Genomic DNA, 57,671 nt, shown 5'->3' with positions numbered 1-57,671 from the left:
TACACGTTTATCGTGATGGCGCTATTGATTTTATTATCGACGCCACTGGTGCTGACCAAGATGGCGACCGATATTTTTCCGGAAATTAATATCCCCGTCGTCAGTATTATCTGGAACTACAACGGCCTGTCTGCGCAAGAAATGGGGCAGCGCATCGCCGCTGTCAATGAGCGCAGTCTGACAACTACGGTCAACGATATTGAACATATCGAGTCCCAATCGCTGGCTGGCATTTCCATCATCAAGATTTTTTTCCAGCCCAATGCCAATATCCAGACGGCGATTGCACAAGTAGTCTCTATCGAACAGGCGCAATTACGCCAGCTACCGGCAGGTATTACACCGCCGCTGGTGATTAAATATTCGGCATCCAGCATCCCTGTCATTCAGCTTGGGTTATCGAGTGCGACGATGAATGAGCAATCGCTGTTTGATACTGCCGTCAATTTTTTACGTCCACAATTAATCACTATTCCGGGCGCCGCGGTGCCCTTCCCTTTTGGCGGCAAATCCCGGCTTGTTTCAGTAGATTTAGACACGCAAGCGCTGCTAGCAAAGGGACTGACACCAACAGATGTAGTGAATGCCGTGAATGCGCAAAATCTGGCGTTGCCTTCCGGTACCGCTAAAATCGGCGCGACTGAATTCAACGTCAACATGAACGGATCACCGGATACGATTGCCGGGTTGAACAATATTCCGGTATTGAATAAAAACGGCACCATGACTTATCTGTCAGAAGTCGCACGCGTACGCGATGGCTTCTCGCCCCAAACCAATATTGTCCGGCAGAATGGCGAGCGTGGTGTGCTGCTATCGGTGCTCAAGAACGGTGGCTCGTCAACACTCGACATCGTCAATAATCTGCGCAATATCTTGCCTACCGCCTTACAAACCCTGCCTAAAGAATTAAAGATCACCCAACTGTTTGACCAATCTGTCTTTGTTAAAGCCGCGATTACCGGCGTCATCCACGAGGCGCTGATCGCTGCGGTATTGACCGCTGCCATGATTTTGCTATTTTTGGGTAACTGGCGCAGCACTTGCATCATTGCCGTCTCAATTCCTCTGTCCATTCTGGCATCGATACTGGCGCTGTATGCGCTGGGAGAAACCATCAATATTATGACTCTGGGCGGGTTAGCGCTGGCAGTCGGCATACTGGTGGATGACGCAACAGTGACGATAGAAAACATCGAGCGACACTTACATCAAGGCTCTGATTTGCATAAAGCGATACTGGACGGTGCCGGTGAAATCGCCATCCCTGCGCTGGTTTCTACGCTGTGTATTTGTATCGTGTTTTTGCCAATGTTTTTCCTAACTGGTGTTGCACGCTATTTATTTGTGCCTTTGGCAGAAGCTGTGGTTTTTGCGATGCTGGCATCCTATGTCTTATCACGTACTCTGGTACCGACCATGGTCATGCTGATGATGGATCATTCGCATAGAGATCCATCAGCAAAGCCAAGCTTACTGCAACGGGTCTATCGCAAATTTGACGCCGCATTTGAAAAATTCCGTGGTGGCTACATCATTATTTTATCTACGCTACTCACGCATAGAAAAATGTTTGGCGGCATGTTCCTCGGCTTTTGTATTTTGTCTTTAGGTTTGGTATTTGGCTTGGGAAGAGATTTCTTTCCTAGCGTCGATTCTGGTCAGATACGTCTCCATATGCGTGCGCCGACAGGTACCCGTATTGAAGAGACGGCCCGTATTGCCGATGAAGTGGAAAAAGTCATCCGCGAGATGATCCCAAAAGAAGAAATCGGTACCGTGCTCGACAATCTTGGCTTACCGTATAGCGGCATTAACCTGTCCTACAGCAATGCAGGCACGATAGGCACGCTGGATGGCGAGATTCTGATCTCACTGGACGAAGATCACCGTCCTACCGCGACCTATGTTGAGCGGCTGCGTCGTGAACTGCCAAAGCGTTTCCCAGGGGTAGAATTTTTCTTCCAACCGGCCGATATCGTGACGCAGATTCTGAACTTCGGCTTACCGGCAGCCATGGATATCCAGATCGCTGGCAATAATCTTCCGTCCAATTACCGCTACGCCAGTGATCTGATGAAACAAATTAAACAGATACCTGGTGCAGTGGATGTACATATCCAGCAAAGGATGGATCAGCCTACCTTAGCCTTAAATGTGGATCGTAGCCAGATCAAACAGCTAGGTTTAAATCCGGTTGATGTCGCACAGAACTTGCTGGTGTCTTTGTCGGGCAGCTTTCAGACTGCGCCTGCTTTCTGGCTTAATCCGGTGAATGGCATTGTGTATAGCATCGCTGTGCAAACGCCACAGCATCAGGTCAGTGATTTAAATGCCTTATTGCGCACGCCTGTGCGCTCCAGTTCGGTTGCGAATACAGCGGGCGATGGCATCGTCCCCTCGCAAATTCTGAGCAATCTGGTGAGCGTAAAACCAGCGCAACAAATGGCGGTAGTCTCGCATTACAACATCACACCTGTGATTGACTTATATGTCAGCGTAGAAGGCCGTGATCTGGGCGGTGTATCTAATCAAGTAGAAAAACTGGTGAACGACTTACGACCAACATTGCCACGTGGTACCCGGATTGATATCCGTGGACAGGTACAAACAATGAAGTCCTCTTTCATCGGTCTGGGTATTGGTTTGCTGATGGCGATTGTTTTGGTGTATTTGCTGATCGTGGTCAATTTCCAATCTTGGGTGGACGCCTTTATCATCATTACGGCATTGCCTGCTGCCTTGGCTGGCATCGTCTGGATGTTATTTTTAACGGGAACTACACTGAACGTTCCCGCCTTGACTGGCGCGATTATGACCATGGGCGTCGCCACCGCTAATAGTATTTTGATGGTCTCGTTTGCTCGTCAGCGCCTCAACGACGGATTGCCGCCGCTGTCAGCCGCATTGGAAGCCGGAGCTACTCGCATCAGACCTGTGTTGATGACTGCGCTGGCAATGATTATCGGTATGATCCCGATGGCAATCGGTCTGGGTGAAGGGGCAGAACAAAATGCCCCGCTTGGTCGCGCAGTAATCGGCGGTTTGCTGTTCGCTACGGTATCTACTTTATTTTTTGTTCCGATCGTCTTTGCCAGTATCCATCGCTACCTTGAGCATCGCAAGCAAGCTACTGCTGCCACAAATAATACTTCCCCCGTACCTCCATCATCGCCTGTTGTAGAAGAAGGAAAGTCCTGATATGTCCGATCAACGCCACGCCGTCCTTGGTATACATAGCGCGCAAAGCCATGAGGCAAATGCTGAGCAACATTCCAACCCTCATGCACACGCGCATCCACATCACCACCGAGGCCCTATTTTGAAACGAGCTAAATTGATCGGCGCCTCGACGTTAGCGCTGCTGGTAGTGGGTGCCATCATCACCATGGGCTTACGCGTTATTCAAACTAACGCACTGGCAGAATCAACCGCAGAGCACGCCAAAATCTATGTCACTACGGTGAACGCCAAAGCGTCTGGAAATACCGACGCCTTAACCTTGCCTGGCACGCTACAAGGCATAATCGAATCGCCTATTTATGCGCGTAGCACCGGCTATGTATTGCGCTGGAATAAAGACATCGGCAGTAAAGTCAATAAAGGAGAAGTGCTGGCAGAGATTGACACACCAGAAATTGATCAGCAATTAGCACAAGCCATCGCCGCCCGCCAGCAAGCCGCATCCAGTTTAGAACTTGCCAAATCGTCCGCTGAACGCTGGGAAGCATTACGTAAAAAAGACGCCGTAACCCAACAGGAATTGAACGAACGTTCCAGCGCCTTTACACAGGCACAAGCGAATTTTGCATCTGCCGAGGCCAACGTCCGTCGCTTGCAAAAATTGGAGGAATTTAAAAAAATTACCGCGCCGTTTTCTGGTGTGGTAACACGGCGTAATGTAGAAATCGGCGATTTGATTGATGCCGGCAACGGCGGTGCAGGACGCGCCCTGTTCACGCTGGCGCAGGTCGATACCTTGCGTGTGTATGTCTATGTGCCACAAGCATATGCGCAACGGATCAAGGCTGGCGACACGGTCAAAGTGACTCAGAGTGAGATGTCGGGTCAGACCTTCCAGGGTACGGTCGCACGCACAGCCGGTGCGATCGATGCAGCAACCCGCACCATGCAGATGGAAATTAACTTAAACAATAAAGACGGCAAATTATTAGCAGGCTCATACGTACAGGTTGTGTTGCCCGTCAGCGGCACTTCCAATGCCATGATTGTTCCGTCTAACGTGATTTTGTTTCGTCCTGAAGGCACCCAAATTGCCGTCGTAGATGCGCAAAGTCATGTCAAGCTGCGGACTGTCAGCATAGGACATGATCTGGGTAATGCGCTGGAAATTTTAGATGGCATCAGCTTGTCTGACAAACTCATACTCAATCCAGCAGACTCGCTGGCTGAGAATGACGCAGTTACTGTGATGCCTGCAAAGGTGGCGGAAAAAACGGCTGAAAAACAGAGCAATAGTGATGTCCCAACGAAGAAGGCCGGCTCATGAAGTCCACTCGTCTTTCTCGGACATTGGCAACGTCATTGGCTACAACACTGGCACCGGCTAGCCTCGTCGCTTCATTAGCATTGTTAGCTGGCTGCTCCAGCGCACCGAACTATAAAAAACCAGAAGTCGTGATGCCGGCTGCATGGCAATCCACCGCACCATTTGTACAAGGCACTCCAGCCGATCACATACCAAAGGGACAGTGGTGGGTGATATTTCAGGACCCACAACTTAATCAGCTAGAACAACAAGCGATCACCCAAAATCAAACATTACAAGTAGCGGTTGCGCGTCTGGAACAGGTACGTGCCCAGGTCAGCGTCAGCGCTGCGGGCTTATTTCCGCAAGTCGGATTACAAGCTGGTGCTGCGCGCCAAAAAACCTCGGCCGACCGCCCGCTCGCGTCCTACAACACGGCAAACCAATCGACAGTACAAAATAATTTTCAGCTCGGATTCGCGGTGAATTATGAGGCAGACTTATTTGGTCGTGTCCGCAACACCGTGGCCAGCGCACGGGCAAGTTCTGAGCAAGCGGCAGCCGATTTTGAAAATATACGCTTAGTGCTGACCTCAGAACTCGCTGCAGATTACTTTAATCTGCGCGCACTAGATTCCGAGATTGATGTGCTCAGCCAAGGTGTGAAGCTACAGGAAAAAGCACTGAATTTCATCGATGCACGGCATGAATTAGGCGTTGCCTCCGGCCTCGATCTGGCACAACAGCAGGCCTTGCTTGACGCGAGTAAAACGCAGCTCAGTTTATTGCAGAACCGTCGCGCACAATATGAACATGCCTTAGCCACAATGACTGGCACGCCAGCACCTAATTTTAAGTTAGCGCCGGCGATGATTACAATGCTGCCGCCCGCAATGCCGGTAGGCTTGCCTTCTGACGTATTGCAACGACGCCCTGACATCGCCGCAAGCGAGCGTGCCGTTGCTGCTGCCAATGCCAATATCGGCGTCGCCCGGTCTGCCTATTTCCCTACCCTGCTGCTACAAACCAACGGCGGTTGGGATGCTAACCAGATCAGTAATTTATTTAACGCACCTAGCTTGTTATGGTCATTAGGCACAGCACTGACACAAACTCTGTTTGATGCAGGCAAAACTAACGCGACGGTTAAAGTCAGCGAAGCGTTCTACACCGCCTCGGTCGCCAGTTATCGCCAAAGCGTACTGGTTGCCATGCAAGAGGTTGAAGATGGCATGACCGGATTAAGCATCCTAAACGACGCCGGCAAACAAGCAAACGCCAGCGTGCGCAGCTCGCAACGCGTACTAGATCTCGCCAATGATCGCTACACAGGCGGCCTGGATACCTATTTAAACGTCATAACAGCGCAGCAAACTCTGCTCAACAATCAACGTCAGGCAGTACAAATCAACGGTCAGCAAATGCTGACATCGGTGTATCTGATTAAGGCTTTAGGTGGTGGATGGGATGGTGCTCGGGATGCCGAATCGAACAGACCTTGAGTTTGCTTAGAGCAGATGTTGAGCGGATGTTGAACGTAAGCGGAGCTGATCTAAATTAACTCGCAGTGACGGTATTTTCAGTAAAAATAATGAAATAAATGCATTGAAATCAATATACTCCCCCTTATTTTTAATAAATATGTCCTCCTACCCAATGATTATATGGACAGTAATTTATACTAATAGAGAGTATATTTAATTTACCATTAACTATGTCTCACTATAACTTCATCGGTTTAACATAACCCGTCATCTCCAGATACCCTTGACCGACGCGCTTGCCGTCTCTCTGGATCGTAACAGCGCCTTCCCAATACAAGGCCCCAGTTGAGCGACGCGAATCTAATTCCTGATCGTCTTGTAGAGGCGTGATTTGCCACTGCGTATTTGCAGTAGAGATCGTGGTGGCAACCGGATAAGTTGCATTAGTGCGAGGTGAGCGCCATGTACGCACAGGTTGGAAGCGAATTTGCTCTGGCAAAAATTGTGTAGCTTGGCCGGATTTATCGCGCAGCGTTGCATGCGACCAGACAGTCTCACCGCGTTGATTACGGATTTGAAACGCCATCAGCACGTCACCATTATCCAGATTGGCGCCGAGCCAATCCCAGCCTGTGGCTTGCGCATCCAGCACGCTGGTAGACCATTCGTGATCTAGCCAGGCTTTGCCCTGCACCTTCATGTTAGGGGATCCCAACTTGGCGGCACTTTCAGACACAGCAGAAGAGCTATTTGGCCGCATCAGCTTACCTGACACTTGCAGTTGAGGTTCACTATAGTAATAGCTTGCTTGCTCTGGTTTTGGTCCCTTACGGGAGTAACCAGCCTCGCCTTGTAGCAAGAGTGGCTGTGTTGGTGTGAGCTGTAACTGTAGTGAGAAGTCACGCGTACGCACTTGCGCCTGATAACTACCATCAGCGTTTCGCAGCAAATGCCAATCACTCAATTTCACATCCGTATTCCCTACTTTGGCATACGCAAGACCAAAACCGGAGCGAGCGCTTTTTTGATCATGTAACAGATGTCCAAGCTTAGGATCAGAGAGCGCGGCATGCGCAATCACTAGCTGCGATGGTGCAAACGCGCTGGGGTTGTTCCGGTCGTGATCGGTTGCTGAACGGAAGAAGGTAATCTGAAAACCGATCGCCTGATGATCCGGTGTGTCTAGCCAGCCAGTGACGTACCACCATTCAGTACGAAACGTGGGATGGGCACCAAAGTCGGTGGGGAATTGTAGCGATTTACCAGCTTGCACTGCACTGAAATCAGGTGAAGCTGCCTGAGTGGCAGTCCCAACCATCGCCAATAACAAGCAAAAAATAATGGAAAAATACGAAGCAGCGCTATGATTCCTTTTCTTTTGATTCCACATTACCAATCCTCCCTCACCGCCCGCACCGAATCACCGGCCACAGCGCGCGCACCTGACAACATCGCCGTCGCGGCAGACGATAACAATAATAAAACGGCGACCGATGCCAGCATCAACCACGGAATATGCATTTGCATACTCCAATGAAATGACTGAGGATTAACAATAAAAATCAGCACCAGACTAATAATCCAACCGAGTACGAAGCCCACCATAATCCCCAATCCTGTCAGCAGACTTCCCTCTGCACCCAGTATTTGTAATATCTGTGAGCGCGTCACCCCAACATGACGCAGCATGCCAAACTCTTTGCTGCGCGCCAGTGTTTGCGCCGAGAATGTTGCCGCCACACCGAACAAACCGATCATCATCGCAACGATCTCTAATAAATATGTCACAGCAAAACTACGATCAAAAATTTTAAGACTGATTGCGCGTATTTCTCCAGGATCAGCGAACTCGACCGTATTCCCAAATGGTAGCGCCCTCACCTGTTTAATAACGGACACCGTACTGATATCAGGATTAAAAAATAGCGCGGCATCTGTCACAGTAAGGTCTGCCGTCAACCGCTGATAATCTGATAAGCGAATTTGTATCGAGCCAGATTGCCTCGCATAGTCACGCCACACGCCTGCTACTGTAAATGGATGCACGCCTGTACCGACAGGCAAATTGATACGTTGCCCGACACGATATCCGTACAAATCCAGCATCGCTTCCGACACCCAGACCGGCATGGTCTCTGCTGCGATCTTAGTCGCATCCATCACATCCTCAGTCAGCGGCAGGGTGCGCCCGGGATCTGTGGCATCAATCGTGCGGGCGATCATGATGACGGGTGGCCGTGTTATATCTAGCGTCAAGGGAGTTGTGCGCAAAAACTCTGCGCGCTTTATACCTGCCAATGTGCTGATCATGTTTTGTTGTGCTGGGTTCATTGCTGCAGTTTCACCGTTAGACGCTGTGCGCACATATAAATTGGCAGACAATATTTGCGCCAGCCAATCATCGACCGACACCCTAAAGCTCGACACCATAATCGCCATCGCCACCATCAGACTGAAACTCGACAACACACCTCCCAGTGCAATCGAGGCTTGATTTGGCGTGTTGGCTAGGCGAGCAAGAACGAGCAACATGACCTGATTTTTTCTCAGCAAAGCAGCACGGCTTTGTAGAAAATTCAGGAGAAACGTGAATACCACTGCGGAACAGCGAGGCATTAATCCAATACCGCCGATAAGCAATAAAGCGACCGCCAGATAACCAAATACCGGCAATTCGAATACAGGCGGCAATTGCGTCAGCACACCACCCAAAGCCAGACATATCATCGCCGGCCAAGGCGATGCGAAGCGCGTCATCGCAACATCCTCACTGCCGGACTTTAATGCAGGTCCCGGCTGCGCGCGAGCCGCTTCTAAGGCGGGCGCCAAACTTCCTAGCAACGCAATCCCCGTACCGAGTAAAAAGAAAACGGCAGCAGACGTCAAATCAAACTGCACACTGGGGCGGATGCCGGGAAAATAACCGCCACCCAAATCGCCACCAAAAAAACGTAGCGCCAGTGCGGCCATGCCATATCCGGAAGCCAGTCCCACCAAAGACCCGAGCGCCCCAAGCACTCCGCCCTCTAACAAAATTTGGCGCAGCAACAAAGACCGCGTCATTCCAATCACACGCAACAATGCAAACTGAGAACGCCGGCGCAGTACCGACAAAGCCTGTGTTGAAAAAATCAAAAATGCGCCGGTGAATAAGGCGACCAAAGCAAGCACGTTCAAATTAACGCGATATGCACGTGACATATTGGCACTGCGCGCCTCCTGATCTGCACTCTCTGTGATCAATAAGTGCTTATTAAGTTTATTCGTAAATTCGTTCGTCGATTCATTCGCAAATTCTTTAGATAAGCTGCGACGAAAAGCATCACGGGAGATGCCGCTGTCCAGCTTTAAATCAATCCGCGACAGCTTACCAAGTCGACCAAAGCGCCATTGCGCCGTAGCGATATCCATGACGGCAATCCTTTGCCCGGGACGGGCCCTGACAATGCCACCAGCAACGCGCAGTTGTACGATCTCTGTACCGTTTTGCAAGCGCAATTTGTCTCCTAGCTTCACCATCAGCCATTCTTGCGCGGCGGGTGATAAAAAGATGGCATCATCAGACAAGGTATCAAACGGACGGTCACTCTGCGGTACTCCGATTAAATCCGGGGCCAATTCCATCGCCTGAAAAACATCAATCCCAAGTATTTTCAGGGCACTGCGCTGTCCCGGCACCGTTGCATCAATTTCCAAAACAGGATTCGCCAGAGTTACCCCTTGGTGCTCGGCAAGCAAAGGATAAACCGACTCATCAAACAAGCTTTGGGTGCCACGTACTTGCAAATCAGATTGCCCTGTCAAGCTTTTGGCTGCCGCAGAAAATTCATTTAATGCAGCACCGTTAATCAGGTCAATGGCAAAACCCAAGGCAACGCCAAGGGCAATCGCAGCGATGGCAGCGATCGCTCGCACTGGATGTGCTCGCCATTCGCCAAACACCAGCCATTTCATTAACTGGCTATGTAAATTACTCAGCATGGAGGCGCGCAACAGAGTGATCTGCTATCGGGGCAAGCGGATGCAGTCCCTCATTAGTCAGTATTAAAATCCGATCTGCCGTCGATGCCGCTGCCATGGAATGGGTCACCATGATGGCGGACGCGCCATTGGCTTTAATTTCATCACGCAATAATTTTAAGATACCTTGCGCCGTGGTCGGGTCCAGATTGCCGGTCGGTTCATCAGCCATGACCAATGTAGGTCGATGCACCAGTGCGCGGGCAATGGCGACACGCTGTAGCTCTCCTCCGGACAATTGACGAGGGAAATCACTCCCCCGTCCATCCAGACCAACCGCTTTGAGCATCTGTGTCGCACGCGCAGGTGACTCGCCATTCAACAAGAGTGGCAAGCTAATGTTTTGCATCAAAGTTAAGTGGGGTAAGACATGAAAAGCCTGAAAAATAAATCCCAGTTTTTGGCGACGCAGGCGGGTCGCTTCGTCATCCGTCAGTTGCGACATGATCGCGCCATCAATCAGAACACTGCCAGAATCCGGCGTATCCAGTCCTGCAATCATATTCAGCAAAGTTGATTTGCCGACGCCGGATTCGCCCATGATTGCAATGTACTCCCCCGCCTGTAGTGTGAAATCCAAACCAGATAACACCACACGCCCATCGGCATAACTTTTCTTCAGGGCGCGGCACTCTAGTGCGGGGACTTCACTCATTTATCAACCATTCTTTCATGTGATTTCATTTGATTATTAGCTCCAGCTTGCCAATCACTATTTGCGATAACTCTATGCGATATATTTTAAATACGCAGGTGCGCGGCGATGCTTGGTCGCTTGCTCAAACGCGTAGGCTAGTTTAATCAGAGTTGGTTCTGCATAGGCGCCCGCGACAAACGACACTCCAATCGGCAAACCATTAAAAAATCCAGCAGGCACCGTAATGTGCGGATACCCAGCAACCGCTGCCGGTGATGAGAAGCTGTCGCCAGAATGATCGCCATTAATATAATCGGTCAACCATGCCGGGCCGCCTGTCAGGGCAAATAGTGCGTCTAGTTTGTTCTCGTTCATGACTTTATCGATACCCTCTTGGCGTGAATATCGATGATTATTTTCTAAGGCATCGAGATACTCTTTGCTGTCCAGTCCGGCTTTGGCTTCTGCACGGATCAACAGTTCCTGATCAAAATAAGGCATCTCCTTATCACGATGTTGCTCATTAAACGCGATCACATCTTTTAAGGTTTTGACCGGAGCACCAACACCAAATTCTGCCAAATATTTATTTAGATCGGTTTTCAGTTCGTACAGTAAAACCTCTAATTCTGAATCACCATATTTACTCATATTAGGTACTTCAACATCGATCAGAATGGCACCTTTGGCTTTCATTACCGCCAAAGCTGCATCAACAATTGGCTGTAGGCGCATATTGCCACCCATCGCATTACGCGCGACGCCGATACGTGCGCCTTTTAAACCATCTGCATTCAGATATTTTGCGTAGTCAACTGCCTTGCCGGTACTAGCTGCCGTCGCAGCATCATGCGTATCGACGCCGGTCATGGCGGTTAACATTAACGCGGCATCGCTGACTGAGCGTGTCATTGGTCCGGCGGTATCTTGCGAATGGGCGATAGGGACAATGCCATCACGACTGATCAGCCCCAGAGTTGGTTTGATACCGACCAGTCCACAAATCGATGCTGGTGAAGTGATCGATCCGTCTGTCTCTGTACCTACTGCAATAGCGACAAGGCTAGCGGCAACTGCCGCACCGGAGCCAGAGCTGGAGCCACTGGTATTACGGTCTAATGCATACGGGTTTTTGGTCAAACCACCGCGTGCGCTCCAGCCAGAGGTGGAACGGGTAGACCGCATATTTGCCCATTCACTCAGATTAGTTTTACCGAGAATTACTGCACCGGCTTCACGCAATCTGGCGACTAAAAAAGCATCGCGTGGCGCCTTGGCGCCGACCAGCGCCAGCGATCCTGCAGTGGTCTGCATTTTATCGGCAGTAGCAATATTGTCTTTGAGCAGCACAGGAATACCATGCAAAGGGCCGCGCGGCCCTTTAGCTTCGCGCTCACGATCCAGGACATCGGCGATGGCTAGTGCATCCGGATTGAGTTCAATAATTGCGTTTAAAGTCGGACCCGCTTTATCGACGGCTTTGATCCGCGCTAAGTATTCAGTGACTAGTTTTTTTGATGTCAGCGATCCCGCAGTCATTGCCGCTTGCAGGTCAGCGATGCTGGCTTCAACGATGTTATGAGCTTTTTCAGCCGCTATTGCTGGAGGCGCAGCAAGTGTGCCAGAAGCACTAACGACATCAGCGACACTAGCGGCGCTGGCGATTACACTCAACTTCATAAAATTCCGACGATGCATAGATTACTCCAGTTAGAGATAGAACAAACCCATCAAAAACCTTCTTAACTTAGGTCAGGCAAGATAAGTCGCAGATAAAAAATATACTTAACAACTATATTGTTAAACGAAGACGTATCGTCTTTTTATTTCAGTTCAATTTGACCGGATTCCATTAGAGTGTTTTATGCATCGTCGAACTGAAAATGACTTCTACAAATTTTATTTTTAGCGAAGTATTAAGCGAGTTATTAAAGGGGATGAAGAAGAAGAATGCAGTCTGCTCTAACGTTAGAAATACGCCTGACGACACGTATAAGTATTCTAGTTTACATATGATTTCCACCCTTCGACGGAGTTTAATTCATACAAATATTTCCTATACTCCCAATTAGTATAATTTAATCGTCCAATCAATTACTGCCCTACAAGGCAGATTAGTAAAAAATAATGGGGAGTATATTCAATAGAGACGAGTAAACGCAGCTCAAAGAATTTATTTAACCGAGATACCTGCAACAATGCTATTGAGTCGCTCTGGCAGCTAACATACCTTTGGCTATTTGCTCGGATAATTGCCGGACTGACTCAGACACAGCGGGCGCAATCGGGTCGTAACCTGCACCGCTGACAGGGACGGTGATGACAGTACGCTCGCGCTTGAGTGTATTTTTACTGCCATCCTGTAGTATCCAGATTGCCTCTAATGTCACCTTATCTCCGCTCTGTATCAATAGCTGGGCTACTTGTATAGCCAAATGGTAGCGCGGCAAATTTTGTCCCGCTGCACTGGTATTGCTGACAGTAACCCTGTTTGCAATCCACGCCCCAGGCAACTGGCTTCGTAGATTGGCAACTACCGCCTGCCCAATCTGCTCGTCTAGTAATGCGACCCAACGCTGATCATCTGAGATGACCGATTCTGTCGCCGATTTTTGCACGACCAATTGGTTTCTGTTGATCGAATCCGGAATACGCACATCAGCCACGATTAACTCATAGGTGATTTTGGCGGCGTTAGCGTCGTCAGTCTGTGCACCGCTTGTATTATTGAGCGGATAAGTAAGTTGATAGTAACGCTCGGTGTAGGGCGTGGCACATGCTGTGAGCGCTAAGGTAAAAAGCGTCAAAATGATTTTTGATGCTTGCGCTTTGCGGTCCTGAATATTTAAAACCGAAGCCACGGTTCTGCTGACCAACACTTCAGCCATCATTATTTTACTCATCATATTTTTCTTCATCATGGCTTTACCTTTTGTTTGCCAAAGAGCAGCGCGTCAGGATGGCGCTCTAACATATCGGCCAGATTAGCCAAGGCTCGGGCAGATTTGGCGACTTGTTTTAAGGATTCGCGCACGTCTTGCTGCAAAGGTGCATCCTCAGCCAAGATTGCATTGGCATTGGCCAGAGTTGCCTTCGCTTCTTTTAAGGTGGAAGTGAGTTCTGGCGTAACGTCGGTATCCAGACGACGCACCAGTTTTTCGGTACTGGCTAGTGTGGTGTTAAGTTTTTCTAAAGCCTGTACGAGCTGAGCAGACATTTGCTCCATCGGCAGCTTATCGATTTTTTTAGCGATACGACCAACGGTATCCTGAATCTCGCCTAAGCCGCCGCCGACTGTTGGCAGTACTGGGTATGCGGTGCTCCAATCCATTTTGGCGGGTTTTGCATCCGGGAAAAAATCCAACGCGATATAGAGTTGTCCTGTGAGCAAACTACCGCTGCGCAATTGGGCACGCAAACCGCTGGCCAATAAATGATCGACCAGAGCGCGCTCTTTTGCCTCGGTATCATCATCGGGTGGTTTAGTACCTGATCTGACTCTGGACCTGAGGCGATCTGGGAATATATTAACCTCGACTGGGAAGCGTGGCACCCGACCATTGTCGGAAAACTCTACGCCCACCGATTTGACCTCGCCGATGACAATACCGCGCAAATCCACTGGTGCACCTTTTGATAAACCGCGCAAGGATTCAGGGAAGTACATCAAGAAATTACGCACCTTGGTATCCGGTGCACGCATCGCTTGTTCTCTGTCTTCAAACAAGGTAAAAATTGAGCCTTCAAATGCAGGCTTACCCCCTGGCAGCGCATCATCATGATCCTGGAAGGCCAAGCCACCTTCGATCAGCGATGTCAGTGACTCTGTGGTGATACGCAGGCCATTTGCATCGAGTTGCATATCCACCCCGCTGGCATGCCAGAAGCGCGTATCTGCGGTCACATATTGATCATAAGGTGCATCAATAAATACTCTGATCGTGACGCCCTTACCATCTTGATCCAGCGTAAATTTGGTGACATGTCCGGCGTTAATATGCCGGAAAAAAATCGGCGATCCATAATTGACCGAGCCAGTCTGAGTCCCACGTAATACGAACTCGTGACCGGCAGAGTCACGGGTCACCAGGGGCGGCTCTTCCAGACCCACAAACTCATCCGTCGTCGCTTCTGCTACACCGACATCAACACTAATATAGTTACCGGATAACAGCGTGCTTAAGCCCGATACTGAGCCACCGGAGATACGTGGTTTGACTACAAAGAAACGTGTGTCGGTCGCTAAAATATCGGAGGCACTTTTGATCAATTGAGCCGATACCAGCACGCGCTTGCGATCCGACGATAAGGTAATTGCAGTGACATGGCCTACATCCACATCTTTGTAGCGAATTTTAGTTTTGCCCGCCTCTAAGCCCTCTGCAGATTTAAAGCTAATCGTAATCACTGGCCCCTGACTGGTAACGCTATGTACGACTAACCAAATACCAATCAGCGCTGCAATAATCGGGACTGCCCAAACGAAGGAAGGCAAACGACGACGTTGCCTCACTTTGACATTGGGGATATCTGCAGAATTTGTGGTGATTGCAGGCTCAGATCCAGACTGCGGATTTGCTGCCTGCTGACTGGCTATTGGCTTAGCCGCTGGGGGAACACTTGCACCACCTGCGCTATCTGGTTTTTCTGATGTTGGATCACTCATGAGAAGTTTCTATAGCAGACCAAATTAAACGAGAATCAAAGCTTTGCGCCGACAGCATCGTCAACACGACAACAGCACCAAAGGCTAACGCACCACCACCCGGATGCACCGAGGCAAGCGACTGAAACTGCACCAGCGCAACCAGCACAGTCACCACATACACATCCAACATCGACCAACGACCAACCGCCTCAATAAGTCGAAATAACTGGGTGCGAGGTAATGGATTTGAAGTCGATTTTCTCCAGCAAGTCAGCAATAATAAGCTGATTGAAAATAGCTTCAGCATAGGTACCATGATGCTGGCAAAAAAGACCAGCAGAGCCAACGGCCAGGAGCCAGTTTCTAGCAACAATAATACCCCGCTCATAATAGTGTCGTCTTGTCCGCCGAAGATGGTTTCGGTATGCATGACAGGCAATAAATTAGCGGGGATATACAAAATAGCCGCAGCCAAAAGATAAGCCGCAGATTTTGCCAGACTATCTTTATCACGCAAATGCAAAGACGCACCACAGCATGGGCAATGCGTAAACGATGCATATTTGGTCGAACACAAAGTTTCGCAGATATCGCAACTCACAAGGTGAGCCGCGGCACCGTTTTTACCCAACAGGTTTGCTGCTGGCACGGCACCTGCGGCAACAACTGCATTAATAGCACCAACAGCACCAGCCACATCATGTTCAGACATGCTTGACCTCATCAGCAGAGGTCAATCTTGTGCTTTGCTGATGTGCCCATACCCATACATTGCGCGGCGTCAGAATAGATGTCAGTCCCGCACTCACACAGATCATTGCGGCACATGACCACAAGGCAGGGCCAATAATAATATCTGCCATGTGTTGCAGTTTGACTAGCGACACCAGCAACCCCAGCATAAATACTTCTACCATGCTCCAGGGACGCAGCTTCTGTAAAAACCGCATAGGTGCCCCGACGGCTTTATCTGGATCGCCAAATTTTAATGAATATAAAACATACAAAGCCATCATGATTTGCAAGGCCGGAGCCAGCATCGTTGTGACGACAACCAGGATTGATATCGCGTGCATCCCATCGTTCCACATCGATAAAGCGGCATGAAACAAAGTTGTATTGTTAGTGGCTTGCTGCACCTTGAGTGTGAGTAGCGGAAAGCTATTTAATATCAGCAGCAAAATCGCCGATGTCACCGCAATCGCCAGCGCCTGATCTAACGTAGCGCGGCTATTTCTGTAAAGCATGGCCTGGCAACGAGGACAACTAGCCGTCTCGCCAACGACCAGCTCCAGGTCACGACAAATCAGGTCACATTCGTGACAGACAATGAGCTTGACAGCAGTTTGCTTAATATTAGTTTGCTTGACTGGCGAAGTGGATGTGTTCATCGTCCTTGCTATTGCTGCATTGTGGGTAAGTATGTAGATAAGCCGCGACTGCTGATAAGGCAATCAATTATTGCCGACAAACCCGAAAATTGCTAGCGACAATGGGACTGGCAATAGGACTTACAATCGGACTGTAAATGATGAATACAAATATTCATAGAATTTACACAAAAATCCAAATCTCTCACCAAAGAGGTAAAGAGAAAATCAGCACTTTTCTCTGCATTGGTTGCTCCTCTATGCCTCTATCGTGAAAGGTCTTGAGCTTTTTTGTCCTTTCTGCTGACGCAAAAAAATGGCAACCTTTTATCCGGTCAGCGTCTTCATCGTCAACGCATTTTTTACACTACTCACAGCATGCATTTCGCCACTGCGTAAAGCTTGCTCAGTATCATGCGTTATACGATGAAATAATCCCTCAGGATTGGATTGCATAGTCGCATACATTCCTACCCAAGCGTCACGACCACTTTGTTTGGCGTGGTACAAACCAATATCTGCCAACTCCACTACCTGTGACCAGCTTAACTGTCGAGGATGCTCCGGTAAAAAAGGAAAACAGGCGAAGCCAACCGAACAGGTCTTTGCGATTTTGACGCCATCTGCCAAGTCAAATGCCAGACTACTGACCGCAGCACGCAAGCGTTCTGCAATTATTTTTGCCTCGCTGCGGTCAGTGCCGCGCGCTACCAGCAAAAACTCTTCACCGCCCCAACGAATAATGTAATCGGTTTCGCGTGCCACTTTTTGTAAGCGTTCCCGCATCTGCACTAAAACCAGATCACCTGCTGCATGACCATATTTATCATTGATCAACTTGAAATGATCGATGTCAATCATAAAAAACACCAGATCAATATCGGCGGGCATCTCTGCTGCTGCACGTTGCAGACGCTTTTTGTTGCGACGTAAAGTCATCGCAACATCGTTATCGATATGCTGCAACAAAAAGCGCCGGTTACGTAAACCTGTCAGCGGATCAGTAAGGCTGGCTTGCTGCTGCTCCCGGTAAGCATGTTCCAGTTCAATATTTTTATCGACCAATTGGGATTGAGTATCACGCAGCGTCTTTAAGGTTGCCTCTAGTTGCCGGTAGGCTGTCGCATTCTCTAGCGCAATCGCGCCATACGCGCACAAAGTACGAAAGATCAAACGCTCGCGCTCTGCATATGCCTGAGTCTGCGGTGATTGAATCGACATTACACCTAACAAACGCTGCCCTATGGTTAAAGGAAAAAATAAGGCGCTAGAGGAAGTACGCGTGCCGGGAATCTGATTCGGGTTATATCCTTGCGACGCCTGCTCTCTGATGACCTCTACCCGCTCGCGCGCGCACTTAGCGACATTGGAACTTGGATGCGATATTGGGCCGCGCAGCGCTGGCAACGGCTGCCCGTCTTCAATACCAAAAGCGCAGCTAAAATTAACGCCATCTGGCTCCATTAAAAATATCGAAAAATGCATCGCATCAAGTAAGCCATGAACATGCTTATACAGCGTTTGAAAAACTGCGTTTGCATCTAAATGTGCTGTGATTTCCTGACCAATCGCACTCAAACGCTCAAGCGTCAGACTAGTTTGTTGCAAAGCCTCTGCCCGCTTTGCCTCAGACATTGCCAGTTCTTGATGATATTGCGCCTCGGCGTGGGCGCGCTCAGTCTGATGACTGATCTGCATTGCAGCAGCACGGTTAGTCGCATCAGCGCTATTAGTTTTCTCGCGGGCGGCAATGGCTTTCACTGCGATAGCATAGGCTTGAGCCGTATCGCCGATATTGGCATGCTCGCGCGCAATCTCATCGAGCAAACTACCGGGCACAGTATATCCATCAATCGTGGCAGCAACATCCAATGCCCGGTTCAGATAATACAAAGCGGCAGTTGGTGCTGTGGTCGGCGTAGAAATCGGATCGGATATTGGCAAAGAATGATGTGCATGTATTTGCGCCAGCACGCGTAAAGCATCAATCTGGTTAAACCCATTACGCTGCTCGACCGCCAGCGCCAGCGATGCTAGTCCGGCAGCTAAAGCTTCTTCGGGTCGCCCCAAATGTAATTGAGCATGCGACTGACCGCGCAAAGCAATGGTTTGTATGTCGGATTGATTTAAGGCAGTGGCACGTCGTTCCAACTCAAGGAAAGTATCAAGCGCAACAATATAATCTCCGCGATCCAGCGCGACATCACCCATATATTCCAGCGTGATTGCGTACGTACGCGAACCAGACAGCGGGATCAGAATCGTCAGCGCCTCCAGCAATAAATCATGCGCCGCTTTTAGCCGCCCAAGGTGACGTAAGGTGTCTGCAGTTTGTATCAAACCCAGCCCGATACTGGCTGGCCAACCAGTTGGTCGCGCCATTTCCAGACCGCGTTTCATCCATTCCAATGCACCCTGATAATCATTGAGATTATTAAAGCAGCAGCCAACATTCGTGGCAGCAATGATGATCCTTTGCACTTGCCCGGTAATCATCGCGTTTTCGTACATTTGCAAACGGTAGGTCGCGGCAGATTCAAAATCACTGATTTGGAAAGCGATCAGTCCCAGATAATCATAAACCCAGGTAGCAAGACCAGGATGCAAATTACTGAGATCAGAACCAAACCGCGTTCCCCAGCGCGCCTGAGCATTGTGTAAATCACGAAACACGGCAAAGCGCGCCATCGTGGCTTCCATCAAATCGGATCGCAAGCTATCGCCAGCGCGGCGCGCATCCGCCAATGCCAGTTCCAACTCGGCATCACGACGATTGGGATCGCTACGGTCTGCGATGATTAACGCCAGCAACCAATGTGCATCGGCACATCCGATCGCGTCATCCAAACCTTTAAACAAAAGTAAAGCGCGCTCCACCGTCGCCTCAGCAACATCAAGCTCGGCAAATAACCACTTCACTTCGCCACGAATCAGGTCGAGGCGACCAAGAATTCTATTGCGTTCGGCATGGGGAATATCCGCAATTTTGCTCAAAGCCTCCACCTCAGAAGCCAGAGAAATTGCCCGCGCCGCATCACGCTGACGCAAATGCCAAGAAAGTTCAAGCAAATCTAGAAGTTGGCTGGGTACACGCGAGGCCAACAGGCTGACCTCTAACTTGGCGACTTCTTCATCCAGTACAAGAATTTCCATTCGTCAATTTCACTTAGATTTTATGGTCAGTCACGATGATGTGAAACGCTTGCTGCCGATTCGGCATAGAACAAATAGCTATTCACTAAATAGTTATGCAGGGCCGCACTATTTGTCTCGCGCGGTAAGCCTGATCATATTCTATGGCACAACAAATAACACTCACTTGCACGAATTATTCTGGCCTACTAGCTGTAAGAGAACTGTCATATCAATGAATAAACAACAAACTCAACTAAATCCGAAATGTGACTTGAGCAGTGCAGGCAGAAAGCAGCACCATATTTCGACACAAAAAATCAGTACGGGCGATTTAATCTGCTTTTTTGCAGGCGAACAGTCTTGAAGATTAAACAGGTTTATATGTTGACGCAAATCAATAACAACGCACTTAGAAAATATACTCCCTATATGTATTTATTATTATCCATATAAATACTGCCTTGCAAGATGATTTTAATAAAAATTAAGGGGAGTATTTTAATTAGCAGATTATAAAATGCCAGGAAGATATAAGAAAATGGCTAAAAAAATATCCCACACCAAATAATCCGATCAAATCGTTACCGATTAAATGATTATTGACGCTCGTCGTATGCGTTTTTAAAATTTCGCTAAAATAGTCCATCTATTGTTGGGTCACTGGCAAGCTTGTTACGGCAATGACTCTAGCGATTTGACAAAATTCCACTTTCACATCACCTTGCTTTTCAACCCCTAAGGGAACATTCATGAAAACAGTTATTGCCTGCGCTATGCTGGCTACTGCAATTGCAGCACCAGCGTATGCTGCGTTAAGTGTCGGAGATGCCGCGCCAAACTTCACAACCCAGGCATCTTTGGGCGGAAAAGAATTTACCTTTTCACTCGCTGATTCACTTAAAAAAGGACCTGTTGTGCTGTATTTTTATCCAGCAGCCTTCACTCAAGGGTGCTCGATTGAGGCGCATCTATTTGCAGAATCGGTGGAGCAATATCGTGCCCTTGGCGCAACTGTCGTTGGGGTTTCTCATGATGACATCAAAACTTTAGACAAGTTTTCGGTCAGCGAATGTGCCAGCAAATTTGCCGTCGCCGCCGACACAGATCAAAAGATCATGAAATCCTATGATGCAATTCTCGTCATGAAACCAGAATACGCCAACCGCACTTCTTACGTGATTACGCCTAATAACAAAGTGATTTACTCATTCACGGACCTGGCTCCAGATAAACATGTAACGAATACCTTGGAAGCATTGAAAAAGTGGAAAGCAACTAATTAAGCAAAGAAAAGCAGGGTCTGGAAAAATCAGGCTCTGCTTTTATGGAGCCAATTCTAAGGCACCTCAACGGGAGCATATTCCAAGACCATGAAAAACTTTTATATTACGAATTAGGTACACTTAAAACGTCGGGTGCAACAACGTCAAACACTAGTGTCCGCAGAAGACTTCAGAAGTACTCATTTTTTATCGTCACATCTCGTCATTAAATTTGATGGAGTGAATCGTTTTTGTTTTGATTCATACTCACACCTGACTTATTTTTACAATCACAGCGAAAATGGGTAATGATATCTCTTTGGCAATAGCTGGTATTTTGTGTGAAGAGAAACTTGGCATTCTTTGCGAAGGCTCTTAATAGAAAACTGATGATGGTAGCAATACTCGATATGGCGTGATTGTTGATTCTGCAAGCGATTTTCATATTGACCTCAGTTGAAGAGGCTCCCTTATGAGTGCCGCCATAAGAGAAATCCAAACAAAAAAGCCCTTGATGAATCAAGGGCTTTTGTATGTTTGGCGGAGAAGGAGGGATTCGAACCCCCGATACGTTTGCACGTACGCCTGATTTCGAGTCAGGTACATTCAACCACTCTGCCACTTCTCCGGTTTTGCTCAGTGCTCTGGCACTAGGCAAGTCGCGGATTATAGCAAACTTTATCTGGCTTTGATAGACGCGCATCATGGCTTAGTTTCTAAAGCCTTGGTGCAGTCGCTTTTCGGTAGCGATGTTTTTGACATTGCCGGATTTAGCTCTAGTAACGCATTTTTTGCTTGCTCTAAGTCTTTGCCAAACTCGTTAAGATAGCGTGAACGCTCTTCGCTTTGCCATTCTTCATCTGAGAAATTTTGTGCAGTATGCATTTTAGATACATAGGCAGGGCCGACAATGCGCGACATTAAAGCACGATCAGGGTCTGCGTTTTCTTTCAGCAGATAAGCGTCGATATCTCTGAGGGTTAATGGGAAGGTGGGCGATTGGTCGCGCATCAGTTTGCCGAAGACGGTTAACTTGACCTCGGTTGCGCCTTGCGGCAAAAGATCGTTAAACGTTACAAGTGCATATGGCTTGCCTTTAGCATCATCGATGCGTCCGGTAACGACATAGCGCCCTGCTTCGCGTACGTCGGCTTTGAGATAAAAATTTAGTGAACCCTGCTCGACTGCTTCGCGCACCGAACTGGCCCAGGTTGCGGGGACTTCTGGTGAATAGATGACATCGAAAAACAGTACGCCAGAACGATCGCCGACATTATATTTAAGCTCTAAACGAATGGTGCCATTGAACTGGGCTAAGCCTGTGGTAGCAGGCGTCAATACGCCAGAAAACATATTATCGCCAGCGACTGCATCGCCATTATTGCCATCGTCACTAAAGGCGACAGGGATTTGGGGCGCTTCTCGCGCGCCTTGAAATGTCAGTCCACGTGCGACTGCACGCGTGACAAATAATGGAAGAACATTGCCGTCCTCGTCCATCGCTTTTACGGTAAACATGACGCTCTCACGACTAGCTAAAAAAATCCGTGACTGCGTAGTCTCGATTTGGACATGTCCATCAGTCTGACCGTTTTCTTTGTGCATCGCCCGTTTTTCTTGCACAGGCTGATTTGGGTAAACCTGATCAGGGTTTTCGGCGATGGGACGTGATCCTTGTGGGTATTTTGTGCTGTTGCGGTAGCTGCATAAAGTCTGATCTGCCAATTCAACTTGCTTAGTCAAAGCCGCCAGACGTTGGTCGTGGTTGTTGTTTAACGCTAATAAAGAAGCACCGTCGGGACCGCCCGGCGTTTTTAAAAAATTGCTATTGGCTTGGTTGGCTAATGTGGCTGCCATGCTGGATTCTGTACCGCCAGAAAGCCACCAGACCAAAGCAACTAGTATAAGCGCTAGTGATACAGCCAGGGCTTGCCAATACCGACGCAACCAACCCGGTTGATTGGCAGATTGCGCCGAGTTTGAAGTCGCCCCTGACTTGTGCGAGGAGCTTACTTTTTTAGATCGCATCGTTTGATCAAATCTTCAGATAAGTTGACCTAAATTGTTAGCTTCGCATCGTGATCAAATTGCGTTACTGACCATATCCGCTCGTACCAGAGAGATGACGCCTTGCCAATTACTATTCGAGTAGTGGTTGTATGCTTCGGCATCATCGCGGAACGATACTGAGTGATAACTCCACTTCACGCTACCGCCCTCGTTGGCCGCGGTGCCTAAGGTCAGGTCATTACAGAACCAGTCGCTCGGATTACAAAATGCGGCACCCGAGCTGCCTGATACACCGCCTGAACTATGGTATGCCACAGCCTCGTCGTCCTGACCCGGCAATATCGCGGAATAGACCGTCCCCTTGGCGCCTGCATACATGTAGAACCAGACATTGTGGGTATCGTTATGGTTGTACATGGCGCGTGCGGTGGTGGTCTTTAAATCCTTAACCAGAGGCTCGGACACTGCCCACGATCCGACATCGGATAATTCTGATCCGCCACCCGCCCCTGCCGCCGTTCGCACCCACTTGATGTTCCAGCCGACTTGCGTACCGCTACCTGCATCACCACATTGGCCGGAGGCATTAGCGACGGCGTTTTTCTTGGTTCTGGCTGAGCCACCGTAGTTTGCTAAGGTGTAACCCATCATCAAATCGCCAGCGCTGTGGGTCGCTACGTAGCACCAGTTAGACCCAGTACAGAAGCAATCAAGTGCGTCGCGGATTTTGCCATTTTGGGAAGCAATACTGTTATAGCCATCCCAGTTAACTGCTTTTTTATTGATGCCCGCAGCGGTCGCAGATGGCCCCCAATACGTGAAGCTGGTGTAGTCACCCACCACGCCGCCACCGCCGCGACCATTGACCCATAAGGTGTAATTGGTCGCGCTGGCAATGCTGGACATTGCGCTGAGCGAGACAAACAAGAGTGCTGCAAAAATTCTAAATAATTTCGCCATTTAAATCGCCTCTAGTAAAAACATGGAAAAGTAAAACGCCTGAAAGCCATGATGCAGAAACGGGAACAAATTAATCAGCGAAGTCGAAGAACCTTGCATCGAACGCTAGCTGATCGGAGCGGAGTATCTGAATAGCAGCACCATATTGTCAATTTGCAACGCAACAAAATTAGGCGCTAAAAAACCACGGTTTTTTAGCCTGCCACATAGTAGAAATAGAATAGAAAAAGATATGCCAAAACAATATTAGTGGAAAAACTCTAATATTTAAAATGACACAAAATTGCAGCTATAAAAGGATAAGCGGCGGCAAGATTATGGTGCGCACGATCAAGGGCAAAGACAAATTAAAAATCGTTTACTTAATAAAAAAAGCGGCTGGGATGATCGGTCACCCCAGCCGCTTTTTAAAACCAAAAAGCTTATTTTGCAGCAGGCAACAAAGCCTCTACACCACCCATATACGGACGTAAAACTTCAGGAATAAGTACGCTGCCATCGGCCTGCTGATAATTTTCTAATACAGCTACCAAAGTGCGGCCAACTGCCAAAGCCGAGCCATTTAAGGTATGTACCAGTTCTGGTTTGCCTTGTGCATTACGGAAACGTGCTTGCATACGACGCGCCTGGAATGCACCCATATTAGAAATTGACGATATCTCACGATAGGTATTTTGCGCTGGCAACCAGACTTCTAAATCATAAGTCTTAGTTGAGCCAAAGCCCATATCGCCTGTACACAAACTCATGACACGATATGGCAAGCCAAGCTTTTTCAAAATCGCTTCTGCATGACTGACCATCTCTTCCAATGCGTTGGAGGATTGTTCTGGATGTGCAATCTGCACTAACTCCACTTTATCAAACTGATGCTGGCGTATCATGCCGCGGGTATCCCGCCCGGCACTACCGGCTTCGGAACGGAAGCATGGCGTGTGCGCCGTCATTTTGATCGGCAAACTCTCCAGGCTAACAATCTCGTCCCGCACGGTGTTAGTCAACGATACTTCTGCTGTGGGGATCAGGTACAAGGTCTCGCCCTCACCGTCTTGCCCACCCTTTTTGACTGCAAATAAATCTTCTTCAAACTTAGGTAACTGGCCTGTACCACGCATAGAGTCTGCGTTGACGATATACGGCGTGTAGCATTCTGTGTAGCCGTGTTCCAGCGTTTGTGTGTCCAGCATGAATTGCGCTAAGGCGCGATGCAAACGTGCCATACCACCGCGTAACAGCGTAAAACGTGAGCCGGTTAATTTGACTGCGACCTCAAAATCCAATCCCAGGGCTGCGCCAATATCGACGTGGTCTTTGACCTCAAAATCAAACACAGGAGGCGTACCAAATTGTCGAACTTCGATATTTCCAGTTTCATCCAAACCGACTGGAACGGATTCATCAGGCAAATTGGGGATGGCCAGCATGAAGTCACTCATAGCTGCTTGTACTTCGCCTAAACGAACTTCTGACGCTTTTAATTCTTCAGCGATGCTGTTAACTTCTGCCATTTGTGCAGAAGCGTCTTCGCCTTTGCCTTTAAGCATACCAATTTGCTTGGACAGAGAATTACGCTTACCTTGCAGCTCTTCAGTGCGCATCTGTATCTGCTTACGCTCACCTTCCAGCGCATTGAAAGTCGCAGTATCCAATTGAAATTTACGCGTTGCCAGACGAGCAGCAACGGTGTCGATGTCTTTGCGGAGGAGTTGAATGTCGATCATAGAATACTTGAGCCAGGTTAAAAGTAATTGCAATATAGTCGCAATGTAATTGAGCTGCGTATTGTACCAAGGGCGAGCTTGAATATTGCAACTTCGTGAAACATCGTCAAGCACAGCCACAACTTAGATTTTTTGGTAATAAATTTCATTTTACTCGCCCACTGATTCTGGGGCTTACCGAGGTTTTTTGGCTTGAAGCCCCGATAACCATTGGACGTTCATTTAAAGTCCCATAAGTATCAAACTACGCAACCTTGGGCATAAGAAAGCAGCGCTAAATAAATCGAAATTGACCAACAGACTTTTTAAAAACAATAATGCGTCGGCTCGGTGCTGAGATGGCACTTAGTTCTTCTTTATTTTTAATACCGCCCGCTGTCTGGCTTTGATTTCCACACCTGATTGGACAATATAATGAAACCCTTATCAACACGGACTCGCAATTACTTTCTTTCGTTGCTGATCGGATGCAGCGTTATCGCGGCTAGCAGTCCAGCGGCTTCTGCGGCGAGTTGTCCCTCTTGCGGCCCATCAGGAGTTTCTGCCCTATCCGTACTTTCTGGCGCGTTATTAGTTGAAGGATCGACAGAAGGCATTAAAGCATCTGGCACGCTGCTTGTCGTATCGGTAGAAAAACTGGCAGATGGCGTGGTCATCGTATGTAAAGGCGCGTCTGATGGTGCAAGCTACACTCTCAAACTCAGTGGTAAAGCGCTGGGTAATGTGTCGGTAGCCGCTGGCACCGTGGTGGAAGTCACTGCATTATCCGCAGGCACAATGCTGGTGGTTTCTGGTCAGGCAATTGCCTTTATTCCGAATGAAATTGGTCGTAGCTTGGTCCATCATACAGTCGCGAAATGAACTTCTCTCATCAATCAAAATGGCTGCTGGATCGTCTGCTAAAACGCGGTCTTAAAGCCGAGCTTTTACTCTTAAGCCTAGCTTTTATCGTATCTGCCAATAGCTACGCTGGTCGCTCATGCGAAGATCAGGCGCTGGATGCAAACGGATTGATGAAAGGTATGGAGCTGGCATTAAAAACCCGTAATGCATTGGACGCCAGCGGCGCGCAAGTCGCGCTTATCGCGCGGGTTGGTCAAGATTTATCTAAGTACCATGTACGCTACTCACACATGGGCATCATATGGCGCGATCATCCTGAAGGACGATGGTTGGTCGTGCACGAACTCAATGACTGCGGCACCGCTAACTCTCAACTGTACAACGAAGGTTTAGGCAATTTTTTTATGGATAGTCCATTTGCCTATGAGACTTTGATCGTGTTTCCAGATGCCGCTCTTCAGCAAAAACTGGTCGGCTTGCTAAATTCTGACATGCCGAGAAAACTGCATGCACCCCGTTACAATATGCTGGCATTTCCATTCTCAACCATGTACCAAAACTCAAATCAGTGGTTGCTGGAGTTGCTGGCAGCGGCAAGCGCTACTGATGTGCCAATCGATAATCGTACGCAAGCGCAAGCGTGGCTGACGATGGCGGCTTATCACCCAAGCACCTTGGATATTCCGGCGATGACGCGACTGGGAGCACGGATGTTCCGCGCTAACGTGGCATTTGATGACCATCCATTTGATCGTCGTATGGCAGGTCAGATTGACACGATTACGGTCGACTCTGTCGTACATTTTTTGGAGCAGCGGCACACAGTTAGCAGTCAGCAAGTTTTAACTTACCCTTGATTGAATTTTATATACTCCCCATTTATTTTTTTAAAATAACTGTATCGTCCATACTATAATTGGACGATTAAAAAATACACTATGGGAGTATATTTAAATGAAAATCATGTTCAAATTAAATGTAGATAGTTTTTTGTGACAATACATTGCTTTTCATATAATTCCGGCACGCTCTTAGCCCGCATCCCATGTCATTATTCTTCGAATAGGTATCGCCAATTTCAAGCTAAAGTTTGCGATGCAAAAAGTCACTGGAGTCCGGCTTAAAATATGTCGGAATGACGCTCCAACTCTTTTATACACAGCGTAGCTCCATCATCACGCAATATGCGCTCACTCTTCCGCAGCATCCAAGGATCGCAAATAAGCAAGCTTCTCGGCAATTTTGATCTCTAACCCACGTGGCACCGGCTGATACCAAGACTCGCCTTCTAAACCTTCTGGCAAATAAGTTTCACCTGCGGCATAAGCTTCAGGCTCATCATGCGCATAGCGATATAACTTACCGTAGCCAAGCTCTTTCATCAACTTGGTCGGCGCATTACGCAGGTGCTCTGGCACGGTACGTGATTTGTCTTTAGCGACCAAGGCTCGCACCAAGTTATACGCTTTGTAGACAGCGTTGGACTTGGCTGCGCAGGCGAGATAGACCACCGCTTGTGCCAGCGCCAGTTCGCCTTCTGGCGAACCCAGACGCTCGTATGTTTCTGCGGCGTCCAATGCCAGTCGTAAAGCGCGCGGATCGGCCAGGCCAATATCTTCACTTGCCATGCGGACGATGCGGCGGGCCAGATAACGTGGATCAGCGCCACCATCCAGCATGCGCACCATCCAATACAAAGCGGCATCGGGATTAGAGCCGCGTACTGATTTATGCAGAGCAGAAATCTGATCATAAAAAGCATCGCCACCTTTATCAAAGCGGCGTAAGGCATCCCCTAGACACTCGGCCAGTAGAGCAGTGTCAACTTCTTGCAACGCTTTTGCAGAGGCAGCACGGGCCACGATATCGAGGTTGTTTAATAATTTTCGACCATCGCCATCGGCACTGCTAATCAAACTTGCCTTGGCATCGGGATGAAATTGCAAGCCATCCAATTCACGCGCACAAGCTCTGTCTATCATCGCCTCCAGATCAGCGTCAGTCAGCGATTTGAGAACGTACACAGAAGCGCGGGATAACAGCGCGCTATTGACTTCAAACGAGGGATTTTCGGTAGTAGCACCGATGAAGGTGAACAAGCCACTTTCTACATGCGGCAAAAAAGCGTCTTGCTGGCTTTTATTAAACCGGTGGACTTCATCAACAAACAAAATCGTACGGCGTTGCGAAGTGGCCTGCAAAATTTGTGCCCGTTCAACGGCTTCGCGTATATCTTTTACACCGGACAATACTGCAGATAACGCGATAAATTCTGAGTGAAACGCATTTGCCATCAACCTTGCCAGCGTAGTCTTACCAACACCTGGCGGACCCCATAAAATCATGGAATGTGGATCGCCAGAGGTAAACGCCGCTCGTAAGGGTTTGCCCTCACTCAGCAGATGTTGCTGACCAATCACCTCATCCAAATTGGCAGGACGCATGCGCTCTGCTAGCGGAACGGGATTTTTGCGCGTTTTACTGACGCTACTCATATCGCTCATGGACGTAATACATCAACGCCGGCAGGTATGACGAATTTAAATTGATCGGCTTTGAGCGTCGGATTTTTTTCAATATTTTTTAAAGTCAGCAAAGAGATTTGACCAAAGCTGTCACGTAACTCCAAAGCTAAGGGCGCACCATCTTTCATACCTATGCCGATGTGCTCAAAATTACTATCTTTATCTTTAGGAGTAGCTTCAAGCCACTCCAGACCTTGTTTAACCCCGACCTCGCGCAAGGTAAAACTTTTTTCCAGATCACCGCTACCAAATAGAATTGCCGCAGGGCTTGCACCTAATGCATTGCCTAATTTTTTAATCGTAACCTGACTCAGATCTTTATCGAAGATAAACAACTGATCACCATCCGCTTGCAGGACTTGCTCGTAAGGTTTTTGGTAGGTCCAGATAAATTTGCCAGGGCGAGCGAAAATAAAAATCCCGCTGGAGGTTTTAGTTACCTTGGGTGCACCATCCACCATCTTGACTTGCTGTTGCAGGAACTCTCCCTTGGCGCTTTTTATATTGGTGGCAAAGGCTTTAAATTGTTCAATCGCGCTGGCATTGGCTAATACTGGCACTAGCATGCTGGCACTTAACATCATGCTAGCTACCAACTTTGTGACGCTATTAGCTACTTTATTCGTATTCATTTTCAATGAAAGTTTCACAAAAATCCTGACTGATTTAATTAGTTGTCTGGTGCTGTAGCCGCTTGCCGAACCGCTGCTTTCTGTCGCTGCGGTCGAATCGGCTGAAGTCCAGATATTTATTCGGCATTCCCCGCCGGCACCAAAATTTCACGATTACCATTTGACTGCATGGTGGATACTACGCCGCTGGTTTCCATCTGCTCTAGCAAGCGGGCGGCGCGATTGTAGCCTATGCGTAAATGCCTTTGCACCAAAGAAATAGAAGCACGACGATTCTTGAGTACGATCGCGACCGCCTGATCATACAGAGCATCGGCCTCACCACCGCCCTCACCTGGTGGAGCACCTACTTCGCCACCCTCTTCCAGCACGCCTCCCTCTAGGATGCCTTCAATGTAGTTTGGTTCCCCTTGCGCTTTCAAATGCGTTACCACACGATGCACTTCGTCATCAGAAACAAAAGCGCCGTGGACGCGTATTGGCAAACCAGTGCCGGGCGGCATATACAGCATATCGCCCATGCCCAGCAATGCCTCTGCCCCCATCTGGTCAAGAATCGTACGCGAGTCAATTTTGCTACTCACCTGGAACGCGATACGGGTAGGAATATTCGCCTTAATCAAACCGGTAATTACATCCACTGAGGGGCGCTGCGTGGCTAAAATCAAATGCAAACCAGCAGCACGGGCTTTTTGGGCAATACGGGCAATTAACTCCTCAACTTTTTTACCAACGACCATCATCAGATCAGCTAATTCATCGATGATGATGACAATGGTCGGTAATTTTTCTAAAGGCTCTGGAGCATCTGGCGTTAAGCTAAACGGATTAGGAATAAACTCTTCGCGCTTGGCTGCCTCAGCAATTTTGATGTTGTAACCGGCCAGATTACGCACACCCATTTTTGACATTAATTTGTAACGCCGCTCCATCTCTGCAACCGCCCAGTTCAAGGCATGTCCAGCCTGACGCATATCTGTTACTACCGGTGCTAACAGATGCGGGATACCTTCATACACAGACATTTCCAACATCTTAGGATCGATCAAAATCATACGCACATCATTCGGATCTGATTTGTATAACAACGATAAAATCGTAGCGTTAATACCGACCGACTTACCGGAACCAGTCGTACCTGCCACCAGCAAATGCGGCATCTTGGCAAGATCAGCAACTATGGCATTACCACCGATATCTTTACCCAGCGCGACCGTCAAACTGGATGCACTGTCGTTGTACACTTTGGAGCCAAGAATTTCGGTCAAACGTACGATTTGGCGCTTAGGGTTTGGCAGTTCCAAACCCATATAATTTTTGCCGGGAATGGTCTCAACTACTCGGATCGACGTCAGAGATAAGGATCGGGCAAGATCACGCGCCAAGCCAACAATCTGGCTACCTTTAACACCTGTTGCGGGATCAATTTCGTAACGGGTAATCACTGGCCCCGGATAGGCCGCAACGACTTTGGCGTCAACACCAAAGTCCGACAGTTTTTTCTCAATTAAACGGCTGGTAAATTCCAGCGTTTCTATACTGACGGTTTCTTGCGTCGGCGGTGCATCATCCAACAACGACAGTGGCGGTAATTTGCTGTCTAACATATCGCTAAACAGTGATACCTGACGCTCCTTCTCTACCCGTTCAGATTTTTGTACGCTGACGACTTGTGGTTCTATGCGTATTGGTGGTGCCTCAATAATCTTGGCTCTTTCGACGATGACAACTTCTTCACGTTTAACGGCGGCCGTTTGCCCGACCTTACGATCTTCACGCGCGGCATACTTGTTACCAATAAAAACAAAGACCGCTTCTAAAGCAGTACCAATTTTCTCCGCAATCTGCAACCAGGAGACATGAAAATATAAGCTGATACCCAGCGCAAATAATAAGAGCAATAGCAGAGTCGATCCGGTAAAACCAAAGGCCGCAAAGCTAGCGTTGCCGATCAATTCACCCAGCACTCCTCCTGGAGCTCGTGGCAATTGTGCCTTGATTGAATACAGTCGCAGGTACTCGATTCCCATACTGCCAGCCATAAGCAGAAAAAATCCGCCTGCCTGTATAAATTTTTCATAACTATGTTCAGCGTCTTGTTCTGCATTGACTGCCAGACGATTCGTTAGCTGGCGATAATCCTTCCAAACCAAACGGCATAGAACAACGCTCCACCACCAGGCAGATAAGCCAAAGATGTATAGAAATAAATCTGCAACCCAGGCTCCCACTTTGCCGCCGATATTGTGGATTTTCGGAACAACACTGGCGTGCGACCAGGCGGGATCAAGTTTGGCGTAAGTGAATAAAATTAAAATCAGATAAATACAAAGCGCCGCAAAGAGTATCCAGCGTGCTTCGATAAGCAAAATTACTAGCCGATTTGGTAACGGCGGCGCCGGCGTTTTATCGCGGTTGCGGGTATAGGCTTCATTATTGGAAATAGTCATAGTGCAGAATCAGCAGCCCATTACAATCAAGTTCAATCAAAATCAATCAAGTCAAACATACATTCAACACATATTAAACACTCATAAGATAGCATGTATGACAAGTGCCGCCAATCAGGCATCATCATAGAACCGTGCCGACTCAGGGCAAATCAAGCAATCGGCTGGCTATTCAATCAAAAACGCTTATTCGTCTATAATCTTGCCTAGGTAAAGTAAGACTTATTCGTGACGGATAGGTAAGAAGCTAAGTAGGAAAGTTAAATACTAAAGTCAACTGATAAATTAGATAGTCGCTGGCTGATAGTTAGCTAATATTCATCAGCTAATACTACGCCAGCAAATATGATTGAAATTTGCTGTTCCGTCGCAATCTGCAGCTTAGTTTATAGCCTCTTAAGGCAATTTAAATAGCATCAACTATGCCGATTGCCATCATCATTCAATTTATTTTCTCTCGGGTCAGCTTATGTCAACTACCACTCCAAAACATGCACACGTATTGATACTCGGCTCTGGCCCTGCTGGCTACTCTGCGGCTGTGTACGCGGCACGTGCCAATTTAAAACCAGTATTAATTACTGGTGTAGAGCAAGGCGGTCAATTAATGACCACAACGGATGTCGAGAACTGGCCAGCAGACCCTATGGGTGTGCAAGGGCCAGAATTAATGCAACGCTTTCAACAGCATGCAGAACGTTTTAATACTGAAATTATTTTCGACTATATCCACACCGCCAAATTGACTGAAAAGCCGATCCGCTTGATCGGTGACCAGGCTGAATATACCTGCGATTCACTGATTATTGCTACTGGCGCATCAGCACAATATCTCGGCTTACCTTCTGAAGAAAGTTTTATGGGTAAAGGCGTATCTGCTTGCGCGACCTGTGATGGCTTTTTCTACCGTGGCAAAGAGGTTGCGGTAGTTGGTGGTGGCAATACTGCGGTAGAAGAAGCGCTGTATTTATCTAATATCGCCAGTAAAGTGACTGTCGTACATCGTCGTGACAAATTCCGCGCAGAAGCTATTTTGATTGATCGACTGATGGCAAAAGTAGCCGAAGGTAAAATCGAAGTTAAATGGAATCACACACTAGATGAAGTAGTAGGAGATAGCTCTGGCGTGACTGGCATTAAAATCAAATCCAGTATTGACGGCAATGTTAGCGATGTCACCCTGCATGGTGTCTTCATCGCCATTGGTCACAAACCTAATACCAGCATCTTCGAAGGTCAACTCGATATGCATAATGGCTATATCAAGACTAAAACAGGCCTTGAAGGTATGGCGACAGCTACTAGCATCCCAGGTGTATTTGCCGCTGGCGACGTGCAAGATCATATCTATCGCCAAGCAATCACTAGTGCGGGTACGGGTTGTATGGCAGCCTTAGATGCACAGCGCTATCTCGAAGATTAATTTGTAATTTAAAATCCTTTCTCAGCCTGTTGGCTCTTTTAATCCTTGCTTATGCCCAGCTCCTTAAAAAATTTTGCTGATCTGAAAAACTTAGGTCAGCAATTAAAACAGCAGGAGGAAGTTCGCCTGTTGGAAGAAGCCGAGCGCAGCAAACGAGAGAAACAAGCGAAGCTGGAAGCCAACATTTTCCGCAATAGCATAGGTGAAGTGGCGCCACTCAAAACGGTGCCCAAACACATAGTTCAAGCGGCACGCCCGCAACCGATTCCATTCCAGCATATTGCAGATGAACGTGCTGCATTACAAGAATCCATATCGGATGAATTTGACGCCATCACCTTGCTAGCCACCGATGATGGCCTAAGTTATACCCGCGCAGGTGTTGGCAGTGATGTCGTCAAAAAATTACGTATTGGTCATTGGACTATACAAGCGCAACTAGATTTGCACGGTTTGCGGCGCGATCAGGCGAGAGAAAGTTTGGGCGAATTTTTGCGGAAATGCCAGCGCAACGAACATCGCTGCGTGAGGATTATTCATGGCAAGGGGTTAGGTTCAATCAACAAAGAACCTGTGTTAAAGAATAAAGTAAAAAACTGGTTGATACAAAAAGATGAAGTACTTGCATTTAGCCAAGCCACCGCTGCAGACGGTGGCTCTGGCGCATTGATCGTATTGCTCAAATCTTAGTTGCTCCAATCTCAGCTGTTCAGATCTGGATTACTCAAATTTCAACCCGAGAATTTTAATTCAAGAATTTGCCCTCTTTAGTGATTACAGTCATATCAACGTATTTTGATCCGTTGTGACTAGTTGGCGAAAAATTCACATCAAATCCGCCAACATCATAATTGCTCGTATTAATTGTCTCTAAGGAGGAGATCAATTTCTCACGCGACAAACTACGACCTGCACGGCGTAAGCCCTCGACAAATACTTTGGCGGCAATAAATCCCTCCAGACTGGAAAAATTCAAATCCTTAATGCCCGCTTTTTGCATGACTTTGGTGTATTCATTTACCACGGGCGTTGATGCTTTCCAAGGGAATGGAACTACTTGCGAAATCACGGTACCAGGGCCATCCGTACCTAAAGCATCTGCCAAGGCCTGGCTACCGACAAAAGATACGTTATAAAACTGTCCGTTATATCCTTCTTTGCGCATTCCTTTGATGTATGCCGCGCATGAGGAATAAGCACTAATCTGAATAATTACATCCGGACGTTTCGGCAAAATCTTAGCAATCGCCTTACTCACGTCGGTGCTATTACGTTCTACGGTCGCGGTTTCTACCATTTGCACGTTCATTTTTTTCAACGCACGTTCTACACCAGCTAAACCAGCCTTTCCATAAGCATCGTTCTGATAAAAGACAGCGATATTTTTAAGACCGGTTCTGACTAATCGCTCGACCAAATGCTCAGTCTCATCAAAGTAACTTCCACGAATATTAAATATCTGACGATTTAAGGGTTCGCGCAGCGACTGTGCGCCAGTAAAAGGAGCGAAGAAAGGAACTTTAGCTTGCGTAAAAATGGGCAAAGCTGCGTTACTGGTAGGCGTACCAACATAGCCAAATAAGGCGAATACATCCTCATTTTCGATGAGTTTTTTAGTATTAGCAGCGGCTAAATCGGCCTCATATTTATCATCCATTTTGATGATTTCAATTTTGCGCCCGTGCACACCACCAGCAGCATTGACCTGATCAAAATAAGCCTTGGCACCGGCGTGCAATTGGATGCCTAGTTGTGCAGCAGGACCAGTAAAAGCAGCCGATTGACCTAGTATGATTTTTTGATCCGTAATACCCTGATCAGCTGAAGCAGGTAATACGATGGCAGAGAGAGCCGCGAGCAGCGACAAGGAGAAATAACGACGTAAAGTTTGCATGATTTACCTGTTTAATCCAATTTAAACAGCATCAGAGCCGGTTTCACCTGTACGGATACGTATCACCTGCTCGACATTTTGTACAAAAATTTTGCCATCGCCAATTTTGCCTGTATGCGCTGCTTTAATGATGGCATCAACGATGTTATCGCAGATATTATCATCAACTACAACCTCAATCTTGATTTTGGGCAAGAAATCTACAACATACTCAGCGCCACGGTATAACTCGGTATGTCCTTTTTGACGGCCAAAACCTTTAACTTCAGTAACGGTTAGACCTGTAACTCCGATATCGGCCAATGCTTCGCGCACTTCGTCTAATTTGAACGGTTTAATAACTGCGGTGATTTGTTTCATGTTGTCCTCTTGAAATTTTATGTGATTTTATTGTTTTATTTTCTAACTATTTAGTCACGGAATTTTGATGTAATAGGATAACGCCAGTCACGCCCAAATGCACGATGTGTAACACGTATACCGACTGGCGCCTGACGACGCTTATATTCGTTAATTTTGATCAAACGAGTAATACGTTCAACATCTTCTTCACGATAACCAGCAGCAACAATCTCTGCTCTGCTTTGATTCTCTTCCATATACCGCTGCATGATGCCATCCAGTACCTCGTAAGGAGGCAAAGAATCCTGGTCTGTCTGGTCAGGTCGTAACTCGGCTGATGGCGGACGGGTCAATATACGCTCAGGGATGACAGGTGATAAACGATTACGGTAAGCACACAAACGATATACCAATGTCTTGGCAATGTCTTTAATCACAGCAAAACCACCCGCCATATCGCCATATAAAGTGCAATAACCGACTGCCATTTCACTCTTATTGCCGGTAGTCAGGACGATAGAGCCATATTTGTTCGATAAAGCCATGAGAATGGTGCCGCGAATCCGCGCTTGAATATTTTCTTCCGTCGTGTCTTCTGCTAAACCAGCAAACTCCTGACTTAAGGTATCTCGAAAAGCGCTAAAACAGGCGCTAATCGGAATTTCATCATAGCGTACACCCAAACCTTGCACCATTTCGCGCGAATCTAGCCAGGATATGTCAGCCGTGTAAGATGACGGCATCATGACTGCTCTGACTTTATCAGCACCCAAAGCGTCAACCGCAATTGCCAGGACCAACGCAGAATCCACCCCACCAGACAAACCCAACACAATACTAGGAAAACCATTCTTACCGACATAATCGCGCACACCTAAGACTAATGCCTGATAGACCTGCGCCTCTATCTGTGTATCTATCTGTACATCTGGACTGGCGCCATTGATTGCCTCCTGTGGTGCTAGCATTGGCGCTATTGGCATTATGGGCGCCGCACCATCAAATTCAACAATCTGCAAATCGGCTTCACAATGTTTTAGCTGTACACACACTTCGCCAGCCTGATTCATCACAAATGAATTGCCATCAAAAATTAGTTCATCTTGTCCGCCTACCAGATTGGCATAGACCAAAGACATACCTTGCGACGTGACATTAGCACGCATCACATCAAACCGCTGATGCTGCTTACTCATATGATAAGGCGATCCGTTAGGTACTAACAGCACTTCTGCACCGGCGTTTTTTGCAATCTTCGGCGCAGTAGGCAACCAGGTATCTTCACAGATATTCACACCAAACTTGATACCCTTCACTTCGAACACGAAGGCATCGTGCCCGGATGAAAAATACCGTTTTTCATCGAATACCATATCGTTTGGCAAATCATGTTTGTAATAGCTACCGATCACCTCACCGTTGCATAAAACGGATGCAGCATTCAAACGCACGCCGTTATTTTCGGCAGGATGTCCTATCAAAACATGCATGTCTTTTAAAACCCTCAAGCTCTCTGCAAGAGCGAATAAGGTCTCGCGCGTTTTTGCGTAAAATGCACTACGCAATAACAAATCTTCTGGCGGATACCCCACCAAGGAGAGCTCTGGCGTAACGACAATGTCAGCACCTTGTGCAGCAGCGCGCTGAGCATAATCAAGAATTTGCGCGGCATTGCCAGCAAGATCGCCAACAACGCTGTTCATCTGGGCTATTGCAACTTTTACTGTCATAGTGGCTTGTAGTAAATTTAAAAGAATTTGAAAATAATTCTGAAGAACTAGGTCTCAATAAATTAATCTAATAAGTTGAGTTTGAATGAACAGGGATATCACGAGCATCATGACTGAAAACCAGCACGGCCGGATCCAAGAAGATCTTCAAGAAAGTTCACATTATCGCACGCGTATCGTGACTTCATTGTCTGATGTCGGCGAGGCGCAGTGGAATCATTTGCTCAGCCTACAAACTACTAGTAATCCATTTTTATCTTACGCATTTCTGCACGCATTGCACGAATCTGGATCGGCATGCGCCAATACCGGTTGGCAACCGCGTTATATAACATTATGGGATGGCGACAGCTTAGTCGCCGCAATGCCTTTATATGAAAAAATGCATTCTTACGGTGAATATGTATTTGACTGGGCCTGGGCTGATGCCTACCAGAGAAATGGCTTTCATTATTATCCCAAATTACTCTCGGCGATTCCATTTACGCCAGTCACTGGCGGTCGTCTGCTAGCAAGAGATGTGCATACACAAATCGCTTTATTGAATGCTCTCAAGGATATTCAAAAAACGGGAGAATACTCATCTACCCATATTCTCTTCCCTCCCATAGAAGAGGCTCAATTACTACAAGCTGCGGGTTTTCTATTGAGGAGCGGCGTTCAGTTTCATTGGATCAACCGGGATTACTATGATTTTGAAGATTTTCTATCTCAAATGGAGCAAAAAAAGCGTAAAAATATCCGTGCCGAACGACGTAAAGTAAGTGAGGCCGGCGTCCAGTTCCGCCAGGTTGCAGGACCAAATATGACAAAAGACGACTGGATATTTTTTAAGCGTTGCTATGACCACACTTACTCCGATCATCATTCCTCACCCTATCTAAACTTAGATTTTTTTCTGAGAATAGGCGCAAGTATGCCCGCTAATTTGAGACTCATTTTTGCAGAACGTAACGGCAAACCCATCGCAGCTTCTTTGTTGGTGCATGACGACGATACGCTGTACGGCAGATATTGGGGTTGCCTGGAACATGTACCTTGTCTGCATTTTGAGACCGCGTACTATCAGGCAATAGAATTTTGTATAGCAAAAAAAATTAAGGTTTTTGAAGGCGGTGCGCAAGGTGAACATAAAATGGCACGTGGGTTTTTGCCCCAAAAAACTTGCTCAGCACATCATTTGGTTCAGCCAGAATTTTTTGACGCAGTTGCACATTTCCTGGAGCGCGAAACCGATGGCATAGCGCACTATTTTAATGAACTGAATGACCGGATTCCATTTAAAAATCTAAAAAATTAACTGTGGCAGGAAAGACTTGAAATTCTTCCTTGAGCAAGGCATCCTGTATAGATGACTCCATTATCCTCAACTCACCCAGCGTCTAAGCAAGGATTGCCAACGCGTCGTGTCGGGCGCTTCTATCTGACAGACAAGCTGGGCAAAGGGTCAAATGGTGCCGTCTTTCTGGGACATGATCCTGTGATTGATCGCCCGGTCGCAATCAAAATACTTGGCACTAGCCACGGGATTGCAGACAAAAAACAACGCGAACAGCAATTCATTAACGAAGCACGCGCTGCCGGACGCTTATCTCATCCCAATATTGTGACTATCTATGATGCCTCCAGTGAAGGCGGCACAACATTTATTGCGATGGAGTTTTTACAAGGTCAAGATCTGCGTGAGTTACTCGCTAGCGGCAAACATTTCGATAATATTGCGACCGCTAATATTATTCATAAAATCGCCGAAGCACTCGCGTATGCCCATGAGAATGGTGTAATTCATCGGGATATCAAACCTGCCAATATTTTTATCCTACCGAATCAGCAACCAAAAGTAGTTGATTTTGGGATTGCCCGCGCACCGAATAGAATTCTGACCAATCCTGACAATCCAGCACAAACCTTATTCAACAATAATGTGCTCGGCACGCCAAACTATATGTCACCAGAACAGGCTATGAGCCAGCAAGTAAATGCACTGACCGATGTGTACTCGCTAGGTGCCGTGATGTATGAGATGTTGACGCAACAAAAACCGTTTCAATCTAACGACATTGACAAATTACTTAATCAGATCGCACACAAACAAGCAAAATCACCATCCGAATTAAATCCCCAGGTGTCCACCAGTCTTTCCGCAATAGTAATGAAAGCGATGCAAAAATTACCTGAGCATCGCTATAGCAGTGCGGCTGAAATGGCGCAAGCCTTACAAAAAGTATTAGAAAGAGACCAGCGCCTTAAACGCAAACGAAAAAATGCGGGCATAGGTAGTAATGGGGATAACGATCCAAACGCTGGCGATGAAAATAAAAATTCCTGGTTAAGCTGGGCAGCGGTATTTATAGCACTCGCGCTGGTAGGCGTATATCTGTTGAAATAAGCTCAGCTAAAGCATCAATCCTCCATACTCACAGTAAGTATATTTTAATTGCCCATATACTCTCTCGATAATACTGCGTTTATTATAAAAAATAGGGGGAGTATATCAATTCAGATTTTCCAATGGATCACTATTAGTTCGTAGGAAGATAGACGGCGTGCTCTGTTCAGAGGAATAACAACATCGCGATTTGAGTACAAACGCTACAACGACAATTGCACCTTTTCTAGCTCGGAATATGGCGTTTACTTTGAGATTGATTACCACAACTTCAAATCAGACCGACATAAAAAAAGGCACATTGAACTGTGCCTTTTTTACCGGATTCACTTGCAGAACAAGCGTATTTTATTATTCTGCATATCAATCAAATTATGCTTAGCCCTTGCTGAAATTAGCAACGCCTTCCATGATTTCAGCTTTAGCATCTTCAGGGCCGCCCCATCCTTCGATCTTGACCCATTTGCCTTTTTCCAAATCTTTGTAGTGTTCAAAGAAATGCTGAATTTGACGCAAACGCAATTCGTTCATGTCTTCTGGTTTCTGCCAGTGGGAATAGATGGACAAAATTTTATCGACTGGCACGGCTAACACTTTAGCGTCGTTACCTGCTTCATCCGTCATTTTTAATACGCCAATTGCGCGGCAACGTACTACAACGCCAGGAATCAGCGGAAATGGTGTAATCACTAATACGTCAACTGGATCGCCATCACCAGCGATAGTTTGCGGGACATAGCCATAGTTGCATGGGTAATGCATTGCTGTGCCCATAAAACGATCAACAAAAATCGCGCCTGTGTCTTTATCAACTTCGTATTTAATTGGATCGGCATTCATCGGGATTTCAATGATGACATTGAAATCATTCGGCAAGTCACGGCCAGAAGGAACGTTATTTAAGCTCATATTGCTCTTTCAAAATAGAAGTCAAAAGTAAATCGGGGTGGATTATAGTCGTTTTTATAGACGCTTCGATAGCTAATTAGCTAGTCACTCACGCTCAGCAAGCAGTCCGCAATCTTCAACGGACGCTCTGGCTATAACATAGTAGCAATTGCGCATTGACGATAATGTTGCGCAGCATCATCAGCTTGCCCTAAAGCCTCGTGCAATTGTGCCAGCTTGAGATTAGATTCTCGTACGGTTCGGGACTCTGTTGCATCAGACAATGCCTGTTCCATATGACGTTGCGCCTTACCCCATAATTTTTGCTTAAGGCAAAGAGTACCTAAGGTTAAGGCCAGCTCTGGATCTGTTGGACGCTGTATAGTCCAGCGCTCACAGTGTTCAATCTGTCCCAATAAAGCGACTGAGCCTTCGCTTGCAGCAGCGTCGCGATAAATCCGCATTAATCTGTCATCCCACTCTTCAGCGACCGTCTTTTCAACGATCACTCGCGCATCCTCATGCAAGCCCCGTTCATTAAACGATTTAGCTGCGGTAAACGCGACGAAGCGATTTTTCCGGTCATCGGCAGGGATTTCGTACCAAACCCGACGCAGTGATTCTGCATCATGTCCATGATCAGTCAGCAAATCCTCATACGCCAATTCACGCAAACGATTTGATAAAGCCGGATGCAAAGCGCGGTGCTTGTCCAGAGTCCTTACTAGTTTTAATACTTCTGGCCACTTTTTAGCTTGCTGATTCGCTTTTAGTGCCCAGCGCAGTACTTGGATATGACGTGTGCCACTTGCATGCAACTCTTTAACAGCGTCAAGAGCTTGTTCTGCTTTGTGCTGATCAACCAGTAACTCGGTCATTGTGACTAAGCGAGCCGTTTTATAAGTCATGTCGGCTTCGGTACTTGCGAACCAGGAATCACGGCGCTCGAACTGGCCCATATGATGGGCTGCTCTGGCCGCAATTAATGCTGCAACTGCGGCATTATCTGGCAGTTCAACAGCGCGCAGAGCTGCTTTTTCTGCATGGCCAAAGCGCCCTTCAAATAAAGCCTTTAATGATTCTCTTAAAGCCTTATTGCCATCCCGTTCACGCTTACTTTGACGATACATTGCCACCTTACGCGGCATTTTTTGCGTAGTAACAATGGTGCGCATCACCAGATACAGCACGACAAACAAAACCAGTGTCAGGAATAAGAAAAAATTGAGTGAGATATCTATTCTGTAGGGCGGATAAAACAGCACTACGTTGCCGGGGTTATAGCGAGCACCTACGGCAAGACCAACTGCCATGGCAAATAGAATCAGAAGCCGGATAAAAAGACGCATATTCTTATTGAACCTTAGGGCTTCACTTTGTAGTTACGAACGGCATTCAAGCTCTCCGCCAATGTGGGCATTTCTATCGACAAATTACTACCCTGTACTTGTCTCAATAAAGCTTGCACTGATTGGGTTTGCTTCGCTCGTGTATCAAAATATTTAGTAATGGCATCTTGCGAGGCAATCAAATCATTGCGAAACATACTTTCATTACGCGACAACAATGCTAGTCGCGCATTTAACAGCCGCAACTTAAGATTTTCTCGGGCAAAGTAGCTTTGCGATGGTGTCAGCAATAACGCATCTGGTGTTTCAACATTACGGACTCTGATGAGTTGCTTAACTTCGTTCCACATCTCGCTGGAAAAACTTTGCCAGGCATCTTCTGCCCGCATCGTCCAGGAATTTTCAGGAATTTCATCAGGAGCGACTTTTTTACCATTTTTCAACAGCGGCACAGGAGATTTTGGCAATACTCGCAGAGGTGCTTTTGGTGGTGTCGCAGAAACAACTGATTTTTCATCTGCCCACAATGGAATATGATCAACTTGCGCGATGACACTATCCAGACGCAAAGCGATGCCTGTCAAATCGAGAATCGGCAAAGACTTCAGCTTATCGGTATCTTTGGCAATCGCACGGCGGATATTAATAAATTGCGGTTTGTCCGATTTAGCCAGGCGGCTATCTGCATTTTGCAAAGCGATTAAAGCACCTTGGACATTACCGGCCAATTGTAATTGCTGGCTAGCCGTCGAGAGTACCTGCTCGATTTCTGCCAATGCCCATTCGTCACGATTTTTAGATAAGTCTTGATACAGTTGATCCAGCGCTAATTGCTGACCTTGTGCCTCAACCTGCTTGCCCTCCAGCAGCGTCACTTTGGCCTGGATTTCCTTGGCGGACTCTTGTACCGTTTTTGCAAGTACTTTAGTTTCGCTGGTCGTACTCTCCGCGACTTGCAAACGCTTAGCAACCTCTTCGCGCAAGTTGTTTATCTGATTTTGTGAAGTCCACCAGTTGGCAGCCAGCAAAATCGCCAATACGCCGGATAACACATAAGCAGGTTGCGAAAACACTGGACCAGGCGCTTTTGCCGGTTCTGACGATGCGGGAGGTGATACCTGAGTTACAGGGAGTTCTGTCGATTTGTTCATCGATATAGTGTCGGATGGTGATTGCTGATCATTCATAGACGAGATTGTAACGCGACAAGCAGGTGTTCGTCGCCAGAACCTGTGAGAGTAATTGATTGGAAACCACAATTCTTTGCAGTTTCTGCGATACGGGCATGTGGCAGTATCAAATGCTGTTGTTGCAATTTTGCCACGATTCCATGAAAACCAGGCTGCTGCTCTAACTGTTTAGTCCAGGACAGCAAAGTTTGCAATGCCTCAGAGCTAGTGATAACCCATTGATTTTGCGTTTGCAAAAGTCTGCCAAGCTGATCTTGTCGCAACGATGTAAATTCGGGTGCCGTACGGCGATACGCTGCAATTTGGGTTACATCAATCCCCTTTGATCGCAGAGCATCGGCCAATAATTCGCGTCCGGTCTCACCTCTGATAATTAAAACTTTTTTATGGCGCAGGGCATCGATATCCAATTCGTCCAATAAAGTCTCAGAGTCAGTACGATCCGGGTTGTGGGGATAATAAATTGTGGTGTTGGCAGTCGTGATGCCAAGCTCATCTAATGCGGCCAGACTCCCGGCACCCATCACGGCAATTGGTATTTGGGCAGACCAGTTGTTTTTTAAACGGACAAACGTCGCCTGAATTGCATTGGGGCTGACGAAAGCCACCAGAGCGTAAGCCGACAAATCGACCAACAGACGATCGAAAGCGCTGTAATCCGTTAAGGGGTGAATCTCCAGCAAAGGAAAACGCACCACAGTCCGCCCCATCGCCGTAACTCGTTGCGACAAAGACTCTGCTTGGCTTATCAGGCTTATTGGAATTATCGGGCTTAGAGAGCGAATAGGACGGGTGACAATGACTGGCATATCAGGCATATCGTACATACAATTGCCTCGCTCTACTGTTTAATTTGCTGATCAATCTCACTGGCTTTTCGTAGAAGAGTCTGCCGTAGACTCCTCCTTGCAAGCCGCCAAGATAGCCTCCGCATCTTGTGCCGACAAGGCTTGCGCCACTTGCGCGCCTAATAGCTGGGCAGTTTCTATGCTACTGACTGCGCCACTGACAGCGGCACTGGCAATCCTGCTGCCATCTGGCATCCCTATCATGGCACGCAAGTGCATGACGCCATCGCTTATCGTCGCAAACGCGGCTAATGGCACCTGGCAGCTACCGCCAAAAGCTTTAGAAACAGTCCGCTCAGCGCTCACTGCCTGGGCAGTTAAATCGTGATTTAAAGGTGCTAACCATGTCATTAACTCTGGTCTGTCATCTGGTACTTCGATTGCCATCGCGCCCTGCCCCGCTGCTGGCAAGCTATGTTCCGGCTCCAAAAAATGACGGATTCTGCCCGGCACACCCAATCGTTTTAAACCTGCTGCTGCCAGAATAATTGCTGCATATTCACCGTTGTCCAGCTTGCGCAAACGGGTATCCAGGTTGCCGCGTAAAGGACGAATAATCAAATGCGGGAACCGAGCCGCAATCAAAGCCTGACGACGCAAGCTGCTGGTACCAACGACCGCGCCGTCGGGCAAAGTATCCAATCCGGCATAGTCATTTGACACAAACGCATCACGTGGATCTTCTCTCTCCAATACTGCCGCCAACGCAAAACCCTCAGGCAAATCCATAGGCACGTCTTTCAGCGAATGTACCGCCAAATCCGCACGTCCCTCTGCCATCGCCACTTCGAGCTCCTTCACAAACAACCCCTTGCCACCGACCTTGGATAAAGCTCTGTCAAGAATCTGGTCACCACGCGTCGTCATACCTAGAATCTCGATAATGCAATCGGGATAAAGTACCGCCAAGCGGTCGCGCACATGTTCTGCCTGCCACATGGCGAGGCGACTCTCACGCGAGGCGATAACTAATTTGGCAGGATGATTGGTGGGATCAAATTTGTTCAAGACTGACCTTCAGTGAAATGGTGCCGAATTTTATCACGCAGCTCTCGCCACTTGGGATTCAAACTTCACTCAAAAACAGGGGTGAAAATCATGGAAAGTACGAACGCAATCAGCCAGAGAGAAAGATACAGAAGAAGCAATATAACAGATGAAATTCCGAGCTAACTTGACAAAATATTAGGGCTGGCGGCATCATGACGCAACACAGCACGCAGTCTATTGTCATGCCGCCTCACTGCGCGGCATTTTTTATGCGCAGATTCAACATAAAAATCGGTGCTCTCGACATTGAAGGCATTAAAAAACACTACGGACCTAATAAATGTTATTGAAAGCGAAATGACTAATATTTCCGAAAATACGCAAAAATAGCAGGGGCTAGCAACGACAAATCTCCATAAAACCGAGCAAATTACAGTACAGAACAAACAGAGCACACTATGAGCGATACCATTACAACTGCAGCACCCAACGCAACATCCGCCGCAAACTCCGACATTACGTCAACCGCCCCTCGTGCCAGCAATAGCGTGCCGGAAGCAGGTAAACAACATCTGATTCTGACTGGTGACCGCCCTACCGGTCCATTGCATCTCGGCCACTTTGTCGGCAGCCTGCGCAATCGGGTTAAGTATCAGCATGAATATCAGCAATACATCATGCTGGCCGACGCCCAAGCCCTCACTGATAACATGGATGATCCCGCTAAAGTCCATAACAACGTGCTGGAAGTCGCGCTGGATTATCTGGCGGTCGGGATTGATCCGGCGAAGTCGACCATATTTATTCAGTCACAAATTCCTGAATTAACTGAACTGACTTTCTACTACTTAAATCTGGTCACGGTCGCGCGTCTGGAACGTAATCCAACGATCAAACAGGAAATCGTATTACGTAATTTTGAACGCGATATCCCAGCCGGCTTCCTGACCTACCCAGTCAGTCAGGCTGCGGATATCACCGCGTTTAAAGCCAGTCTGGTACCGGTCGGCGAGGATCAGATTCCGATGATTGAGCAAACCAACGAAATCGTGCGCCGCTTCAACCGTCTGGCTAAAAAGGACATTCTGGTTGAATGTCAGGCGCTGGTACCTGAGATTGGTCGCTTACCTGGTATCGACGGCAAAGCCAAAATGAGTAAATCCCTCGGCAACACCATCAATCTCGGTGCAACACCTGCAGAGATCAAGGCTGCGGTCAAAAATGTCTACACCGACCCTCTGCATTTGCGTGTAGATGATCCTGGTCATCTGGAAGGTAATGTTGCTTTCATCTATCTGGATGCATTTGATATTGACAAAATCGCCCTGCAAGAAATGAAAGATCACTATGTTAGTGGCGGTTTGGGCGACAGCAAAGTCAAGGCACGATTAGAAGGCGTTTTGCAAGATTTGCTCACCCCCATCCGCGCCCGCCGTGAAGAGTTCGCCAAAGATCGCGGGCAAGTGTTGCAGATGCTCAAACAAGGTACCGAGCGAGCGCGTGAAGTTGCCGCCAGAACCACCGATGAAGTCAAAGCAGCAATCGGTTTGAAGCATTTTTAATTCAGCTGGATAAAACTTGTGCGGGCGATAGAAAAGTTCACTTGCTTTTTGTTATCTGCACAAGTTAAATTATGCATAGATTTAGCATACTCCCCCTATAATTTATTAAAATATGCCTTACTGTCCAATGATTACACGGACAATAAAATATACCCTCCATCAGTATATATTTAAACTAAATTAATCAAACACCGGAAAACACCTAAGGGAGCGCTGAAAAGTGTTAAGAATTTTATGAGCAGCCCTCCAAGTTCCGCCAATATTCCTAGCCTCCACAGTCTTCGCAATTTACCCAGTCTTCCCAACCTCAGCTTGCAATCCGCCCGTGCGCTACATCTAGCAGCGCAAGGATTACTTCAATCTCCAAGAAAAAAAGCCAGCAAACAAGATGTGCTGGCACAAATTCGTCAAATGGCAGCGCTGCAAATCGACACCATCAGCGTGGTTGCACGCAGTCCGTATCTGGTGCTCTGGAGTCGTCTCGGGTCTTATCCGCAAACCTGGTTAGATGAGTTACTAGAGGAAGGTCAGATTTTTGAATACTGGTCGCACGAGGCCTGCTTTTTACCAATAGAGGATTACGGCTGGTACCGGCATCAGATGGTAGCGCCGGGCAAATTGGGCTGGAAATACAATCATCAATGGCTGAGTGACAATCAGGAGCAAGTCAATAAGGTCAAGCGCCATATCAAAAAACATGGTGCAACCCGCTCAGCGGACTTTGAACGTACTGATGGCAAAGCCGGTGGCTGGTGGGAATGGAAACCAGAAAAGCGCGCGCTCGAAGTCTTGTTCACCTTGGGCGAGGTGATGGTTGCCAAACGCCACAATTTCCAGCGGATTTACGACCTGCGTGAGCGTGTGCATCCCAGTTGGCAGGACCAACAGCATCTGCAACCACAACTCGCTTGCCAGCAACAACAGGTATTACAGGCTGTGCGAGCACTGGGCATGGCTAAAGCAAGTTGGGTCGCCGATTATTTTCGCATGGGAAAACTGGATACCCGTATTCAACCAGAGACCTTAGCGCAGCAAGGTTTGCTACTCAAAGCCACCGTGACTGGCTGGGATCAGATCGTCTACGTCCATTCCGACCACGCCAGTCTGCTTGAGCAGGCGGCGGCAGGCAAACTGAAAGCTACCAACACCCGGATTTTGTCGCCGTTTGATCCCGTGGTGTGGGATAGAAAACGGGCAATCGACTTATTCGACTTTGACTACAAACTAGAATGCTACACACCAGCACCCAAGCGGCAATATGGCTACTTCACCTTGCCAATATTACGCAATGGTGCACTGATCGGAAGGATGGACGCCAAAGCCCATCGCAAGGAAGGCCGCTTCGAAATCAAAGCATTGCATCTAGAAGCCGACGTCCGCATCAGCCAAGCGCTGGCAAACGATATCGCCAAAGTCGTCCAAGAATTTGCGGACTGGCACGGATGTGCTGCTATTGACGTCGGCTATTGCAGTTCTGAGCAATTGCAAACGATGCTGGCGGCGAGTTTTTGACAAATGCTGAACGCCTCAGTAGTGGACTAACGCCAAGACGGAATTTATAAATCTCGCGGCAGGTGGCGGATTTCAACCGTTCCACCGGCTTCATACACAGGGTTGCCGCGCAAAAATTGTTGCGCGTCTTCCAGATTTTTGGCATTCACGCGGACAAATCCAGTGACATCAGAATGAGACACTTTTTCTGTCCCATGTTTATTCAGAAAAAGTCCTCCTCCGACCGAGCTGCCACCGTTAAATTTCCCGGTTGTTTCTAGCTGCTGAAAATATCGCCCCCAAAGTGCACCATCCGCTGCGGCAACGACATCAACAGCATCGTTATACATGAATAAAATATATTCCTCCATTTGGGAACTCCTTAATTCTGGAATATAGACATTGAAACATCCGGTAAAAATTTCCAAAAATCTTTATAACAAATACAAAATAATTTACCGCACCAAAGCCTTAATCACAGGCCATTGCCGGCGCGATATCGGCAGGCGCTCTGTGCAGTCGCGCAAAATGACTTGCCAGGATTCGGTGACTTTTTCGTGATCGCTATCGGCATCAAACATAAATAATGCGCGTTCGACGCCGATGATGGCATTGCGTGCGACCAACGCATTTCTGTGTGCTCTGACAAAGACGTCAGCCATTTCATGTTCGATCGAGGTGAGTGATTCCTCCAGCAGATAATTACGCGTTTTGGTGTGCAGCGTCAGATATTTTTGTTCTGCTTTCAAGTACAAAACATCAGCGACAGGAATCAACAAAACCCGGTTGCGCTCAAATATAGAAAAAGACTGTCGTCTGTTGGGCAGCAGCGGCGCTACCGGCAGGATATCTTGAGCGTCAGGTGCCGGAACGGCTTGTTTGGAGCGAGCGTGGATCAGTCCGGCGCGGTTGATGGCTTCTGCCAAGCGACTGGCACGCACTGGCTTCAGCAGATAATCGATCGCGTGCACTTCAAACGCTTTAAGTGCATAGTCGTCATACGCCGTCACAAAAATAATCGTCGGTACTGGCGTTGTCTGCTGTTGCGACAGCGTTTGCAAGTGCTGCGCCAGCTCCAGACCCGTCATGCCGGGCATTTGCACATCGAGTAAAACAATATCAGGCCGCTGCACCAAAATACCCTCTAAAGCAGATTGTGCGTCACTAGCCTCACCCACTAGATTATTCGGACACTCTGGCTGGATGTCGTCCAAAAGCGTCGTCAGACGCTGTCTGGCGGGCGCCTCATCATCGACAATAAATATGTTGGGACTACTCATTTTTTCAGAGGGAAATGTAATTGCAAAACAAAAATGCCATCGACAATCTGATCACTCATTTGCGCTTCAATATCATAAAGCAAGGCCAGGCGCTGGCGTATGTTTTCTAATGCCATGTGGTTACCACCTAACACTTTGACGCCTGCATGAAAAGGATTGCTGATGCGGATCTCGATTTTATCCAGACTACGCTGGATACGTACACTAATGCTTGCCGCCGTTTGTGATGGTTCTATACCGTAATGCACAGCATTTTCTAGCAAAGGCTGTAGTAACAGGCTAGCAATATGTATATCGCGTAGTTCTTGTGGGGTCAGATTGATGATGCTCCATTCAACCTGAAGACGATCGCCCAAGCGAATTTTTTCTATCGACAGATATTGCTGACAGAGGTTAATTTCTTCCTGCAAAGTCGTAATATCGCGGGTATCACGCATCAGTACGCGGAACAGATCCGCCAAATCCTCCAGCGCAGTTTCTGCTCGACGGGGTTCAGTGCGAATCAGCGATAAAACTGCATTGAGACTATTGAATAAAAAATGTGGCCGGATTCGGGCCTGTAAAGCCTGCAAGCGAGCCTCGCCCAAGGCTGGCGAAAATGCCTTACTACGTAATTCAAAATAGTGTTGTAAAGCGATCCCGAATAAGAAACAAATGAAAGCGACATAGGCTTTGGACAATCGGGGATAAGTCAGGGTAAACCACTCAAAACCGCTCAGGGTCGATAATAAAAGCATCGCAATCAAGGCAGGTACAATGCCACATAGCAGTCTTTGCAACCATGCTGGCGAGCCGTCGCGCTCCGCCAGACGCCGGATACCGCACAAAGCAAAAAGTGATAGTAAACTGATCATTTCGATCAACATCGCACTTTCTGCAAACTCTTGAAAATTAAATAACCAGCCTTGTCCACGCGCCAACAAAGTCAACAATACCAGAACATTGACAGCGATCAGCACCCGCGAAATTACGCCGGTATTGCAGTAATCGGGAATCAATAAATCCGTGGGAGTACGATTTGTTTGCTTGGTCATAAAGGGAAACAGGTCGTGGGTGTTTTATAATCGGGGAATTCAGCGTTTTTGAGCATGGTTCACTTTATACTTCGGCTTAATGTCGTTGGCACTTCTAAAACTTCACACTCAAGCGCTATCCGCATCATCCTATTATTCGCCTTACAAAGTTAGCTATGACATCACAATTCTCTAAAAAAAGCGAGGCATGGTCTGCCCGTTTCTCCGAACCGGTATCTGATCTGGTCAAACGTTACACTGCCTCGGTCTTTTTTGATAATCGCATGGCCGCTTTTGATATCCAAGGTTCGCTGGCACATGCGGAGATGTTATCAGCACAAAACATTATCACTGCACAAGATTATGCCGATATCCAACGTGGTCTGGCACAAATAAAATCTGAGATCGACGCCGGTACTTTTGTGTGGTTGCTTGATCTGGAAGATGTCCACCTGAATATTGAAAAGCGGCTGACCGAATTAGTCGGCGATGCCGGCAAACGTCTGCACACCGGTCGCTCGCGCAATGATCAGGTCGCTACTGACATCCGTTTATATGTGCGCGCTGCGATTGATAATATCGTTGGCTTACTCGGTGATTTGCGCTCTGCTCTGCTGGATCTGGCAGAAAATAATGCGGAAACGATTTTGCCGGGCTTTACCCATATGCAAGTCGCACAACCGATCACGTTTGGTCACCATATTCTGGCGTATGTAGAAATGTTCAGCCGTGATGCCGAGCGTATGGTGGATTGCCGTAAACGCGTCAATCGTTTGCCGCTGGGCGCTGCTGCACTGGCTGGTACGACCTTCCCGATTGACCGTGAACGTGTCGCAAAAACACTGGGTTTTGATGATGTATGCCACAACTCGCTGGATGCAGTATCTGATCGTGATTTTGCGATTGAATTTTGCGCAGCGGCGGCGCTGATCATGACGCATATCTCTCGTATGTCAGAAGAGCTAGTAATCTGGATGAGTCCGCGGGTCGGCTTTATCGATATTGCAGATCGCTTCTGCACAGGCTCATCGATCATGCCGCAAAAGAAAAATCCTGATGTGCCAGAACTGGCACGTGGCAAAACGGGTCGCGTCAATGGTCATTTAATCGCCTTGCTCACCTTGATGAAAGGTCAGCCACTGGCCTACAACAAAGATAATCAGGAAGATAAAGAGCCGCTATTTGATACGGTAGATACCATCACTGACACCTTGCGTATTTTTGCCGATATGGCAGGCGGCATTACTGTGAAGCCAGACGCAATGCGTGCTGCGGCATTGCAAGGTTATGCAACAGCGACCGACCTGGCAGATTATCTGGTCAAGCGTGGCTTGCCTTTCCGCGATGCGCATGAGGCTGTAGCGCATGCAGTCAAAACATGTGTAGATAAAGGCTGCGATCTAAGTGATATGAGTCTGGGTGAGTTACGTGCTTTCTCAAGTCTGATCGGAGCGGATGTGTTTGCCGTATTGACGCTGGAGGGCTCCGTCGCCGCACGTGACCATATCGGCGGCACTGCACCTAATCAGGTAAAAGCAGCGATTGTCCGTGCCCGCAATAAACTTGCAGCAAACCTATAGCATCTTAAATAGGCAAGTAGTTCAGCGAGTAATTCAGCAAACGATTCAATAAATAAATTAGCAAATAAAAAGGAGGACTTAGTCCTCCCTTTTTACGTCCATCTTCGTTTGATCATTCCTGCCAATCAGATTTATTTGATTGCGCTACGATCCCGAACAAACATCGCTGTCAGCATACCGATCACACAAACGCCCATTACATAATAAGCTGGTGCAAGTGGATTATCTTTCAGCAATAAGGTCACAACAATTGGCGTCAAACCACCGAATATTGCATATGCCACATTGTATGAAAATGACAGTCCTGAGAACCGAACCTGCGCCGGAAAAGCATTGACCAACACAAATGGAACAGCGCCCACGACACCAACCGCAAAACCGGTTAAGGCATACAGCGGCAATAGCATTTCTGGATTGGTCTTAATTGTTGTGAACAGAAAATAAGTACAGATCAGCAGAAATAAATCGCCCAAAAACAATATACGTTTAGCGCCGAATTTATCAGACAACAATCCGGCAACTACACAGCCAGCGGTCAAACACAAAGTTGCAACGCTGTTTGCCATTAATGCCGTGCGTCCATCAAAACCATAGATTTTTTGAAGAAAAGTTGGTGTCATCAAAATCACCACCACAATCGCAGCCGACAACATCCAGGTCAACAGCATGGACACAGCAACCGCGCCGCGATGATCGCGCAATACGGTTTTGAGCGGCATCTCAGCAGCCAGAGCTTTACGCTTTTGTAATTCTGCAAATACCGGTGTCTCATGCAACCACCGACGTAAATACATAGCAGCGATGCCAAATATCCCACCTAACAAAAATGGCAAACGCCAAGCCCAGTCAGTCAACTCCACTGGCGTAAAAATCGTATTCATCGCGGTTGCAACCAATGATCCTAACAAGATACCGCTAGTCAGACCTGCAGTCAGCGTGCCGCAAGCGTAACCTACGTTTTTAGCTGGCACGTGTTCAGATACAAAGACCCATGCACCAGGCACTTCACCACCTACGGCAGCACCTTGCAAAATACGCAGTATCAACAAGGCGATTGGTGCAAAAATACCGATAGTCTGATAAGTCGGCAGCAAACCCATCATCAGCGTGGGTACCGACATCAATAAGATGGATAAAGTAAACATCCTTTTGCGCCCTAGCAGATCGCCAAAGTGCGCCATGATGATGCCACCCAAGGGACGCGCCAGATAACCTGCCGCAAAAATCCCAAAAGTCTGTAATTGACGCAGCCATTCAGGCACAGATGGCGGGAAGAATAATTTACCAATCACCGTAGCAAAAAACACGAAAATAATAAAGTCGTAAAACTCTAATGCGCCACCAAGCGCAGCTAACGACAGTGTTTTGTAATCTTGTTTGGTCAGCAGGCGATTTTCTTGATTAACATCGGTGCTGGCCAGATTGCCGCCACCAGCATAAACATTGTCCTTATTATTCATTCATTGTCTCCTCTATTTTTTAATTTCTTATTAAGTTAAGAAGTCTTACCCGCTGCTTAAATTGTCCATTCAATTTTTTATTGACTTGTTCAATAAAGCTGCCAGAGCCGGACTCGACTTCCTAACTTTCCCTTTTTGCTAACTATTACTCTCTTTTGCTAACTGCCTGCTACCGTCATACTTTCAATTAGAATTGAACCTGTTTGTTTAGTGCCACGTGTCAGCGTATCCGCGCCGATTGCCACAATGTGCTGAAACATATCGCGCATGTTGCCAGCAATCGTAATTTCTTCTACCGGATATTGAATCACTCCGCGCTCAACCCAAAAACCAGAGGCGCCGCGGGAATAATCGCCGGTCACATAATTAACGCCCTCGCCCATCAACTCGGTCACTAGTAAGCCCGTGTCCATTTTTTTCAACATGGCTTTAAAGTTATCTGTCTTTGTAGTCAATGCCGAAGTCATAGACAAATTATGCGATCCACCTGCGTTACCGGTGGTTTTCATCTTCATTTTCCGGGCGGAATAGCAAGACAGGAAATAGCCTTGCAACACGCCGTTTTTAACCACATCACGACGCTGTGTCTTGACACCCTCATCATCAAATGGGGACGAGCCTACTGCACCAATGACATGAGGATCTTCCAGAATTTCGATGTGGGATGGAAAAATTTGCGCCCCTAAACTATCCAACAAAAAACTGGATTTGCGATATAAAGCACCGCCAGAAACCGCTTGCACAAACGATCCCAGCAATCCCGCTGCTAATGGAGCTTCAAACAATACCGGACACTTACGGGTATCTAATTTGCGTGCGTTCAAACGTGCCAACGCACGTTCAGCGGCATAACGACCTATAACCTCTGGCGAGGCTAATTTTTTTGCGTTGCGCTGCGATGAATACCAATAATCGCGCTGCATACGAGCGCCTTTGCCCGCAATCGGCGCTACCGAAATGGTGTGACGAGAGAAGGGATAACCGCCGATAAAGCCGCGCGAATTAGCCGCGATAAAATGCGATTGCTGTGCGTGAATACTGGCACCTTCGCTATTGGTAATACGTTTATCGACTGCCACAGCTGCCGCTTCTGTACGGGTGGCAAGATCAATTGCCTCCTCTGCCGTGATCAGCCATGGGTAGCAAAGTTTTAAATCTTGCGGATGCATTTCTAATAAATCCGCTTCAGGCAAGCCTGCGCAATCATCCTCTGCCGTAAAACGGGCGATGTTATAGGCGGCATCGACAGTTGCCTGTAAAGAGGAACTGGAAAAATCGGACGTACTGGCATTACCACGCTTTTGGCCAATGTAGACGGTAACGCCTATGCCTTTATCGCGGTTTTGCTCTATGGTTTCTATCTTGGCTTTGCGCACACTGATGGATAAACCACCACCTTCGCTAATTTCGACAGCGGCATCAGACGCGCCTTTTTCACGCGCAAAACGTAAGACATCCTCTGCGATTTGCTTCAATTGATCTTGAGTATGGGTAAAAACAGGCTTGCTCATAGGCTAGGTTTCTTTGGAGTCATCGATAAACAAGGTATCATAGCAGCCGTTTCATTAAGTTTATAGAATAAAGGCGAATCAATTATGCCAAATCCAAACCGAGGCTCCTGCGGCTTCAAGTCCAACGAATTCGAGCAAGAATACGAGCGCCCCTCCAAATCGCAACTCAAACGCGAGAGTGACGCCCTGCAAAAATTAGGGCAAGAACTGATCGACCAGCCACGAGACCGTGTTAAACGCGTCCCGATGCCGGAAGACGTGCGCGATGCGATTTTAATGTGTCAGACCATCAAAGATCACGAGGGTCGCCGTCGTCAATTGCAATTTGTCGGCAAAAAAATGCGTACTCTGGATGAAGAAGAAATTGCTCTCATCCAGAAAACCATCGATAGCTGGAAAGGTAAGTCCAAATCCGACACCGCCGCCATGCATGCGCTGGAGCGCAGACGCGATAAATTGCTGACCGATGACAAAGCATTGACTGAACTGCTGGAGCAAAATCCAGAACTCGACGTGCAACATCTGCGTAATCTGATCCGCAATGCGCGTAAAGAACAGGCAGAAAACAAGCCGCCAAAAGCTTATCGTGAAATTTTTCAGATTCTGAAAGATATCCAGGTCGCTCAACGTGCTGCGCAGAAAAAAGCTGCTGGCGATTTAGCTGATGCGGAATCTGATGACGAAGATGACTTCGATGATGATGCTGATGATGCTAAACATGAGCAACATGACGACTAAATCAGCCACTGAGTTAAAAAATACTGAAGTAGAAAATACTGAAGTAAAAGATAAAAAACCAGACCATTTAAAAATTGGTCTGGTTTCTATTTCTGACCGCGCTTCTGCTGGTATTTATCAAGATCAGGGTTTACCTGCTTTGCAAGACTGGTTTGGTAGCGCGCTTAGCAGCTCATGGAGTATGGAAACTCGCTTAATCCCAGATGAACGTGCTGCCATTGAGCGGGCCTTGATTGAGCTGGTCGATCAGGAGCAATGCCATCTGGTCATTACTACAGGTGGAACTGGTCCCTCACGACGCGATGTCACTCCAGAAGCCACTTTGGCCGTCGCCACAAAAGAAATGCCAGGTTTTGGTGAGCAAATGCGGCAAATCAGTCTGCAATTTGTGCCGACAGCAATCTTATCGCGTCAAGTTGCAGTCATACGAGAGACGGCAGAGCATGCCGCGCTGATTCTGAATTTGCCTGGACAGCCTAAGTCGATCAAAGAAACGCTAGAAGGCTTGAAAGATGCCGACGGCAAGCAACTCGTCTCTGGTATTTTTGCTGCGATCCCCTATTGCATAGATTTAATTGGTGGTCCGTATATCGAAACGCACGATGCAATTTGTAAAGTGTTTCGGCCAAAATCGGCTATTCGTAGCAAAGCATAGCTCGCTACACTCTCACTTTCGACATCCCTAAAATGATCCGATCAAAAAAGCTAACTTCTTTAAAAAGACGCTGGCTTTTTGGTGCGACCTTAGGTGGTGTAATCTCTATAGTATCGATGGTATGCCGCAGTAGTTTTAGTCAAACCAGCGCAACAAAACCTTTGCCATTGCCTTCAAAAACCACACCAACCTCAAAGTCCAATATGAGCACATTACTTGACACCGTAGAACTCGAAAGCGCCCCCAATCCGACCGTCGCCATCATCTGGATGCATGGCCTTGGCGCGGACGCAAATGACTTCGTTCCGATTGTGAAAGAATTGAATCTAAAAGGCTGCCCAGCAATCCGCTTTGTGTTCCCGAATGCACCTGTGATGCCAGTCACGATTAACGGGGGGCATGCAATGCGCGCTTGGTACGATATTTTGGGCACCGACATCGCCAGACGTGAGGATGAAAAAGGTCTGCGCAGCTCACAAATATTGATAGAGCAGTTGATCGCCCGTGAGAATGCCCGTGGCATCCCGGCTAGCCGCATTATCCTCGCGGGCTTCTCCCAAGGCTGCGCCATGGCGCTGCAAACTGGATTGCGCCATACCGAAAAATTGGCGGGTCTGATGTGTCTATCTGGTTATGTGCCATTGCGCGATCTGGTCGCCAACGAACGTCATGCATCGAATCAACATACGCCTATCTATCTGGCGCATGGTCGTGCTGATCAGGTAATCGCCATCGCCAGAGCAGAACAATCGCGCGATCTTTTAAAATCCTTAGGCTACCCAGTGGAATGGCATGAGTACATGATGCAACACTCGGTCTGCCAAGAAGAAATTGACGATATCAGTAGCTGGCTGAGAAAGGTATTAGCCTGATTTTTTGTTTGGTACTGAAGCGCGTCACAAGCACGTATCGATGCTCTGGTAATGGGTCTGAATTGCAGACAATGTAGCTTCTGCACCTCGTCATCGCACTTGAAAAACAGCTTCAGCGCACTTAGAAGCCAATAATATACTAGGGGAGTGTATTTTTAATCGTCCAATGATTATTTGGACAATAAGGTAGGCGGATTCAGCTACGAAGAGCAACGGGAGGTAAGTTTTAGTGGGAGTATATCCAAATTATAAAAAACCTCAAACGGCGTTCGATAGCCGA

At 47.6% G+C, this 57,671-nt stretch carries 44 protein-coding genes and 1 tRNA gene (1 of these 45 running past the window's edge); 16 read left to right on the top strand and 29 right to left on the bottom strand.

Annotated elements, in window-relative coordinates:
* The 3 genes in view from AAKU64_RS13200 to AAKU64_RS13190 are tightly spaced (at most 1 nt apart) and all read left to right on the top strand, a layout consistent with a single transcriptional unit that may run on beyond the window.
* Nucleotides 1–3,201: the 3' portion of an efflux RND transporter permease subunit gene (locus AAKU64_RS13200; RefSeq protein ID WP_354362233.1), read on the top strand. 33 nt of this gene lie to the left of the window's left edge; the window shows 3,201 of its 3,234 coding nt (coding positions 34–3,234); its start codon lies beyond the left edge, outside the window; its stop codon occupies nucleotides 3,199–3,201.
* A 1-nt stretch (nucleotide 3,202) separates the two neighbouring features.
* Complete coding sequence (locus AAKU64_RS13195) at nucleotides 3,203–4,510, top strand: efflux RND transporter periplasmic adaptor subunit (RefSeq protein WP_354362232.1); 1,308 nt, start codon at nucleotides 3,203–3,205, stop codon at nucleotides 4,508–4,510.
* Nucleotides 4,507–5,991, top strand: coding sequence for an efflux transporter outer membrane subunit (locus tag AAKU64_RS13190; RefSeq protein WP_354362231.1), 1,485 nt, complete (start codon nucleotides 4,507–4,509; stop codon nucleotides 5,989–5,991). The genes AAKU64_RS13195 and AAKU64_RS13190 overlap by 4 nt, the downstream gene beginning before the upstream one ends.
* 220 nt (nucleotides 5,992–6,211) lie before the next feature.
* On the opposite strand, the gene AAKU64_RS13185 is transcribed toward AAKU64_RS13190, so the two are convergent.
* The 9 genes from AAKU64_RS13185 to AAKU64_RS13145 all read right to left on the bottom strand — a co-directional run bounded on the left by AAKU64_RS13185 (nucleotide 6,212) and on the right by AAKU64_RS13145 (nucleotide 19,801).
* Nucleotides 6,212–7,363 carry a lipocalin-like domain-containing protein gene (locus AAKU64_RS13185; RefSeq protein ID WP_503012606.1) on the bottom strand — a complete coding sequence of 384 codons (1,152 nt, stop codon included), beginning with the start codon at nucleotides 7,361–7,363 and terminating at the stop codon, nucleotides 6,212–6,214.
* Nucleotides 7,363–9,954 carry an ABC transporter permease gene (locus AAKU64_RS13180; RefSeq protein WP_354332515.1) on the bottom strand — a complete coding sequence of 864 codons (2,592 nt, stop codon included), beginning with the start codon at nucleotides 9,952–9,954 and terminating at the stop codon, nucleotides 7,363–7,365. Before AAKU64_RS13180 ends, AAKU64_RS13185 begins: the two co-directional genes overlap by 1 nt.
* Nucleotides 9,944–10,648 carry an ABC transporter ATP-binding protein gene (locus tag AAKU64_RS13175; protein ID WP_354332516.1) on the bottom strand — a complete coding sequence of 235 codons (705 nt, stop codon included), beginning with the start codon at nucleotides 10,646–10,648 and terminating at the stop codon, nucleotides 9,944–9,946. Before AAKU64_RS13175 ends, AAKU64_RS13180 begins: the two co-directional genes overlap by 11 nt.
* 72 nt (nucleotides 10,649–10,720) lie before the next feature.
* The gene (locus AAKU64_RS13170) at nucleotides 10,721–12,328 is read right to left on the bottom strand and encodes an amidase (RefSeq protein WP_354332518.1); all 1,608 of its coding nucleotides are present in this window, start codon (nucleotides 12,326–12,328) and stop codon (nucleotides 10,721–10,723) included.
* A 503-nt stretch (nucleotides 12,329–12,831) separates the two neighbouring features.
* Nucleotides 12,832–13,551 (bottom strand): PqiC family protein, encoded by a 720-nt coding sequence (locus AAKU64_RS13165; protein WP_354332520.1) that lies wholly within the window; start codon nucleotides 13,549–13,551, stop codon nucleotides 12,832–12,834.
* Nucleotides 13,548–15,296 (bottom strand): PqiB family protein, encoded by a 1,749-nt coding sequence (locus AAKU64_RS13160; RefSeq protein ID WP_354362230.1) that lies wholly within the window; start codon nucleotides 15,294–15,296, stop codon nucleotides 13,548–13,550. Before AAKU64_RS13160 ends, AAKU64_RS13165 begins: the two co-directional genes overlap by 4 nt.
* Complete coding sequence (locus tag AAKU64_RS13155; RefSeq protein WP_354362229.1) at nucleotides 15,289–15,990, bottom strand: paraquat-inducible protein A; 702 nt, start codon at nucleotides 15,988–15,990, stop codon at nucleotides 15,289–15,291. The genes AAKU64_RS13160 and AAKU64_RS13155 overlap by 8 nt, the downstream gene beginning before the upstream one ends.
* Nucleotides 15,983–16,669 (bottom strand): paraquat-inducible protein A, encoded by a 687-nt coding sequence (locus AAKU64_RS13150; RefSeq protein WP_354332526.1) that lies wholly within the window; start codon nucleotides 16,667–16,669, stop codon nucleotides 15,983–15,985. Before AAKU64_RS13150 ends, AAKU64_RS13155 begins: the two co-directional genes overlap by 8 nt.
* A gap of 306 nt (nucleotides 16,670–16,975) precedes the next feature.
* Complete coding sequence (locus AAKU64_RS13145; protein ID WP_354362228.1) at nucleotides 16,976–19,801, bottom strand: diguanylate cyclase; 2,826 nt, start codon at nucleotides 19,799–19,801, stop codon at nucleotides 16,976–16,978.
* Between the two features lie 731 nt (nucleotides 19,802–20,532).
* Between AAKU64_RS13145 and AAKU64_RS13140 the strand changes: the two genes are divergently transcribed.
* On the top strand, nucleotides 20,533–21,066 hold the full coding sequence (locus AAKU64_RS13140) for a peroxiredoxin (RefSeq protein WP_354332530.1): 534 nt from the start codon (nucleotides 20,533–20,535) through the stop codon (nucleotides 21,064–21,066).
* A gap of 517 nt (nucleotides 21,067–21,583) precedes the next feature.
* On the opposite strand, the gene AAKU64_RS13135 is transcribed toward AAKU64_RS13140, so the two are convergent.
* The 4 genes from AAKU64_RS13135 to serS form a co-directional block, all read right to left on the bottom strand.
* A tRNA-Ser gene (locus AAKU64_RS13135) sits at nucleotides 21,584–21,673 on the bottom strand.
* 74 nt (nucleotides 21,674–21,747) lie between these two features.
* Nucleotides 21,748–23,073: a choice-of-anchor X domain-containing protein gene (locus AAKU64_RS13130; RefSeq protein ID WP_354332532.1), complete on the bottom strand. Its 1,326-nt coding sequence runs from the start codon at nucleotides 23,071–23,073 to the stop codon at nucleotides 21,748–21,750.
* Between the two features lie 54 nt (nucleotides 23,074–23,127).
* Entirely contained in the window at nucleotides 23,128–24,015 is an 888-nt protein-coding gene (locus AAKU64_RS13125; protein ID WP_354332533.1) for a hypothetical protein, read from the bottom strand.
* Between the two features lie 422 nt (nucleotides 24,016–24,437).
* Nucleotides 24,438–25,736: a serine--tRNA ligase gene (serS, locus tag AAKU64_RS13120; protein WP_354332535.1), complete on the bottom strand. Its 1,299-nt coding sequence runs from the start codon at nucleotides 25,734–25,736 to the stop codon at nucleotides 24,438–24,440.
* 414 nt (nucleotides 25,737–26,150) lie between these two features.
* Here serS and AAKU64_RS13115 point away from each other — a divergent pair, with 414 nt between their 5' ends.
* Together AAKU64_RS13115 and AAKU64_RS13110 are read left to right on the top strand one after the other, a co-directional pair.
* On the top strand, nucleotides 26,151–26,597 hold the full coding sequence (locus AAKU64_RS13115) for a hypothetical protein (protein WP_354332537.1): 447 nt from the start codon (nucleotides 26,151–26,153) through the stop codon (nucleotides 26,595–26,597).
* On the top strand, nucleotides 26,594–27,436 hold the full coding sequence (locus AAKU64_RS13110; protein ID WP_354362227.1) for a DUF2145 domain-containing protein: 843 nt from the start codon (nucleotides 26,594–26,596) through the stop codon (nucleotides 27,434–27,436). Before AAKU64_RS13115 ends, AAKU64_RS13110 begins: the two co-directional genes overlap by 4 nt.
* Before the next feature lie 333 nt (nucleotides 27,437–27,769).
* Here AAKU64_RS13110 and AAKU64_RS13105 read toward each other — a convergent pair whose 3' ends face one another.
* The 3 genes from AAKU64_RS13105 to AAKU64_RS13095 form a co-directional block, all read right to left on the bottom strand.
* The gene (locus tag AAKU64_RS13105; RefSeq protein ID WP_354332540.1) at nucleotides 27,770–29,074 is read right to left on the bottom strand and encodes a replication-associated recombination protein A; all 1,305 of its coding nucleotides are present in this window, start codon (nucleotides 29,072–29,074) and stop codon (nucleotides 27,770–27,772) included.
* Between the two features lie 5 nt (nucleotides 29,075–29,079).
* Nucleotides 29,080–29,736 (bottom strand): outer membrane lipoprotein chaperone LolA, encoded by a 657-nt coding sequence (gene lolA / locus AAKU64_RS13100; RefSeq protein ID WP_354332583.1) that lies wholly within the window; start codon nucleotides 29,734–29,736, stop codon nucleotides 29,080–29,082.
* Nucleotides 29,737–29,852: 116 nt separating this feature from the next.
* Nucleotides 29,853–32,186, bottom strand: a complete 2,334-nt coding sequence (locus tag AAKU64_RS13095) for a DNA translocase FtsK (protein ID WP_354332541.1) — start codon at nucleotides 32,184–32,186, stop codon at nucleotides 29,853–29,855.
* A 469-nt stretch (nucleotides 32,187–32,655) separates the two neighbouring features.
* On the opposite strand from AAKU64_RS13095, the gene trxB reads away from it, so the two are divergent.
* Both trxB and AAKU64_RS13085 read left to right on the top strand, forming a co-directional pair.
* On the top strand, nucleotides 32,656–33,609 hold the full coding sequence (trxB, locus tag AAKU64_RS13090) for a thioredoxin-disulfide reductase (RefSeq protein WP_322118305.1): 954 nt from the start codon (nucleotides 32,656–32,658) through the stop codon (nucleotides 33,607–33,609).
* Between the two features lie 51 nt (nucleotides 33,610–33,660).
* Complete coding sequence (locus AAKU64_RS13085) at nucleotides 33,661–34,299, top strand: Smr/MutS family protein (RefSeq protein WP_354332543.1); 639 nt, start codon at nucleotides 33,661–33,663, stop codon at nucleotides 34,297–34,299.
* A gap of 55 nt (nucleotides 34,300–34,354) precedes the next feature.
* Here AAKU64_RS13085 and AAKU64_RS13080 read toward each other — a convergent pair whose 3' ends face one another.
* Genes AAKU64_RS13080 through AAKU64_RS13070 form a run of 3 tightly spaced genes read right to left on the bottom strand, consistent with a single transcriptional unit; the run spans nucleotide 34,355 to nucleotide 37,575 of the window.
* The gene (locus tag AAKU64_RS13080; protein WP_354362226.1) at nucleotides 34,355–35,503 is read right to left on the bottom strand and encodes an ABC transporter substrate-binding protein; all 1,149 of its coding nucleotides are present in this window, start codon (nucleotides 35,501–35,503) and stop codon (nucleotides 34,355–34,357) included.
* A gap of 21 nt (nucleotides 35,504–35,524) precedes the next feature.
* Complete coding sequence (locus AAKU64_RS13075) at nucleotides 35,525–35,863, bottom strand: P-II family nitrogen regulator (protein WP_322118302.1); 339 nt, start codon at nucleotides 35,861–35,863, stop codon at nucleotides 35,525–35,527.
* Between the two features lie 50 nt (nucleotides 35,864–35,913).
* Entirely contained in the window at nucleotides 35,914–37,575 is a 1,662-nt protein-coding gene (locus AAKU64_RS13070; protein WP_354362225.1) for an NAD+ synthase, read from the bottom strand.
* A gap of 109 nt (nucleotides 37,576–37,684) precedes the next feature.
* Between AAKU64_RS13070 and AAKU64_RS13065 the strand changes: the two genes are divergently transcribed.
* The gene (locus AAKU64_RS13065; RefSeq protein ID WP_354332549.1) at nucleotides 37,685–38,875 is read left to right on the top strand and encodes a GNAT family N-acetyltransferase; all 1,191 of its coding nucleotides are present in this window, start codon (nucleotides 37,685–37,687) and stop codon (nucleotides 38,873–38,875) included.
* 51 nt (nucleotides 38,876–38,926) lie between these two features.
* On the top strand, nucleotides 38,927–39,964 hold the full coding sequence (locus AAKU64_RS13060; protein WP_354332551.1) for a serine/threonine protein kinase: 1,038 nt from the start codon (nucleotides 38,927–38,929) through the stop codon (nucleotides 39,962–39,964).
* Nucleotides 39,965–40,342: 378 nt separating this feature from the next.
* On the opposite strand, the gene ppa is transcribed toward AAKU64_RS13060, so the two are convergent.
* The 5 genes from ppa to hemC form a co-directional block, all read right to left on the bottom strand.
* On the bottom strand, nucleotides 40,343–40,873 hold the full coding sequence (ppa, locus tag AAKU64_RS13055) for an inorganic diphosphatase (RefSeq protein WP_354332553.1): 531 nt from the start codon (nucleotides 40,871–40,873) through the stop codon (nucleotides 40,343–40,345).
* A gap of 131 nt (nucleotides 40,874–41,004) precedes the next feature.
* The gene (locus AAKU64_RS13050) at nucleotides 41,005–42,201 is read right to left on the bottom strand and encodes a heme biosynthesis HemY N-terminal domain-containing protein (RefSeq protein ID WP_354332554.1); all 1,197 of its coding nucleotides are present in this window, start codon (nucleotides 42,199–42,201) and stop codon (nucleotides 41,005–41,007) included.
* Nucleotides 42,202–42,215: 14 nt separating this feature from the next.
* A complete protein-coding gene (locus tag AAKU64_RS13045) occupies nucleotides 42,216–43,352 on the bottom strand; it encodes a uroporphyrinogen-III C-methyltransferase (RefSeq protein WP_503012607.1) in 1,137 nt (378 codons plus the stop codon).
* 32 nt (nucleotides 43,353–43,384) lie between these two features.
* Nucleotides 43,385–44,218 carry a uroporphyrinogen-III synthase gene (locus AAKU64_RS13040; protein WP_354332558.1) on the bottom strand — a complete coding sequence of 278 codons (834 nt, stop codon included), beginning with the start codon at nucleotides 44,216–44,218 and terminating at the stop codon, nucleotides 43,385–43,387.
* A gap of 39 nt (nucleotides 44,219–44,257) precedes the next feature.
* Nucleotides 44,258–45,247, bottom strand: a complete 990-nt coding sequence (hemC, locus tag AAKU64_RS13035) for a hydroxymethylbilane synthase (protein ID WP_354332560.1) — start codon at nucleotides 45,245–45,247, stop codon at nucleotides 44,258–44,260.
* Nucleotides 45,248–45,687: 440 nt separating this feature from the next.
* Between hemC and trpS the strand changes: the two genes are divergently transcribed.
* Nucleotides 45,688–46,791: a tryptophan--tRNA ligase gene (trpS, locus tag AAKU64_RS13030; RefSeq protein WP_354332561.1), complete on the top strand. Its 1,104-nt coding sequence runs from the start codon at nucleotides 45,688–45,690 to the stop codon at nucleotides 46,789–46,791.
* Between the two features lie 234 nt (nucleotides 46,792–47,025).
* Nucleotides 47,026–48,303, top strand: coding sequence for a winged helix-turn-helix domain-containing protein (locus AAKU64_RS13025; protein ID WP_354332563.1), 1,278 nt, complete (start codon nucleotides 47,026–47,028; stop codon nucleotides 48,301–48,303).
* 44 nt (nucleotides 48,304–48,347) lie between these two features.
* Here AAKU64_RS13025 and AAKU64_RS13020 read toward each other — a convergent pair whose 3' ends face one another.
* From AAKU64_RS13020 to AAKU64_RS13010, 3 genes are all read right to left on the bottom strand, one after another.
* Nucleotides 48,348–48,653: a YciI family protein gene (locus tag AAKU64_RS13020; protein ID WP_354332565.1), complete on the bottom strand. Its 306-nt coding sequence runs from the start codon at nucleotides 48,651–48,653 to the stop codon at nucleotides 48,348–48,350.
* A gap of 84 nt (nucleotides 48,654–48,737) precedes the next feature.
* Nucleotides 48,738–49,562, bottom strand: coding sequence for a LytR/AlgR family response regulator transcription factor (locus AAKU64_RS13015; RefSeq protein WP_354332567.1), 825 nt, complete (start codon nucleotides 49,560–49,562; stop codon nucleotides 48,738–48,740).
* The gene (locus tag AAKU64_RS13010; protein ID WP_354332569.1) at nucleotides 49,559–50,596 is read right to left on the bottom strand and encodes a sensor histidine kinase; all 1,038 of its coding nucleotides are present in this window, start codon (nucleotides 50,594–50,596) and stop codon (nucleotides 49,559–49,561) included. The genes AAKU64_RS13015 and AAKU64_RS13010 overlap by 4 nt, the downstream gene beginning before the upstream one ends.
* Before the next feature lie 155 nt (nucleotides 50,597–50,751).
* Here AAKU64_RS13010 and argH point away from each other — a divergent pair, with 155 nt between their 5' ends.
* A complete protein-coding gene (gene argH / locus AAKU64_RS13005; protein ID WP_354332571.1) occupies nucleotides 50,752–52,155 on the top strand; it encodes an argininosuccinate lyase in 1,404 nt (467 codons plus the stop codon).
* Nucleotides 52,156–52,286: 131 nt separating this feature from the next.
* On the opposite strand, the gene AAKU64_RS13000 is transcribed toward argH, so the two are convergent.
* Both AAKU64_RS13000 and pmbA read right to left on the bottom strand, forming a co-directional pair.
* Nucleotides 52,287–53,615: an MFS transporter gene (locus AAKU64_RS13000; RefSeq protein ID WP_322118289.1), complete on the bottom strand. Its 1,329-nt coding sequence runs from the start codon at nucleotides 53,613–53,615 to the stop codon at nucleotides 52,287–52,289.
* A 158-nt stretch (nucleotides 53,616–53,773) separates the two neighbouring features.
* Entirely contained in the window at nucleotides 53,774–55,126 is a 1,353-nt protein-coding gene (gene pmbA, locus AAKU64_RS12995) for a metalloprotease PmbA (protein WP_354362224.1), read from the bottom strand.
* Nucleotides 55,127–55,210: 84 nt separating this feature from the next.
* Here pmbA and yjgA point away from each other — a divergent pair, with 84 nt between their 5' ends.
* From yjgA to AAKU64_RS12980, 3 genes are all read left to right on the top strand, one after another.
* On the top strand, nucleotides 55,211–55,864 hold the full coding sequence (gene yjgA / locus AAKU64_RS12990; protein WP_354332575.1) for a ribosome biogenesis factor YjgA: 654 nt from the start codon (nucleotides 55,211–55,213) through the stop codon (nucleotides 55,862–55,864).
* Nucleotides 55,854–56,519 (top strand): molybdopterin adenylyltransferase, encoded by a 666-nt coding sequence (gene mog, locus AAKU64_RS12985; protein ID WP_503012705.1) that lies wholly within the window; start codon nucleotides 55,854–55,856, stop codon nucleotides 56,517–56,519. The genes yjgA and mog overlap by 11 nt, the downstream gene beginning before the upstream one ends.
* A 203-nt stretch (nucleotides 56,520–56,722) precedes the next feature.
* On the top strand, nucleotides 56,723–57,391 hold the full coding sequence (locus AAKU64_RS12980; protein ID WP_354335866.1) for an alpha/beta hydrolase: 669 nt from the start codon (nucleotides 56,723–56,725) through the stop codon (nucleotides 57,389–57,391).
* Nucleotides 57,392–57,671: the final 280 nt, after the last annotated feature.

Origin of the sequence: Undibacterium sp. GrIS 1.8 (assembly GCF_040544445.1) — a bacterium.
In the GTDB taxonomy this organism is placed as follows: Bacteria; Pseudomonadota; Gammaproteobacteria; order Burkholderiales; family Burkholderiaceae_D; genus Undibacterium.
This window is presented reverse-complemented; position numbering and strand designations above follow the sequence as displayed.

Coding starts and splice junctions, on each gene's coding strand:
- AAKU64_RS13195 (WP_354362232.1), top strand. CDS start 3,203: ATGTCCGATCAACGCCACGCCGTCCTTGGTATACATAGCGCGCAAAGC.
- AAKU64_RS13190 (WP_354362231.1), top strand. CDS start 4,507: ATGAAGTCCACTCGTCTTTCTCGGACATTGGCAACGTCATTGGCTACA.
- AAKU64_RS13185 (WP_503012606.1), bottom strand. CDS start 7,363: ATGTGGAATCAAAAGAAAAGGAATCATAGCGCTGCTTCGTATTTTTCC.
- AAKU64_RS13180 (WP_354332515.1), bottom strand. CDS start 9,954: ATGCTGAGTAATTTACATAGCCAGTTAATGAAATGGCTGGTGTTTGGC.
- AAKU64_RS13175 (WP_354332516.1), bottom strand. CDS start 10,648: ATGAGTGAAGTCCCCGCACTAGAGTGCCGCGCCCTGAAGAAAAGTTAT.
- AAKU64_RS13170 (WP_354332518.1), bottom strand. CDS start 12,328: ATGCATCGTCGGAATTTTATGAAGTTGAGTGTAATCGCCAGCGCCGCT.
- AAKU64_RS13165 (WP_354332520.1), bottom strand. CDS start 13,551: ATGATGAAGAAAAATATGATGAGTAAAATAATGATGGCTGAAGTGTTG.
- AAKU64_RS13160 (WP_354362230.1), bottom strand. CDS start 15,296: ATGAGTGATCCAACATCAGAAAAACCAGATAGCGCAGGTGGTGCAAGT.
- AAKU64_RS13155 (WP_354362229.1), bottom strand. CDS start 15,990: ATGTCTGAACATGATGTGGCTGGTGCTGTTGGTGCTATTAATGCAGTT.
- AAKU64_RS13150 (WP_354332526.1), bottom strand. CDS start 16,669: ATGAACACATCCACTTCGCCAGTCAAGCAAACTAATATTAAGCAAACT.
- AAKU64_RS13145 (WP_354362228.1), bottom strand. CDS start 19,801: ATGGAAATTCTTGTACTGGATGAAGAAGTCGCCAAGTTAGAGGTCAGC.
- AAKU64_RS13140 (WP_354332530.1), top strand. CDS start 20,533: ATGAAAACAGTTATTGCCTGCGCTATGCTGGCTACTGCAATTGCAGCA.
- AAKU64_RS13130 (WP_354332532.1), bottom strand. CDS start 23,073: ATGCGATCTAAAAAAGTAAGCTCCTCGCACAAGTCAGGGGCGACTTCA.
- AAKU64_RS13125 (WP_354332533.1), bottom strand. CDS start 24,015: ATGGCGAAATTATTTAGAATTTTTGCAGCACTCTTGTTTGTCTCGCTC.
- serS (WP_354332535.1), bottom strand. CDS start 25,736: ATGATCGACATTCAACTCCTCCGCAAAGACATCGACACCGTTGCTGCT.
- AAKU64_RS13115 (WP_354332537.1), top strand. CDS start 26,151: ATGAAACCCTTATCAACACGGACTCGCAATTACTTTCTTTCGTTGCTG.
- AAKU64_RS13110 (WP_354362227.1), top strand. CDS start 26,594: ATGAACTTCTCTCATCAATCAAAATGGCTGCTGGATCGTCTGCTAAAA.
- AAKU64_RS13105 (WP_354332540.1), bottom strand. CDS start 29,074: ATGAGTAGCGTCAGTAAAACGCGCAAAAATCCCGTTCCGCTAGCAGAG.
- lolA (WP_354332583.1), bottom strand. CDS start 29,736: ATGAATACGAATAAAGTAGCTAATAGCGTCACAAAGTTGGTAGCTAGC.
- AAKU64_RS13095 (WP_354332541.1), bottom strand. CDS start 32,186: ATGACTATTTCCAATAATGAAGCCTATACCCGCAACCGCGATAAAACG.
- trxB (WP_322118305.1), top strand. CDS start 32,656: ATGTCAACTACCACTCCAAAACATGCACACGTATTGATACTCGGCTCT.
- AAKU64_RS13085 (WP_354332543.1), top strand. CDS start 33,661: ATGCCCAGCTCCTTAAAAAATTTTGCTGATCTGAAAAACTTAGGTCAG.
- AAKU64_RS13080 (WP_354362226.1), bottom strand. CDS start 35,503: ATGCAAACTTTACGTCGTTATTTCTCCTTGTCGCTGCTCGCGGCTCTC.
- AAKU64_RS13075 (WP_322118302.1), bottom strand. CDS start 35,863: ATGAAACAAATCACCGCAGTTATTAAACCGTTCAAATTAGACGAAGTG.
- AAKU64_RS13070 (WP_354362225.1), bottom strand. CDS start 37,575: ATGACAGTAAAAGTTGCAATAGCCCAGATGAACAGCGTTGTTGGCGAT.
- AAKU64_RS13065 (WP_354332549.1), top strand. CDS start 37,685: ATGACTGAAAACCAGCACGGCCGGATCCAAGAAGATCTTCAAGAAAGT.
- AAKU64_RS13060 (WP_354332551.1), top strand. CDS start 38,927: ATGACTCCATTATCCTCAACTCACCCAGCGTCTAAGCAAGGATTGCCA.
- ppa (WP_354332553.1), bottom strand. CDS start 40,873: ATGAGCTTAAATAACGTTCCTTCTGGCCGTGACTTGCCGAATGATTTC.
- AAKU64_RS13050 (WP_354332554.1), bottom strand. CDS start 42,201: ATGCGTCTTTTTATCCGGCTTCTGATTCTATTTGCCATGGCAGTTGGT.
- AAKU64_RS13045 (WP_503012607.1), bottom strand. CDS start 43,352: ATGAACAAATCGACAGAACTCCCTGTAACTCAGGTATCACCTCCCGCA.
- AAKU64_RS13040 (WP_354332558.1), bottom strand. CDS start 44,218: ATGTACGATATGCCTGATATGCCAGTCATTGTCACCCGTCCTATTCGC.
- trpS (WP_354332561.1), top strand. CDS start 45,688: ATGAGCGATACCATTACAACTGCAGCACCCAACGCAACATCCGCCGCA.
- AAKU64_RS13025 (WP_354332563.1), top strand. CDS start 47,026: ATGAGCAGCCCTCCAAGTTCCGCCAATATTCCTAGCCTCCACAGTCTT.
- AAKU64_RS13020 (WP_354332565.1), bottom strand. CDS start 48,653: ATGGAGGAATATATTTTATTCATGTATAACGATGCTGTTGATGTCGTT.
- AAKU64_RS13015 (WP_354332567.1), bottom strand. CDS start 49,562: ATGAGTAGTCCCAACATATTTATTGTCGATGATGAGGCGCCCGCCAGA.
- AAKU64_RS13010 (WP_354332569.1), bottom strand. CDS start 50,596: ATGACCAAGCAAACAAATCGTACTCCCACGGATTTATTGATTCCCGAT.
- argH (WP_354332571.1), top strand. CDS start 50,752: ATGACATCACAATTCTCTAAAAAAAGCGAGGCATGGTCTGCCCGTTTC.
- AAKU64_RS13000 (WP_322118289.1), bottom strand. CDS start 53,615: ATGAATAATAAGGACAATGTTTATGCTGGTGGCGGCAATCTGGCCAGC.
- pmbA (WP_354362224.1), bottom strand. CDS start 55,126: ATGAGCAAGCCTGTTTTTACCCATACTCAAGATCAATTGAAGCAAATC.
- yjgA (WP_354332575.1), top strand. CDS start 55,211: ATGCCAAATCCAAACCGAGGCTCCTGCGGCTTCAAGTCCAACGAATTC.
- mog (WP_503012705.1), top strand. CDS start 55,854: ATGACGACTAAATCAGCCACTGAGTTAAAAAATACTGAAGTAGAAAAT.
- AAKU64_RS12980 (WP_354335866.1), top strand. CDS start 56,723: ATGAGCACATTACTTGACACCGTAGAACTCGAAAGCGCCCCCAATCCG.